At 70.8% G+C, this 47663-nt stretch carries 44 protein-coding genes; 24 read left to right on the forward strand and 20 right to left on the reverse strand.

Annotated elements, in window-relative coordinates; all coding sequences use genetic code 11:
• The first annotated feature begins 182 nt into the window (after positions 1-182).
• The 6 genes from ACXYMW_RS11670 (at position 183) to idi (ending at position 5416) form a co-directional block, all read left to right on the forward strand.
• Positions 183-1517, forward strand: a complete 1335-nt coding sequence (locus tag ACXYMW_RS11670; RefSeq protein WP_459035499.1) for an MFS transporter — start codon at positions 183-185, stop codon at positions 1515-1517.
• A gap of 83 nt (positions 1518-1600) precedes the next feature.
• Positions 1601-2449, forward strand: coding sequence for a penicillin-insensitive murein endopeptidase (gene mepA / locus ACXYMW_RS11675; RefSeq protein WP_459035573.1), 849 nt, complete (start codon positions 1601-1603; stop codon positions 2447-2449).
• A complete protein-coding gene (locus tag ACXYMW_RS11680) occupies positions 2422-3306 on the forward strand; it encodes an esterase-like activity of phytase family protein (RefSeq protein ID WP_459035500.1) in 885 nt (294 codons plus the stop codon). Before mepA ends, ACXYMW_RS11680 begins: the two co-directional genes overlap by 28 nt.
• A gap of 110 nt (positions 3307-3416) precedes the next feature.
• Entirely contained in the window at positions 3417-4046 is a 630-nt protein-coding gene (locus tag ACXYMW_RS11685) for a queuosine precursor transporter (protein WP_459035501.1), read from the forward strand.
• Positions 4047-4389: 343 nt separating this feature from the next.
• The gene (gene arfB / locus ACXYMW_RS11690; protein ID WP_459035502.1) at positions 4390-4809 is read left to right on the forward strand and encodes an alternative ribosome rescue aminoacyl-tRNA hydrolase ArfB; all 420 of its coding nucleotides are present in this window, start codon (positions 4390-4392) and stop codon (positions 4807-4809) included.
• A 64-nt stretch (positions 4810-4873) separates the two neighbouring features.
• Positions 4874-5416, forward strand: coding sequence for an isopentenyl-diphosphate Delta-isomerase (gene idi / locus ACXYMW_RS11695; protein ID WP_459035503.1), 543 nt, complete (start codon positions 4874-4876; stop codon positions 5414-5416).
• Positions 5417-5419: 3 nt separating this feature from the next.
• Here idi and ACXYMW_RS11700 read toward each other — a convergent pair whose 3' ends face one another.
• A complete protein-coding gene (locus tag ACXYMW_RS11700; RefSeq protein ID WP_459035504.1) occupies positions 5420-6658 on the reverse strand; it encodes an MFS transporter in 1239 nt (412 codons plus the stop codon).
• A gap of 105 nt (positions 6659-6763) precedes the next feature.
• Between ACXYMW_RS11700 and eutB the strand changes: the two genes are divergently transcribed.
• From eutB to ACXYMW_RS11715, 3 genes are read left to right on the forward strand one after another with little or no spacing between them, the layout of a single operon-like run.
• On the forward strand, positions 6764-7768 hold the full coding sequence (gene eutB / locus ACXYMW_RS11705) for a hydroxyectoine utilization dehydratase EutB (protein WP_459035505.1): 1005 nt from the start codon (positions 6764-6766) through the stop codon (positions 7766-7768).
• Entirely contained in the window at positions 7758-8744 is a 987-nt protein-coding gene (locus ACXYMW_RS11710; RefSeq protein ID WP_459035506.1) for a cyclodeaminase, read from the forward strand. The genes eutB and ACXYMW_RS11710 overlap by 11 nt, the downstream gene beginning before the upstream one ends.
• 7 nt (positions 8745-8751) lie before the next feature.
• On the forward strand, positions 8752-9231 hold the full coding sequence (locus ACXYMW_RS11715) for an Lrp/AsnC family transcriptional regulator (RefSeq protein ID WP_459035574.1): 480 nt from the start codon (positions 8752-8754) through the stop codon (positions 9229-9231).
• A gap of 16 nt (positions 9232-9247) precedes the next feature.
• Here the strand turns inward: ACXYMW_RS11715 and ACXYMW_RS11720 are convergent, their stop codons facing one another.
• A complete protein-coding gene (locus tag ACXYMW_RS11720) occupies positions 9248-9928 on the reverse strand; it encodes an endonuclease/exonuclease/phosphatase family protein (RefSeq protein ID WP_459035507.1) in 681 nt (226 codons plus the stop codon).
• Positions 9928-11337: a cardiolipin synthase gene (gene cls / locus ACXYMW_RS11725; protein ID WP_459035508.1), complete on the reverse strand. Its 1410-nt coding sequence runs from the start codon at positions 11335-11337 to the stop codon at positions 9928-9930. Before cls ends, ACXYMW_RS11720 begins: the two co-directional genes overlap by 1 nt.
• A gap of 132 nt (positions 11338-11469) precedes the next feature.
• Here cls and ACXYMW_RS11730 point away from each other — a divergent pair, with 132 nt between their 5' ends.
• Positions 11470-12432 (forward strand): magnesium transporter CorA family protein, encoded by a 963-nt coding sequence (locus ACXYMW_RS11730; RefSeq protein WP_459035509.1) that lies wholly within the window; start codon positions 11470-11472, stop codon positions 12430-12432.
• 24 nt (positions 12433-12456) lie between these two features.
• Here the strand turns inward: ACXYMW_RS11730 and ACXYMW_RS11735 are convergent, their stop codons facing one another.
• On the reverse strand, positions 12457-13311 hold the full coding sequence (locus ACXYMW_RS11735; protein WP_459035510.1) for a universal stress protein: 855 nt from the start codon (positions 13309-13311) through the stop codon (positions 12457-12459).
• 13 nt (positions 13312-13324) lie between these two features.
• Positions 13325-14809 carry a SulP family inorganic anion transporter gene (locus ACXYMW_RS11740; protein WP_459035511.1) on the reverse strand — a complete coding sequence of 495 codons (1485 nt, stop codon included), beginning with the start codon at positions 14807-14809 and terminating at the stop codon, positions 13325-13327.
• A 237-nt stretch (positions 14810-15046) separates the two neighbouring features.
• On the opposite strand from ACXYMW_RS11740, the gene ACXYMW_RS11745 reads away from it, so the two are divergent.
• A complete protein-coding gene (locus tag ACXYMW_RS11745; protein WP_459035512.1) occupies positions 15047-15634 on the forward strand; it encodes a TetR family transcriptional regulator in 588 nt (195 codons plus the stop codon).
• A gap of 19 nt (positions 15635-15653) precedes the next feature.
• Here ACXYMW_RS11745 and ACXYMW_RS11750 read toward each other — a convergent pair whose 3' ends face one another.
• The 3 genes from ACXYMW_RS11750 to ACXYMW_RS11760 form a co-directional block, all read right to left on the reverse strand.
• Complete coding sequence (locus ACXYMW_RS11750) at positions 15654-17330, reverse strand: BCCT family transporter (protein WP_459035513.1); 1677 nt, start codon at positions 17328-17330, stop codon at positions 15654-15656.
• A 253-nt stretch (positions 17331-17583) separates the two neighbouring features.
• Positions 17584-17871, reverse strand: a complete 288-nt coding sequence (locus tag ACXYMW_RS11755; RefSeq protein ID WP_459035514.1) for an HU family DNA-binding protein — start codon at positions 17869-17871, stop codon at positions 17584-17586.
• A gap of 139 nt (positions 17872-18010) precedes the next feature.
• Positions 18011-19498 carry an AMP nucleosidase gene (locus ACXYMW_RS11760; protein WP_459035515.1) on the reverse strand — a complete coding sequence of 496 codons (1488 nt, stop codon included), beginning with the start codon at positions 19496-19498 and terminating at the stop codon, positions 18011-18013.
• A 104-nt stretch (positions 19499-19602) separates the two neighbouring features.
• On the opposite strand from ACXYMW_RS11760, the gene ACXYMW_RS11765 reads away from it, so the two are divergent.
• A complete protein-coding gene (locus tag ACXYMW_RS11765) occupies positions 19603-20589 on the forward strand; it encodes a DNA topoisomerase IB (RefSeq protein WP_459035516.1) in 987 nt (328 codons plus the stop codon).
• A gap of 141 nt (positions 20590-20730) precedes the next feature.
• On the opposite strand, the gene ACXYMW_RS11770 is transcribed toward ACXYMW_RS11765, so the two are convergent.
• Complete coding sequence (locus ACXYMW_RS11770; RefSeq protein WP_459035517.1) at positions 20731-21600, reverse strand: branched-chain amino acid aminotransferase; 870 nt, start codon at positions 21598-21600, stop codon at positions 20731-20733.
• Between the two features lie 159 nt (positions 21601-21759).
• On the opposite strand from ACXYMW_RS11770, the gene ACXYMW_RS11775 reads away from it, so the two are divergent.
• From ACXYMW_RS11775 to dxs, 6 genes are all read left to right on the forward strand, one after another.
• Positions 21760-22278, forward strand: a complete 519-nt coding sequence (locus ACXYMW_RS11775) for a MarR family winged helix-turn-helix transcriptional regulator (RefSeq protein WP_459035518.1) — start codon at positions 21760-21762, stop codon at positions 22276-22278.
• The gene (locus ACXYMW_RS11780) at positions 22275-22976 is read left to right on the forward strand and encodes a response regulator (protein ID WP_459035519.1); all 702 of its coding nucleotides are present in this window, start codon (positions 22275-22277) and stop codon (positions 22974-22976) included. The genes ACXYMW_RS11775 and ACXYMW_RS11780 overlap by 4 nt, the downstream gene beginning before the upstream one ends.
• A gap of 138 nt (positions 22977-23114) precedes the next feature.
• Positions 23115-24041, forward strand: coding sequence for a histone deacetylase family protein (locus tag ACXYMW_RS11785; RefSeq protein ID WP_459035520.1), 927 nt, complete (start codon positions 23115-23117; stop codon positions 24039-24041).
• Positions 24038-24292, forward strand: coding sequence for an exodeoxyribonuclease VII small subunit (locus ACXYMW_RS11790; RefSeq protein ID WP_459035521.1), 255 nt, complete (start codon positions 24038-24040; stop codon positions 24290-24292). Before ACXYMW_RS11785 ends, ACXYMW_RS11790 begins: the two co-directional genes overlap by 4 nt.
• Positions 24293-24297: 5 nt before the next feature.
• Positions 24298-25179: a polyprenyl synthetase family protein gene (locus ACXYMW_RS11795; RefSeq protein WP_459035522.1), complete on the forward strand. Its 882-nt coding sequence runs from the start codon at positions 24298-24300 to the stop codon at positions 25177-25179.
• Between the two features lie 57 nt (positions 25180-25236).
• A complete protein-coding gene (gene dxs / locus ACXYMW_RS11800; RefSeq protein WP_459035523.1) occupies positions 25237-27162 on the forward strand; it encodes a 1-deoxy-D-xylulose-5-phosphate synthase in 1926 nt (641 codons plus the stop codon).
• Between the two features lie 332 nt (positions 27163-27494).
• Here dxs and ACXYMW_RS11805 read toward each other — a convergent pair whose 3' ends face one another.
• Both ACXYMW_RS11805 and ACXYMW_RS11810 read right to left on the reverse strand, forming a co-directional pair.
• Positions 27495-28112: an exopolysaccharide biosynthesis protein gene (locus ACXYMW_RS11805; protein WP_459035524.1), complete on the reverse strand. Its 618-nt coding sequence runs from the start codon at positions 28110-28112 to the stop codon at positions 27495-27497.
• Positions 28113-28117: 5 nt separating this feature from the next.
• Positions 28118-28984, reverse strand: coding sequence for an SDR family oxidoreductase (locus ACXYMW_RS11810; protein ID WP_459035525.1), 867 nt, complete (start codon positions 28982-28984; stop codon positions 28118-28120).
• Between the two features lie 154 nt (positions 28985-29138).
• On the opposite strand from ACXYMW_RS11810, the gene ACXYMW_RS11815 reads away from it, so the two are divergent.
• Complete coding sequence (locus ACXYMW_RS11815; protein ID WP_459035526.1) at positions 29139-29630, forward strand: transglycosylase SLT domain-containing protein; 492 nt, start codon at positions 29139-29141, stop codon at positions 29628-29630.
• Between the two features lie 7 nt (positions 29631-29637).
• Here the strand turns inward: ACXYMW_RS11815 and ACXYMW_RS11820 are convergent, their stop codons facing one another.
• From ACXYMW_RS11820 to ACXYMW_RS11840, 5 genes are all read right to left on the reverse strand, one after another.
• Positions 29638-30639: a phosphatase domain-containing protein gene (locus ACXYMW_RS11820; protein ID WP_459035527.1), complete on the reverse strand. Its 1002-nt coding sequence runs from the start codon at positions 30637-30639 to the stop codon at positions 29638-29640.
• A 13-nt stretch (positions 30640-30652) separates the two neighbouring features.
• Positions 30653-31843, reverse strand: a complete 1191-nt coding sequence (locus ACXYMW_RS11825; protein WP_459035528.1) for an ABC transporter permease — start codon at positions 31841-31843, stop codon at positions 30653-30655.
• Between the two features lie 3 nt (positions 31844-31846).
• Positions 31847-33550 carry an ABC transporter permease gene (locus ACXYMW_RS11830; protein WP_459035529.1) on the reverse strand — a complete coding sequence of 568 codons (1704 nt, stop codon included), beginning with the start codon at positions 33548-33550 and terminating at the stop codon, positions 31847-31849.
• A gap of 103 nt (positions 33551-33653) precedes the next feature.
• The gene (locus ACXYMW_RS11835; protein ID WP_459035530.1) at positions 33654-34757 is read right to left on the reverse strand and encodes an extracellular solute-binding protein; all 1104 of its coding nucleotides are present in this window, start codon (positions 34755-34757) and stop codon (positions 33654-33656) included.
• A 117-nt stretch (positions 34758-34874) separates the two neighbouring features.
• Positions 34875-35975, reverse strand: coding sequence for an ABC transporter ATP-binding protein (locus ACXYMW_RS11840; protein WP_459035531.1), 1101 nt, complete (start codon positions 35973-35975; stop codon positions 34875-34877).
• Between the two features lie 418 nt (positions 35976-36393).
• Here ACXYMW_RS11840 and ACXYMW_RS11845 point away from each other — a divergent pair, with 418 nt between their 5' ends.
• The 3 genes from ACXYMW_RS11845 to ACXYMW_RS11855 are packed head-to-tail and all read left to right on the forward strand — an operon-like array spanning position 36394 to position 39385.
• Positions 36394-37590: a M24 family metallopeptidase gene (locus tag ACXYMW_RS11845; RefSeq protein ID WP_459035532.1), complete on the forward strand. Its 1197-nt coding sequence runs from the start codon at positions 36394-36396 to the stop codon at positions 37588-37590.
• On the forward strand, positions 37587-38747 hold the full coding sequence (argE, locus tag ACXYMW_RS11850; RefSeq protein WP_459035533.1) for an acetylornithine deacetylase: 1161 nt from the start codon (positions 37587-37589) through the stop codon (positions 38745-38747). Before ACXYMW_RS11845 ends, argE begins: the two co-directional genes overlap by 4 nt.
• The gene (locus ACXYMW_RS11855) at positions 38744-39385 is read left to right on the forward strand and encodes a GntR family transcriptional regulator (protein WP_459035534.1); all 642 of its coding nucleotides are present in this window, start codon (positions 38744-38746) and stop codon (positions 39383-39385) included. The genes argE and ACXYMW_RS11855 overlap by 4 nt, the downstream gene beginning before the upstream one ends.
• Here ACXYMW_RS11855 and ACXYMW_RS11860 read toward each other — a convergent pair.
• The gene (locus ACXYMW_RS11860) at positions 39361-41886 is read right to left on the reverse strand and encodes a cation:proton antiporter (protein WP_459035535.1); all 2526 of its coding nucleotides are present in this window, start codon (positions 41884-41886) and stop codon (positions 39361-39363) included. The genes ACXYMW_RS11855 and ACXYMW_RS11860 overlap by 25 nt on opposite strands.
• A 135-nt stretch (positions 41887-42021) precedes the next feature.
• Between ACXYMW_RS11860 and ACXYMW_RS11865 the strand changes: the two genes are divergently transcribed.
• Positions 42022-42474 (forward strand): hypothetical protein, encoded by a 453-nt coding sequence (locus ACXYMW_RS11865; protein ID WP_459035536.1) that lies wholly within the window; start codon positions 42022-42024, stop codon positions 42472-42474.
• Between the two features lie 612 nt (positions 42475-43086).
• On the opposite strand, the gene ACXYMW_RS11870 is transcribed toward ACXYMW_RS11865, so the two are convergent.
• The 3 genes from ACXYMW_RS11870 to ACXYMW_RS11880 form a co-directional block, all read right to left on the reverse strand.
• On the reverse strand, positions 43087-43863 hold the full coding sequence (locus ACXYMW_RS11870) for an ATP-binding cassette domain-containing protein (protein WP_459035537.1): 777 nt from the start codon (positions 43861-43863) through the stop codon (positions 43087-43089).
• A complete protein-coding gene (locus ACXYMW_RS11875) occupies positions 43863-44936 on the reverse strand; it encodes an ABC transporter permease (RefSeq protein WP_459035538.1) in 1074 nt (357 codons plus the stop codon). Before ACXYMW_RS11875 ends, ACXYMW_RS11870 begins: the two co-directional genes overlap by 1 nt.
• A gap of 151 nt (positions 44937-45087) precedes the next feature.
• A complete protein-coding gene (locus ACXYMW_RS11880; protein ID WP_459035539.1) occupies positions 45088-46116 on the reverse strand; it encodes a substrate-binding domain-containing protein in 1029 nt (342 codons plus the stop codon).
• 204 nt (positions 46117-46320) lie between these two features.
• On the opposite strand from ACXYMW_RS11880, the gene ACXYMW_RS11885 reads away from it, so the two are divergent.
• Complete coding sequence (locus ACXYMW_RS11885) at positions 46321-47532, forward strand: ROK family transcriptional regulator (RefSeq protein ID WP_459035540.1); 1212 nt, start codon at positions 46321-46323, stop codon at positions 47530-47532.
• The last annotated feature ends 131 nt before the right edge of the window (positions 47533-47663 follow it).

A 47663-nucleotide genomic window follows, 5' to 3' on the forward strand; every position in this document is an offset into this window, starting at 1 on the left:
CCGGGCACGGCCCCGCGGCGCACACCGCCGCGCCCGAGCGGCGCCCGGCGGGCCGACCGCGCCGCCGCCCCGGCGCCGCGGCCCCGGACCCGGGACCTTGTGATGGCTTGCAGCCGCCGCAGCGCCCGGCTCTTATCGCCCGCGGCAGGCATGGGGCAGCACGGGGCAGGCGCGGGGACGGCATGGCGGTGACATTGCGGAAACGGATCTGGGGCTGGTTCTTCTTCGACTGGGCCAGCCAGCCCTACAACACCCTGCTCGTCACCTTCATCTTCGCCCCCTACGTCAAGGAGCTGATCGGCGACGGCGCCGCGGCGCAGACCGCCTGGGCCACCGGCATCGCGCTGTCCGGCCTGGCCATCGCGCTCCTCGCCCCGGTGCTGGGCGCGCTCGCCGATACCGGCGGCAACCGGCTGCGCTGGATCTGGCTGTTCTCGGCCTGCTACGTAACCGGCGCCGGCATGCTCTGGACGGCGGCGCCGGGCGATTTCGTGCTCTGGCAGGTGCTGGGCTTCTTCGCGCTCGGCCTGATCGGCATGGAATTCGCCACCATCTTCACCAACGCCATGCTGCCCGATCTCGGCCCGCGCGAGGAGATCGGCCGGATCTCCGGCGACGGCTGGGCCTTCGGCTATGTCGGCGGGCTGATCGCGCTGGTGCTGATGCTGGTCTTCCTGGCCGAAAGCGGCGCCACCGGGCGCACCGTGGCGGGGCTCGCCCCGGCCTTCGGGCTCGACCCCGAGACCCGCGAGGGCACCCGCGCCGTCGGGCCGCTCACCGCGATCTGGTACGCCGTCTTCATGCTGCCCTTCTTCCTCTGGGTGCGCGACCCGCGCGCCCATCCGGCGCCGCCGGGCGCCGTGCGCCGCGCCCTCGGCGATCTCGGCCGCACCCTGCGCGGCCTGCCCCGCCACCCCTCGCTGGCCGCCTACCTGGCCTCCTCGATGTTCTACCGCGACGCGCTGAACGGCATGTACGCCTTCGGCGGCATCTACGCCGCCGGCGTGCTCGACTGGTCGGTGACCGATACCGGCATCTTCGGCATCCTGGCGATCGTGGCCGGCGCGCTCTTCGCCTGGCTCGGCGGCAAGGCCGACCGCGCCTTCGGGCCGAAGCCGGTGATCGCCGCCGCGATCGCGGCGCTGACCCTGACCGCGCTGGTCACCGTCACGGTGAGCCGCGACACGCTGCTCGGCCTGCCGCTGGCGCCGGGCTCCCCGGCGCCCGACATCGCCTTCTACCTGATCGGCGCGGTGATCGGCGCCGCCGGCGGCGCGCTGCAATCGGCGTCGCGCACGATGATGGTGCGGCAGGCCGACCCGGCGCGGATGACCGAGGCCTTCGGCCTCTACGCGCTGGCCGGCAAGGCGACGTCGTTCCTGGCCCCGGCGCTGATCGCCTGGGCGACCTGGGCCAGCGGGTCGCAGCAATTGGGCGTGGCGCCGCTCATCGCCCTTTTCGGGATCGGCCTGGCTCTGCTAGTCTGGGTCAAACCCGACGGAGATCGAGCAGCATGATCCGACCCTTCCTGGGCGCCGCGCTGGCGCTGACCCTCGCCGCCTGCGGGGGCGACAGCCCCTCGCGCAATCTCGAAGGCGCGATGAGCGCGCCGCGGGCCGCCGCCGCCCCGGTCTCGGCGGTGATCTCCTCGAGATCCGCCAAGCAGCTCTTCGGCGCCGCCGGCAGCGCCTCGGTGCAGCGCCCGGAGCCCTTCGGCTCCTACGCCAAGGGCTGCGCCGCCGGCAACGTGCAGCTCCCCGAGACCGGGCCGACCTGGCAGGCGATGCGGCTCAGCCGCAACCGCAACTGGGGCCAGCCCACCACCATCGACTACCTCGAATCGCTGTCGCGCAAGGCGGCGCAGCTGCCGGGCTGGTCGGGGCTCTATATCGGCGACATCAGCCAGCCCCGGGGCGGGCCGATGCTGTCGGGCCACAGCAGCCACCAGATCGGCCTCGACGCCGATATCTGGCTGCTGCCGCCGACCCGGCTCAACCTGTCGCGGGCCGAACGTGAAAGCATCTCCTCGATCTCGCTGCGCCGCCAGGGCGGCGCCTTCGTCAACGAGCACTGGACCCCGGCCCATCACGCCCTCCTGAAGGAGGCCGCCAGCGATCCCCGGGTGGCGCGCATCTTCCTGTTCCCCGGCGCCAAGGTGCGGATGTGCCAGGACGAGACCGGCGACCGGTCCTGGCTGCGCAAGATTCGTCCCTGGTGGGGCCATCACTACCATTTCCACGTCCGGCTGACCTGCCCGCCGGGCGCCACCTACTGCATCAATCAGGGTCCGCCGCCGCCGGGCGACGGCTGCGCCGACGCCCAGGCCTGGGTGAACAACATCCTCAACCCGCCGCCGCCCGACCCGGACGCGCCGACGCCCGAGCCGAAGCGCGACCTGACCCTGGCCGATCTGCCTGCGCAATGCTCCGGCGTCTTGGCCGCGCGCTGAGCGCGGGCGCCGCGGCAGCGCTGGTGCTCATCGCACCGGCCTGCATGCCGGCGCCGACCCCCGATGCCGACCGCCATGTCTGGCGCGGCGGCGGCGCGGCCTTCGGCGGCTTCTCCGGGCTCGAGGTCGATGCCGACGGCGCGGGCTTCGTGGCGATCGGCGATCGCGGGCTGGTGGTCGAGGGCCGCTTCCGCCGCGCCCAGGGCCGCATCGCCGGGGTCGAGGTCGCCGCGACCGCGGGCATGCGGCGCGCCGACGGCGCCGCCCTCCCCGAGCCGCTGCGCGACGCCGAGGGGCTGGCCCGCAGCGCCAGCGGCCGGCGCTTCGTGTCCCTCGAGGGCCGCCAGCGGGTGGCCGAGCTAATGCCGGGCGGGCGCCTGCGCGACCTGCCGCGTGCCGAGGCCTTCCGCAGGCTCAGCCCCAATGGCGGGCTGGAGGCGCTGGCCGTCGACGACCGCGGGCGCCTCTACGTGGTGCCGGAGCGCCGCGTCACCCCGGCCGGCATCCCGGTCTGGCGCTATGACGGCCGCGCCTGGTCGCAGGCCGCCGACCTGCCCGCGCGCGACGGCTTCCACCCGGTCGGCGCCGATTTCGGCCCCGACGGCCGCTTCTACCTGCTCGAGCGGTCGTTCAACGGCATCGGCTTCCGCAGCCGGGTCCGCAGTTTCGCGTTCGGCCCCGACGGCGCCGCGGCGGAGCGCACGGTCTTCGCCAGCGCCACCGGCGCCTACGACAATCTCGAAGGGCTCGCGGTCTGGCGCGACCGGGCGGGGCGCATCGTGCTGACGATGCTCTCGGACGACAATTTCATGTTCTTCCAGCGCACCGAATTCGTTGAGTTCCGCCTCAACGGCTGACGCCCCGGCGGAATACCGAATCGTTGCGCGCCGGGCGGCTGCCGGCTATGCGCGGCGATGTCCCGCGGCCGGGACCAAGTCCCCGCAACCTTGGCAAAACGGGAGCAGCCATGTCGCGCGCGAATCTTCCGGGCATCCTCGCCATGGCGGCGGTCGTCGTCGCCTCCAACATCCTGGTGCAGTTCCTGTTCGGCCAGTGGCTGACCTGGGGCGCCTTCACCTACCCGGTGGCGTTCCTCGTCACCGACCTGATGAACCGCCTCTACGGGCCCGCCGCGGCCCGCAAGGTGGTGGTGGCCGGGTTCATGGTGGGCGTGGTCTGCTCCTTCATCGGCACCCAGATCGACGGCGAGTTCGGCCCGCTGGTGACGCTCCGGGTGGCGATCGGCTCCGGCGTGGCCTTCCTCACGGCGCAGCTCCTCGACGTCGCGGTCTTCGACCGGCTGCGCGCCGGGCGCTGGTGGCGGGCGCCGCTGGCCTCCACGCTGATCGGCGCCACGGTCGACACCGCGCTGTTCTTCAGCATCGCCTTTTCCGCCCAGCTCGCGGTTCTCGACCCCTTCGACGACGTCGCCTGGGCCAACGAGGCGCTGCCGCTGCTCGGCGCCGGCCCGGTGGTGCCGCTCTGGGTGTCGCTGGCGGTTGCCGATTGGGGCGTGAAGCTGGCCCTGGCGCTGCTCGCCCTGGTGCCCTTCCGGATGATTGTATCCTGGGCACAATCCCGGGCTTCCGCCGCGTAACCCTCAGAATTATTTTGACGGTAAGAAATTCCGTGCCACCATCCTCCTTACGGTTTCAGCAGCAGAAAGGAGGTGATCCAGTGTCGAGAGAAACATTGGAGAGAGGTGTCGGAACAGTGCGGAGGATCGCCGCCTAGGGCAGTCCCTGGGATGGACGATGGTCCACATTGGCGCGTGCCTAACCGGCCCCGCCTCCTAGTTCTCGAAGGGTCGTCCACGCTCCGGGCGACCCTTTTTGCATGCAGCGGCTGCGGCCCCGCGCTACACCCCCGGCAACCCGCCACCGGGCCGGACGCCGCTCCGGCCCCGCTCCGGCCCGAACCCGCCCGCAACGGAGGCAGACGTGCTCAGGATCAGCGACCGCATCGCGCTCGAGGATTGGGAGATCACCGAGCAGTTCATGCGCGCCTCGGGGCCGGGCGGCCAGAACGTCAACAAGGTCTCGAGCGCGGTCGAGCTGCGCTTCGAGGCCGAGCGCTCGCCGAACCTGCCGGGCCCGGTCAAGGCGCGGCTGAAGCGGCTGGCCGGGCGGCGCTGGACCAAGGAGGGCGCGCTGGTCCTGCAGGTCGACGAGACCCGCAGCCAGGCCCGCAACCGGGAGATCGCCCGCGACCGGCTGGCCGAGCTGGTGGCGCGCGCGCTGGAAAAGCCCAAGCGGCGCATCCCCACCCGCCCGACGCTGGGCTCCAAGAAGCGCCGGCTGAAGGAAAAGAAGGTGCGCGGCGAGGTCAAGGCGATGCGCGGCCGCGTCGACCCGGATTGACCTCGCCGCCGGTGCCCGGCAGAAAGCCCCCTTCCCGCCCGCAGACAGCCTTGAAGGACCCGCCGTGAGCGACGCCCCCGAGATCGAGATCCCCGCCTGGATCGACGGCCGCCTGCAGCCGGTCGAGAAGCTCGCCGTGCATCGCCGCGGCCTGCGCCACAAGGCGGTGTCGGTCTTCGTGCTGAAGGGCGACCTCGTGCTGCTGCAGCGCCGCGCGCTCGGCAAGTATCACACGCCGGGGCTCTGGGCGAATGCCTGCTGCACCCATCCGCACTGGAACGAGCCGCCCGAGGCGTGCGCCCGGCGCCGGCTGGCCGAGGAACTCGGCGTGGCCGGCCTGTCGCTGACCCCGCGCGACCGGGTGGAATACCGCGCCGAGGTCGGCGATGGCCTGGTCGAGCACGAGGTGGTCGATCTCTTCACCGCCGAGGCGGACGCCGATCTGGCGCTGTCGCCGGACCCCGCCGAGGTGATGGAGACGGCCTGGATGCCGCTGGCCGAACTGCGCCGCGACGCGGCGGCGCGGCCCGGGCGCTACACGCCGTGGCTGCGGATCTACCTCGCCGAGCACGCCGCGCGGATCTTCCCCGCCGCGCTCCTCGACTAGGGCTCAGGCGGCGGCGGGCAGCGCGCCGCGCCGGCGCAGGATCAAGAGCGCCACGAGGCCGATGTTCAGCGCGTTCCACAGGATGCCGTTCCAGAAGGCCGGGGCGTAGCTGCCGGTCAGGTCGTAGATCGCCCCCGACATCCAGCCGCCCAGCGCCATGCCGAGGATGGTCATCATCATCACGAAGCCGACCCGCGCCCCGGCCTCGCGCGCGGGCAGGTATTCCCGCACGATGACCGCGTAGGCCGGCACGATGCCGCCCTGCGCCAGGCCGAAGACCAGGCTCACCACGTAGAGCGAGGTCAGCCCGTCCGCCGGCAGGTAGAGCGCCAGCGCCAGCATCTGCAGGACCGAGCCCAGAAGCAGCGTCGCCACCCCGCCGATGCGGTCCGCCAGCACCCCGGAGACCAGCCGCGAGACGACCCCGCCCAGCAGCATCACCGACAGCATCTCGGCGCCCGCCGCGGGCCCGTAGCCCAGATCGACGCAGAGCGCCACGATATGGACCTGCGGCATCGACATGGCGACGCAGCAGCCGATGCCCGCAAGGCCCAGGAGCCATTGCAGCTGGCGCGGCGTGAAGCCGCTGCCGGCGGCGCGGGCGCTGGCCCGGGTCTCGGCCCGGGCGGCGGCCTCTGCGGGCAGCCGGCGGCGCAGGAGCAGCGCCAGGGCCGGCAGCGACAGGAGCGTGATCAGCGCCATGGCGGTGTAGCTCCAGCGCCAGCCCGCGCCGTCGGCGAGCGCCGCCAGCGCCACCGGCCAGACCGCGCCGGAAAGGTAATTGCCCGAGGCGGCGATCCCCACGGCGAGCCCGCGGCGGCGCAGGAACCATTGCGACACGTCGGCGATCAGCGGCCCGAAACAGACCGCGGTGCCGAAGCCCACCGCCGCCTGGGCGAGGCTCAGGAGCAGGAGCGACGGGCTCAAGGCCGCGGCCCAGTAGCCCGCCGCCAGGACCAGCGCCGCGCCGACCAGCGAGGCGGTGATGCCGAAGCGGTCGACCCAGCGGCCAATCATCAGGTTGCCGGCGGCAAAGCCCAGCATGGTGGTGGTGAAGGGCAGCGAGGCCGCGCCGCGCTCGGCGCCGAAGCCGGCCGCGACCTCGGGCATGACCGCGATGTAGGACCACATCCCGGCATTGCCCATCACCGCCACCGCCACGGTGATGGCCAGCCGGGTCCAGGCATAGGCGCCGTCGAAGAGCAGGCGCGGATCGTCGAGAGGGGCGGCGGAGGCGGTCATGGCGGCGACGCTACGCCGCTGCCCGGCCGGCGGGAAGCCCCGCGATCCGGCCGCGGCGGCAAGGACGGGTTTTCATCGCCGCCGCCCCGCCCCATAGTCCGCCGCATGACCGTGACGCTCGCCGACATTTTCGCCGCCCGGGCCGCGATCCGCGGGCGCGCCGATGCCACGCCGATGGTGCCGTCGCCGGATCTGGAGCGGCGCCACGGCCACCCTGTCTGGCTGAAGCTCGAGATCGCCCAGCCGATCGGCGCCTTCAAGCTGCGCGGCGCGCTCAACGCGGTGGCCGCCCTGCCCGGCGACGCGGCCGGCGTGACCTGCTGCTCGACCGGCAACCATGGCCGCGCGGTGGCCTGGGCGGCGCGCGAGAAGGGCCTCCGCGCGGTGATCTGCATGTCCGAACTGGTGCCGCGCGCCAAGGTCGCGGGCATCCGCGCGCTCGGCGCCGAGGCGCGCATCATCGGCCGCTCGCAGGATGCCGCGCAGGTCGAGGCGACGCGGCTCGCCGCCGAGGAGGGCCTGGCCGACATCCCGCCCTTCGACGATGCACGTGTGATCGCCGGCCAGGGCACGATCGGGCTCGAGATGCTGGAGGCCCGGCCCGAGATCGGCACGCTGCTGGTGCCGCTCTCGGGCGGCGGGCTGGCCGCCGGGGTGGCCCTGGCGGCCAAGGCGATCAAGCCCGGCATCCGCGTCATCGGCATCTCGATGGACCGCGGCGCGGCGATGGCCGAGAGCCTGAAGGCCGGCCGCCCGGTGGCGGTCGAGGAGGTGGCGAGCCTCGCCGACAGTCTCGGCGGCGGCATCGGCGCCGAGAACCGCCTGACCTTCGCCATGTGCCGCGACCTGCTCGACGCGGTGGTGACGGTGACCGAGGCCGAGATCTACCGCGCCCTGCAGCGGCTCTATTTCGAGGAGCGGCTGATCGCCGAGGGCGCCTGCGTGGTCGGTCTTGCGGCGCTCGAGGCCGGCAAGGTCGCGCTCGACGGGCCGGCGGCGACGATCCTCACCGGCCGCAACCTCGACATGGACCTGTTCACCCGCATCGTCACCGGGCAGGACGTGACGCTTGGCGATGTGACCGTTCCGGGGAGCCCCTATGCCGCATGACATCCGCATCCTGACCGAATCCGAGCTGCGCGCCGCGCTCGACCTCGATCTGGCGCTGGTCGACGTGATCGAGCGCGCCTTCGCCGCGCTCGACGCGGGCGGCGTGGTGATGCCGCCGGTCCTGTCCATGGCGCTCGAGGCGGCGCATGGCGAGGTCGACGTGAAGACCGCCTACATCCCCGGCTTCGACGGCTTCGCCATCAAGGTCTCGCCCGGCTTCTTCGACAATCCGAAGCTCGGCCTGCCCTCGCTGAACGGGCTGATGATCCTGTTCTCGGCCAAAACCGGGCTGGTCGAGGCGGTGTTTCTCGACAACGGCTATCTCACCGACCTGCGCACCGCCGCCGCCGGCGCCGTGGCGGCGCGGCACCTGGCGCCGGACCGGGTCGAGTGCGCGGGGGTCATGGGGACCGGCGTGCAGGCGCGGCTGCAGCTCCGCGCGGCGCATCTCGTCCGGCCCTTCGCCCGGGCGCTGGTCTGGGGCCGCGACGCGGACCGCGCCGCCGCCTGCGCCGCCGATCTGGAACGCGACCTCGGCGTGCCGGTCAGCGCCTGCGCCGACCCCGCGCGACTGGTGGCGGAGAGCCAGCTCGTGGTGACCACGACGCCCGCGCGGGAGCCGATCCTGCGCGCCGAGTGGCTGCATCCCGGGCTCCACATCACCGCCATGGGCTCCGACCAGGAGGGCAAGGGCGAGCTCGACCCCGCCTGCCTGACCGCCGCCGACCTCTACGTCGCCGACCGCGTCAGCCAGACCGAACGCCTGGGCGAGCTGCGCGCCGCCCGCGCCGCCGGGCTCTGGCAGGGCGGCGTTCCGGCCGAGCTCGGTGCCGTGGTGGCCGGGGCGCATCCCGGCCGGCCCTCCGAGGACGCGGTGACCATCGCCGATCTCACCGGCACCGGCGCGCAGGACACCGCCATCGCCAGCCACGTCGCCACCCTGCCGGGGCTCGGCGGCACGGTGATCCGGGCCTGACGCGATGCTGAGGCTCGACGCCCGCGACCTTGCCATCCTCAAGGTGCTGACCCGGCAGGGCCGCATCACCAAGGCCGAGCTTGCCGCGCAGGTCGGGCTGTCGGCGACCCCGGCCTGGGAGCGGCTGAGAAAGCTCGAGACCGCCGGCATCATCGAGGGCTATGGCGCGCGGATCGGGCTGAAGGCGCTGGGACCGCATGTCACGGTCTTCGTGGCGGTGGAGCTCGACCGCCACAAGGTCGGCGATTTCCAGGTCTTCGAACGCGCCGTGCAGGGCTATGACGAGATCACCTGGGTCTGGGCGCTCGGCGGCGGTTTCGACTATTTGCTGCAGGTCGTGACCCGCGACATCGACAGCTACCAGCGCCTGATCGACGCGCTGCTGGAGGCGCGGATCGGCCTGGCGCGCTATTACACCTACATCGTCACCAAGCGCGTCAAGGCAGCCGACGGCCCGCCGCTCGACCTGCTTCTGGGCCCCGGCTGACCCGCCGCGCGCCGGGTCAGCGCAGCAATTCCGCCAGCGCCCAGACCGGCAGGTGGTCCGAGGCGCGCCGCGTGGTGGCGGTCTGCACCACCCCGGTGGCGCGCAGCCGCACCGCCCGGCCATGCGCGAAGCGGTCGAGGCAGGCCACCGGGCGGGCGGCGTGGAAGCTGTCGCCGGGGGCCACCACGGTCAGCCCGTCCTGCCACGGCGCGAAGCCCCCCATGGCCGACCATTCGTTGAAGTCGCCGGCGATCACCACGCGTTCGGGCCCGGCCTCGAGATGGCGCAGGATGGCCTGCATCTGGCGCAGCCGCCAGCGCCGCAGGAGACCCAGATGGGTGCCCACCACGGTCAGCCGCCCGACGGTGACCGACACCGCGCCGCGCGGCTCGAGCCCCGGCAGTTCCAGCCGCCGCGGCATGCGCATCTCCAGCCCCTCGCGCACCAGGATGGCGTTTCCGTGCCAGCCGAGGCTGACATCGTTGTCCGCCAGGTCGCAGATCCGGTAATCGGTCATCTGCTCGATCAGGAAGCGCGGCAGCGCGGTCGGCCGTTCGCCGAGCCGGCGGTCGGCCTCCTGCAGCACCACCACGTCGGCGCCGATCTCGTTCAGGACGTGCAGGATGCGGTCGGGGCGGCGGCGGTAATCGAGCCCCACCGCCTTGCGGATGTTGTAGGAGGCGATCTTCAGCTTCATCACAGCACCGGCGACAGCAGCCGCGCCAGCGGCGCCCCGATGCGCACCGCCAGCTTCTGCTCGGACAGGCGCTTCTCGAGCCGCTCCGCCCGCGCGAAATCGGCCTCGAGCATGCGCTCCACCTCGGCCGCGAAGCCGTGATCGGCCAGCACCGCCATCAGCTCGAAGTTCAGCCGGAACGAGCGGTTGTCGAGATTGGCCGAGCCGACCGCGGCGAGATCGTCGTCGATCAGCGCGACCTTCTGATGCATGAAGCCTTCCTTGTAGCGGTGGATTTCCACCCCGGCGGCGCGCAGCAGGTCGAAATAGGAGAAGGCGGCCAGCCAGGGCAGCCAGTGATCGGCCATGTCGGGCACCAGGATGCGCACGTCGCAGCCCCGCAGCTTGGCCGCGATCAGCGCCGAGATGGTATCGATGTCGGGCACGAAATAGGGCGAGGCGATCCAGACCCGCGACCGGGCCATGGAGATCGCCGAGAAATAGAACAGCGCCCCGGTATCCAGCCGGTCGCCGGGGCCGGTGGGCACGATCAGCCCGGTCATGCCGGCGGATTCGATGCCGGTCTTCCAGACCATGCTGTCGCCCAGCTCCTCGCCGGTGGCCCAGTGCCAGTCCTCGACGAAGCCGAGCTGCAGCTGCGCCACCATCGGGCCGCGCACCTCGAGATGGGTGTCGCGCCACGGCCCGAAGGTCGGGCTCTCGCCCATATAGGCGCGGGTCACGTTGAGCCCGCCGAGAAAGCCGACCTCGCCATCGACCACCACCGACTTGCGGTGGTTGCGGAAGTTCAGCTGGAGCCGCGAGGTCGGGCCGCGGGAATCGCGCGGGTCGAGCACCGTCACCCCGGCCTCGGACAGCCGTTCGGTGTAGCGCCGCGACAGCCCGTAGCTGCCGACCCCGTCATAGAGCATCAGCACCCGCACGCCGCGCCCGGCCGCCGCCACCAGCCGGGCCGCCAGGGCCTCGCCCATGCGGTCCTCCTCGATGGTGTAGAACTGCACCAGCAAATAGGATTGCGCCCGGTCCATGGCGGCGAAGATGGCCGCGAAGGTGGCCTCCCCGTCGATCAGCAGCCGGGCATCGTTGCCGCCCACCGCGGGCAGGCGCACCAGCGTCTCGAAGGGGCGCAGCCGGTCGCGGCCGGCGGGCTCGGGCGGATGCACGCGGGCCAGCTGGGTCAGCCGCGTCACCATCTCGCGCGAGCGGCGCCGCGCCTCGGTATAGGGCCGCAGCTTGTGGTGGCCGAAGACCAGATAGGCCGGCACGCCGAACCACGGCGCCACGATCAGGAAGATCACCCACCCCACCGCGCCCTGCGGGGTGCGGGCCGAGGCGACCGCGCGCACCGCGCAATAGGCCGCCGCGATCAGCAGCGCGGCACCAAGCAGCAGGGACCAGGTGATGTTCATGCAAGGCCTCGTTCCGGGGGCGTTTCTGCCTATCTAGCGGTCCGCCTGCGGGCGACAAAGCCCGCAGGACACTTGCCGGCACGCCGTTCCTGCGGCACCCCGTTCGGCAACACCTGTGCGAGGGGAGGCGCGATGATCCGCATCTATCAAGGCCGCGACGGCACCTGCCGCATCCGCGACGGCGAGGCGGCGCTGGCCCATCTCGCCGACGCCGCCTGGATCGACCTCGCCGATCCCGACGCGGGCGAGATCCGCGCCATCGAATCGGCGCTCGAGGTGACGATCCCGACGCGCGACCAGATGGCCGAGATCGAGATTTCGAGCCGCCTCTACCACAGCGGCTCGGCCGCGGTGATGACGCTGCCGCTGCTCGTCCACAGCACCGACGACTACCCCGATTCGACCGACCTGACCTTCGTTCTGAGCGACCGCCACCTGGTGACGCTGCGCTATGCCGAACCGGCCTCGCTGACCGCCTTCGCGGCCACCGCGGCGCGCACCCCGGCGGTCTGCGAGAGCCCTCCCGACGCCCTGGCCGGCCTGCTCGACGCGGTGGTCGACCGGCTGGCCGACGTGATGGAGGCGCTGGGCCGCGAGCTCGACCTGGTCGGCCGCGAGGTCACCACCCGCGATGTCGGCAGCAGCGATCTCAGGCGCCGCATGCAGCAGCTCAGCCGCACCGCCGAGATCGCCTCGAAGACGCGCGAGAGCCTGGTGGCGCTGGGCCGGCTCGCGGCCTTCGCGCAGGGCCTCGCGGCGCTGCAGGCGGCGCCCCGCGCCGGCGAGGCGCTGACCATGGTGGCGCGCGACGTGGAGATGCTGCTCGAGCACGAGACCGCGCTCTCGGCCAAGGTGACCTTCCTGCTCGACGCGCTGCTGGGGCTCATCACCATCGAGCAGAACGACATCATCAAGACCTTCTCGGTGGTCGCGGTGATGTTCCTTCCGCCGACCCTGATCGCCAGCATCTACGGCATGAACTTCGAGCACATGCCCGAGCTCGACTGGCGCATCGCCTACCCGCTGGTGCTCGGCGCCATGGTGGGCTCGATGATCGCGCCCTACCTGTTCTTCAAGCGCAAGGGCTGGATCTGAGGCCCGCCCGCGCCGGGCGCGGGATCAGCGGATGGCGACGATCGGAACCTTGCAGCTGCGCATCATGTCGAGCGTGGTCGAGCCCACGAAGAGCGCGCGGATCCGGCTGTGCCCCGAGGCCCCCATCACCACGAGGTCGAAGCCGTCGCTCTCGACCAGCGCGCCCAGCGCTTCCTCGGGCTGGCCCGGGATCACCCGGGCGCCCGCCTCGTGGCCGGCGGCGCGCAGCATGGCGCGGGCATCCTCGTGCCATTTGGCCACCCGGTCGCTGTCCTGGCCCACGGTGACGAGGCACAATTCCAGCCCGGCATAGAGCGGCGAGCGCGCGACGTGATCGACGGCGCGCAGGCTGGAGGGGCTGCCGTCGAAGGCGATCAGCGCGCGCCGCACCGGGCGGAAGGCGCGCGAGGCCACCACCAGCGGCTTGCGCGTGCTGCGCATCACCCGGTCGAGGTTGGAGCCCAGATGTCCCTTGGCGAAGTCGGCGCCCTCGCCGCGCTTGCCGATCAGGAACATCTCGGCGCCGGCCTCCTTCTCGGCCACCGCCTCGATCAGGTCGCCGTGGCGCAGATGCGTGCGGGCCTCCGCCACGCCGGCCGCGTCCAGCACGGCGCGGGCATCGTCGAGAATGGCGCGGCCGCGATGCACCACCAGCCGGGAGCGCTGCTCGTCGAGCTCGGACAGCTCCGCCAGCAGCGCGGAGCGCGCGCCGAGCGCGATCGAGCCCGAGAGATCCTCGGCCCGCGCGGTCTCGCGCCGCCCCAGCACGTGCATCAGCTCGACCCCGAGCCCGGTGCGTCCGGCGATCCAGGCGGCGTGGTCGCAGACGCTTTTCGAATAGGCCGAGCCGTCCACCAGCGCGATCAGGGTTCCGGTCATCTGCTCATCTCCCTCAATGCGCCATCAGCTTGTCCATCGCACCCGGCTTGTCGTGTTCGCCCAGCCGGTCGACGATGGTGGCGGAGGCCTCGTTCATGCCGCGAAGCTCCACCTCGGCGCCTTCCCGGCGGAACTTGAGCACGGCCATGTCGAGCGCCGCAACCGAGGAGATGTCCCAGATATGCGCGCGGCTGACATCGATCACCACGCGCTCGGCCGCCTCGCGGAAGTCGAAGGCGCGCATGAACTGTTCGGCCGAGGCGAAGAACAGCTGCCCCTCGACATGGTAGCTGCGGGTGCGGCCGTCCTGCGACAGCTCGGAGCGGACGCGGAACAGCTGCGCGATCTTGGCGGCGAAGAAGATGCCCGAGAGCAGCACGCCGACCAGCACGCCGATGGCGAGGTTGTGGGTGAAGACCACGGTGGCCACCGTCGCCACCATCACCACCGAGGACGAGGCCGGGTGGGTCTTGAGCGTCTTGATCGAGGACCACGAGAAGGTGCCGATCGAGACCATGATCATGATCGCCACCAGCGCCGCCATCGGGATGCGCGCCACCAGGTCGCCCAGCACCACCACGAGGAACAGCAGGAAGACCCCGGCGGCGAAGCAGGAGAGCCGGCCGCGGCCGCCGGATTTCACGTTGATGATCGACTGGCCGATCATCGCGCAGCCGGCCATGCCGCCGATGAAACCGGTGGCGAAATTGGCGCAGCCCTGGCCGATGCATTCCTGGTTGCGGTCGGAGCTGGTGTCGGTGAGCTCGTCGACGATGTTGGCGGTCATCAGGCTTTCCAGAAGCCCCACCACGGCCACCGCGGCGGCATAGGGGAAGATGATCGTCAGGGTCTCGAAGGTCAGCGGGATGTCGGGGATCAGGAACATCGGCAGCGTGTCGGGCAGCTCGCCCATGTCGCCCACGGTGCGCACGTCCCAGCCCATGGTCAGCACCAGCGCGGTCAGCACGATGATGGTCACCAGCGGCGAGGGCACGGCGCGGGTCAGGTAGGGGAACAGGTAGATGATGGCGAGCCCGGCGGCGACCAGCGGGTAGGTCAGCCACGGCACGCCCACCAGTTCGGGGATCTGCGCCATGAAGATCAGGATCGCCAGCGCGTTGACGAAGCCGGTCATCACCGAGCGCGAGACGAAGCGCATCAGGTGGCCGAGCCGCGCCAGACCGCAGAGCACCTGCAGGATGCCGGCCAGCACCGTGGTGGCCAGCAGGTATTCCAGCCCGTGATCGCGCACCAGCGTGACCATCAGCACCGCGGTGGCGGCGGTGGCGGCCGAGATCATGCCGGGGCGGCCGCCGGCGATGGCGGTGACCACGGCGATCGAGAACGAGGCGTAGAGCCCGATCTTGGGATCGACCCCGGCGATGATCGAGAAGGCGATGGCCTCGGGGATCAGCGCCAGCGCCACGACCAGACCCGACAGGAGGTCGCCGCGGATATTGCCGAACCATTGCTCGCGATAGGCATGAAGTGAAAGCATGTGCGTCCCGTCCCGGCCGGCCCGGGCCGGCGTCGATTTATGTCGCGTGTTCCGGTGATCGGCGGCCCGGCAACCCGGACGGGGTCGCTCCGGCGGGCCGGTCTCGCGCCGGCGCTTAGCAATCCGGGCCGCAAAAGACAACCGCGCCGCCCCTGGGCGCGCGGGCACGGCCGCCGTGGCCTTTTCGCGCCGGGCGCCGTAAGGTGGATGAACGAACGCCCGTTAGCACGAGATCCGATGCCCCAGCGCCCTGCCCGCCCGGACACCAAGGCCGCGATCCGCGACGCCGCGCGGCGCCTGTTCACCCGGTTCGGCTATGCCGGCGTGTCGGTCCGCGACATCGCCGCCGAGGTCGGCATCCGGCCCTCGGCGATCTACAACCACTTCGCCTCCAAGCACGAGATCCTCGTCGACCTGATGGAGGGCCACATGGAGCGCATCCTGCGCGACGCGGCCGCCGCGCTCGACGGCATCGCCGATCCCGCGGCGCGGCTCGAGGCCTTCGCGCGGTTCCACGTGCTGCGCCACATGGAGGCGCCCGAGGACGTGTTCCTGGCCTACATGGAGTTGCGCAGCCTCGACGCTGAGGCGCGCGCCCGGATCGTCGCCGAGCGCGACCGCTACGAGGCGCTGCTGCACGACATCCTGCATGCCGGCGCCGCGTCGGGGCTTTTCCGCATCGGCGACGCGGCGGTGCTGGCGCGGGCGCTGCTGGCGATGCTGACCGGGGTCACGACCTGGTACCGCGACGGCGGCCGGCTCGACCGCGACGCCGTCGCCGGGACCTACGTCGCCGCGGTGCGCGGCGCCGTGGGCCTCGGCTGAGCGGCGGCGCGGCCCCCGGTCAGACCCGCGAGGCGCGGGCCGGGTCGAGCCCCGTATGCGCCGCGCCGGCCGGCTCGGCATCGCTGTGCAGCTCCGAGCGGTCGGGCCGCGGGCCCACCGTGACGTAATCGATATCCTCGGCCAAGAGCCCCTTGATGATCGCCGGGATCATCATGAAGACCAGGCAGAATATCGGCAGGCCGATCACCGTGATGACCTGCTGCAGCGCGGTCAGACCGGCCTGCCCGGCCAGCATGATCAGCAGGATCGCGATCGTGCCCTCGGCGATGCCCCAGAACAGGCGCTGCTGCACCGGGCCGGCCTGCGCCTCGCCGGTGCAGAGCATGTCGACCACCAGCGAGGCCGAGTCCGACGAGGTGGCGAAGAAGATCGCAACGATCAGCACCCCGAAACCCTGGATCAGCGTGGTGAAGGGAAAGGCCTCGAAGAAGGCGAACATCGCCAGCGGGATCGATTCCGAGACCGCCGCGCTCAGCTGTCCCGCGGTCTCGCCCATGGCGTCGCGCGCCGCGGCGCCGATGCCGTCGATCTCCATCGCCTGCCAGCCGAAGACCGCGAACCAGACCAGGGTGAAGAGCGACGGCGCGAGCAGCACGCCCATGACGAATTCGCGGATCGTCCGGCCCTTGGAGATGCGCGCCACGAAGAGCCCCATGAAGGGCGACCAGGTCACCGTCCAGGCCCAGTAGAACACCGTCCAGTCGCCCTGCCAGCCCCAATCCGTGCCGTCCGGCGAGATGTTCTCGAGCATGTCGTTCCAGAAGGCCAGCCGCGGCAGGTTGTGCAGGTAGAGACCCGCCGTCTCGACGATGCCGCGGAGCAGGAACAGGGTCGAGCCGGTCACCACCACGAAGAGCATCAGCAGCACGGCCATACCGATATTGATGTTCGACAGCAGCTTCACCCCGCTGTCGAGGCCGGCGACGATCGAGGTCACCGCCACCCCGGTGAGCACCGCAATGATCAGGATCTGCACCGTCGGCCCGTCGCCGGTGCCGAACAGTTCGTTGAGCCCGGCCGCGACCTGGCTCGAGCCGAGGCCCAGCGACACCGCCACGCCGAACAGGGTGCCGAGGATGGCGACCACGTCGATGGTCTTTCCGACCGGGCCGTAGATGCCGTCGCCGAGCAGCGGGAAGAACACCGAGGAGACCCGCACCGGCAGCCGGTAGCGGTAGATGAAATAGGCGAAGGCCAGCCCCGGCAGGGTGAAGATCGTCCAGGTGTGCAGGCCGAGATGGTAGAGCGCGATGGAGATCGCGTCCTGCGCCGCCTCGCGCGAATGCGCCTCGACCCCCGGCATCGGCGGGTTGGCGAAATGGCTCATCGGCTCGGCCACGCCCCAGAACATCAGCACCGTGCCGATGCCGCCGGCGAACAGCATGGTGAACCAGGACAGGTTGGAATATTCCGGGCGCGCGTTGCGGCCGCCCAGCCGGACATGGCCGTAGCGGCTGGTCGAGACCCAGATCAGGAAGCCCAGCCAGACATTGACGCCCAGGATGAAGAACCAGCCGAGATTGGTGACGATCCAGGCCCGCGCCGCGGCGAAGGCGTCGCCGATCGGGCCGGGAAACAGGATCAGGGCCAGTGCGAAGACCACCATGAAGGCCGCCGCGGAAAAGAAGATGACGGGATCGGTCTGAAGGCCGAGACGGCGGGCGAGACGGTCCAAGGCGCTCTCCCTCATTCTGAGCGTGGCAGGAAACGGGCTGACTGGCACAGGCACGAACAATGCGAAAACAAGGGCCGGTATCCTCCAGCCTTGCGGACACAACCGGTGGCCTGGGCGCTGGTTCCCCCGAAATGGGCAGGAAGCCGCCGAGCCCCGCCCCGCAGGGCCGCCGGCGGGAACCCGCACGCCCAAAAAACAAAGGCCGCCCGGATGGGGCGGCCTTGCAATCGCGATGCCCCGCGGGGCGGCGCCGTCACTCGTTGACGCTGTCCTTCAGGGCCTTCGCCACGGTCACCTTGACCTGCTTGTCGGCTTCCTTCTTGAACTGCTCGCCGGTGGCGGGGTTGCGCACCATGCGCTCCGGGCGCTCGCGGCAATAGATCTTGCCGATGCCCGGCAGGGTGACCGCGCCGCCCTCGGACACCTCTTTGGTGATGATGCCGGTCAGCGCATCGAGAGCGGCCCCGGCCGTCTTCTTGTCGCTGCCCATCTCCTCGGCCAGTGCAGCGACGAGCTGCGTCTTGGTCATCGGCTTCGCCATGAACTGTCTCCTTTGCAGCCCTCTCTGGGGCCAGATTGCCGCGAGTAAACCTCATATAGAGTTACAACACAAGAAACTGTGGGGTTGCACCCCGGGAAAACCACACAAAATGCGCGCCTGTCGCAGCGTCAGCCGGCCGTCACAGGAAGGCCGTCTCCTCGAAACTGCGCAGCTTCCGGCTGTGGATACGTTCCAGAGGCATCTCGCGCAACTGTTCCATGGCCCGGATGCCGATCATCAGGTGCCGCGCCACCTGGGTCTTGTAGAAGTCCGAGGCCATGCCGGGCAGCTTCAGCTCGCCATGCAGCGGCTTGTCGGAAACGCAGAGCAGCGTGCCGTAGGGCACCCGGAAGCGGAAGCCGTTGGCGGCGATGGTGGCGCTCTCCATGTCGAGCGCCACGGCGCGCGACTGGCTCAGCCGCTGCACCGGACCCGACGTGTCGCGGAGCTCCCAGTTGCGGTTGTCGACCGAGGCCACGGTGCCGGTGCGCATGATCCGCTTCAGGTCGTAACCGTCGAGCTGGGTGACCTCCTCGACGGCGCGCTCCAGCGCGATCTGGATCTCGGCCAGCGCCGGGATCGGCACCCAGACCGGCAGGTCGTCGTCGAGCACGCGGTCCTCGCGCAGATAGGCGTGGGCCAGCACGAAATCGCCCAGGCTCTGGCTGTTCCTGAGCCCGGCGCAATGCCCGACCATCATCCAGGCATGCGGGCGCAGCACCGCGATGTGGTCGGTGGCGGTCTTGGCGTTCGAGGGCCCGACGCCGATATTGACCAGCGTGATCCCCGCCCCGCCCTTGCGCTTGAGGTGGTAGGTCGGCATCTGCGGCGTCTTCAGGGTCGGCGGGATGGTGCCGTCCGGCCCGGTGATCTCCACGTTGTCGGTGGACACGAAGCTGGTGTAGCCGCTGTCGGGATCGGCCAGCATGGCGCGCGCGAAGGCCTCGAACTCGGTGACGTAGAACTGGTAGTTGGTGAACAGGACGTGGTTCTGGAAGTGCTCCGGATCGGTCGCCGTGTAATGCGCCAGGCGGGCAAGCGAATAATCGACGCGCTGCGCGGTGAACGGCGCCAGGGGCCGCGCGCCGTCGGGATCGGGCAGCGCGATGCCGTTGACGATGTCGTCGTTCGTGGAGGTCAGGTCGGGCACGTCGAAGAGGTCGCGCAGCACGAACTCCGCCGCCCCCTCCTGCGGCACCGCCCGGCCCGACCGCGCCGCCACCGCGAAATGGATCGGGATTGGCGTCGTCGACAGGCCGACCCGCACCGCCACGCCGTGGTTCTCGATCAGCAGCCGGATCTGCTGGCGCAGGTAATAGCCGAAGAGGTCGGGGCGGGTGATCGTCGCCGCATAGAGCCCGGGCGCCGGCAGGTGGCCGAAGCTGAGCCGGCTGTCGACCTTGGCGAAGGTCGCGGTGGCGACGCGGATCTCGGGGTAGAAGGCGCGGAAGCGTCCCGCCGGCCGGGCGTCGCCCGCCATCAGCTCCTCGAAGCCGCGGCACAGGAAATCGACCCCGCCGTCATAAAGCTCGCAGAGCCGCTCGACCGCCGCCCCGGCATCCTCGAACATCTCCGCCGCGGGCAGATCGGGGCTGCGCACCTCGGCGCCGATGGTCTGATCCTGCATGCCTCTCCTGCTCCCGCCCGCCGTATCGCGGCAGGGTGACAGCGAAGCCGGGCAGGATCAAGCGGCGGCGGGGAACCGCCACCGGGCGCCGGCGTTGCCCGGCAATGAGCCTCGCCGCAGACCTGATCTACTACCCCGACGACCGCCCCGGCATACGGCGCCGGCGGCGCGGCCGCGGCTGGAGCTACACCGCCCCCGACGGCACGTCGATCGACGACCGGCGCGAACGCCGGCGGCTCGACGCGCTGGCGGTGCCGCCGGCCTATCGCGACGTCTGGATGTGCCCCGAGCCGCAGGGCCACCTGCAGGCCACCGGGCGCGACGCCCGGGCGCGCAAGCAGTATCGCTACCATCCCGACTGGACCGAGTTCCGCGCCCGCGCCAAGTACGACCAGCTCGCCGCCTTCGGCGCGGCGCTGCCGGGCCTGCGCCGCCGCATCAGCCGCGACCTGCGCGAGGGCGAGGTCGGCGACCATGACTTCGCGCTCGCCGCGGTGTTGGCGCTGATCGACCGCGCCGGCCTGCGCGTCGGCAATTCCGACTATGCGCGCGAGAACCGCACCTACGGCGCCACCACCCTGCGGCGCCAGCATCTCGACCTGCGCGAGGACCGGCTGCGGCTCGCCTATCGCGGCAAGGGCGGCATTCGGGTGCGCAAGGCCCTGCGCGACCGCACGCTGCTGCGCATCCTGTCGCAGCTCGACGACCTGGCCGGGCCGACGCTGGTCTCGTGGTGCGATGCCGACGGCACCAAGCGCTGCGTCACCTCCGGCGAGGTCAACCGGCGGCTGGCCGAGATCACCGGCGGGGCGGCCTTCACCGCCAAGACCTTCCGCACCTGGACCGGCAGCGTGGCGGCGCTGGAATGCGCGCTGGCCGAGGAGAGCCCGACGGTGAAGGCGCTGTCCGAGGCGGCGGCGGAGCGGCTCTGCAACACCCCGGCGATCGCCCGCAAGAGCTACATCCACCCCGAGGTGATCGCTTTGACCGAGACCGCAGCCGAGGAGCGCGCGGCGCTGGCCCGGGCGGCGCCGGACTGGCGCGGCCTGCGGCGGGCGGAGGCCGCGCTGCTGCACCTGCTGGGCGGCTGAGACGGGAGCGGCGCCGGCGGTCGTCGCGCGGCGCCTTACGTCACGCCCGCTGACCGGCGCCCGCCCGCGCGGCGGATGGGCGGGGGCGGACGGACCGCCCGGCCCACCCGCGCCCGGACCGGGGTCGGGGCGCGGCCGGGATCAGGCCCGGACCTTCTTCTCGTAGGCTTCGGCGATCTCGCGGGCCAGCGCGCCGACCTCGAAATTGTAATCGCCGATCTGCCCCACCGGGGTGACCTCGGCGGCGGTGCCGGTCAGCCAGCACTGTTCGAACCCCTCCAGCTCCTCGGGCATGATGTGGCGCTCGTGCACCCTGATCTGGCGCTCCTCGAGCATGCCGACCACGGTCTGGCGGGTCAGGCCGTTGAGGAAGCAATCCGGCTTCGGCGTGTGCACCTCGCCGTCCTTGACGAAGAAGATGTTGGCGCCGGTCGCCTCGGCGACGTAGCCGCGATAGTCGAACATCATCGCGTCCGAGCAGCCCTTGGCCTCGGCCTGGTGCTTGGCCATGGTGCAGATCATGTAGAGCCCGGCGGCCTTGGCGTGGCTCGGCGCGGTCTCGGGCGAGGGCCGCTTCCACTTGGCGATGTCGAGCTTGGCGCCCTTCATCTTGGCGTCGCCGTAATAGCTGCCCCATTCCCAGGCCGCGATGGCCAGCCGCACCGGGTTGCGCTTGGAGGCGACGCCCATGTCTTCGCCGGCGCCGCGCCAGGCCAGGGCCCGGACATAGGCGTCGGTGAAGCCGTTGACGCGCAGCACCTCCTCCTTGGCGGCCTCGATCTCGTCGACCGAGAACGGGATCTCGAAGTCGAGGCAATTGGCCGAGTAATGCAGCCGTTCGGAATGCTGGCGGGACAGGAAGATCTTGCCGTTGTAGGCCCGCTCGCCCTCGAAGACCGAGCTGGCGTAGTGCATGGCGTGGGTCAGCACATGCACGTTGGCCGAGCGCCAGTCGAGGAGCTTTCCGTCCATCCAGATCTTGCCGTCGCGATCATCATATGCCCCGGCCATGCCGCACCCTTTCCGCTGAAGGTTTTCACATCTTGCGCAAGACGCCGGACGCGCCGACCGGATATTGCCCAAAATCCCGGCGGAACTATCAACTGCACCTTGGAATGTCAACATAGCTGACATAAACTGCACCAGGGAACGGCGGAACGGACGGCGCAGATGGATGTGGGCGACAGCGAACGGGTGCAGGCCGGCGGCGCGGAATCGCTGCTGTTCCTCACCGACGAACAGCTCCGGCAGGGCATCGAGGCGATGTTCTTCGCCTATCGCGGCTTCACCGCCGACCCCGACCGCATCCTCGTCGAACTGGCCTATGGCCGGGCCCATCACCGGGCGCTGCACTTCATCAACTGCGCCCCGGGCACCACGATCAACAACCTGCTGACGATCCTCGGGGTGACCAAGCAATCGCTGAACCGGGTGCTGCGCACGCTGGTCGCCGACGGGCTGGTGGAAAGCCGCGTCGGCCGCACCGACAAGCGCGAGCGCCACCTCTACCTGACCGAGTCGGGCCGCGACCTCGAGAGCCGGCTCTCGGACGCGCAGCGCGCCCGCATGCGTTCGGCCTACCGGCAGGCCGGGCCGGAGGCGGTGTCGGGCTTCCGGCAGGTGCTCGAGGCGATGATGGATCCCGAACAGCGCCGGCAATATCACCGCCTGAGGGAGGGCCGAGGATGAGCGATCCCGACGCCCATCTGCTGATCGTCGACGACGACGAGCGGATTCGCGGCCTGCTGCAGAAATTCCTGATGCGGCAGGGCTTCATGGTCTCCGCGGCGCGCGACGCCGCGCATGCAAGGCGGGTGCTCGCCGGGCTCGATTTCGACCTTCTCGTGCTCGACGTGATGATGCCGGGCGAGGACGGCGTCAGCCTGACGCGCTGGCTGCGCGAAAGCCGCGACACGCCGATCCTGCTGCTCACCGCGAAGGCCGAGACCGAGGACCGCATCGCCGGGCTCGAGGCCGGCGCCGACGACTACCTCGCCAAGCCCTTCGAGCCCAAGGAGCTGCTGCTGCGGATCAACGCCATCCTGCGCCGCATGCCCGAGCCGCCGGTCTCCGAGACCGGGCCGAAGCTGCTGACCCTCGGGCCGATCCGCTACGACATCGAGAAGGGCGAGATGTGGCGCGGCCCCGACCCGGTGCGGCTGACCGCCACCGAGAGCCACCTGATGCGGATCTTCGCCGCCAAGCCGGGCGAGCCGCTGTCGCGGGCCCAGCTGGTCGAGGATCTGGGCCGCGACCGCGGCCAGAGCCAGGAGCGCGCGGTCGACGTGCAGATCACCCGGCTCCGGCGCAAGATCGAGAACGACCCGAAACAGCCGCGCTACCTGCAGACGGTGCGCGGCTCGGGCTACATGCTGGCGCCGGACTGAGACCGGGCTACAGGCCCGCCGCGGCGGCGCGGCACCGCCGGTCGGCGCCCGGCGCCGGGACCGGCGGTTGCCCCGGCCGGGAAATCGCGATTACCTCGCCGCCTGATCACCGCCGATCCGTTGCGCCGGGAGCCTGCCATGCCGACCGCCCTCCTCACCCATGCCGACTGCCTCGGCCACGTCACCCCGGACGGCCATCCCGAACGGGTGGCGCGGCTGGAGCATCTGCTGCACGCGCTGGAGCCGCTCGACCTCAGCCGCGTCACGGCGCCTCTGGCCGAGGAGGCGCAGCTGCGTCTGTGCCACCCGCAGGACTACATCGACCGCATCCGCGACGCGGTGCCGGAGCGCGGCCAGACCCCGCTCGACGCCGATACCTGGCTGTCGCCGGGATCGTGGAACGCCGCGCTGCGGGGCGTCGGCGCGGCGCTCCGCGCCGTCGACATGGTGCTGGACGGCGAGGCCGGCAACGCCTTCTGCGCCACCCGTCCCCCGGGCCACCACGCCGAAACCGCAACGCCGATGGGCTTCTGCCTCTTCGGCAGCGCGGCGCTGGCGGCGCGCCACGCGCTCGAGACCCACGGCCTGGCCCGCGTCGCGGTGGTGGATTTCGACGTCCACCATGGCAACGGCACCCAGGACCTGCTCTGGAACGAGGCCCGCGCGCTCTTCGTGAGCTCGCACCAATCGCCGCTCTGGCCCGGGACCGGCGCCCCGCACGAACGCGGCGCGCATGACAACGTGGTCAACCTGCCGCTGGCGCCGGGCAGCGGCGGCGACGAGATGCGCGCGCTCTACCGCGACCGGGTCTTTCCGCGCCTGCGCGACTTCGCGCCCGAGCTGCTGATCCTGTCGGCGGGCTTCGACGCCCATGCCGACGACCCGCTGGCCAACCTGGAATGGACGGCCGAGGATTTCCGCTGGCTGAGCCGCGAACTCTGCGCGCTGGCGGCCGAGATCTGCGGCGGCCGCGTGGTCTCGACTTTGGAAGGCGGCTATGATCTGCACGCGCTCAGCGCCGCGGGCCGGGCGCTTGTCGAGGAACTGATGGAGGCGGCAGGATGAGCGACGAGACGGAGCCGACGCCGGTCGAGGAGCTGAGCTTCGAGGCGGCCATGGCAGAGCTCGAACGCGTGGTCGGGCAGCTGGAACGCGGCGACGTGCCGCTCGAGGACTCGATCCGGCTCTACGAGCGCGGCGACAAGCTGCGCAAGCGCTGCGAGGCCAAGCTGCGCGAGGCCGAGGAGAAGGTTGCCCAGATCACTCTGGACGCCGAGGGCAACGCCACCGGCAAGACCCCGGTCACGGGCCTCTGAGCGCCATGGCCCTGGCCGATGCGCGCTTCGAGGACGCCCTCGCCGAGGCCCGGGCGCGGCTCGCGGAGGGCTTTGCGCAGCGGCTGGCGGGGCTGCCCGCGGGCGATCTGGGCGACGCGATGCGCTACGCGGTGGCCGGCGGCAAGGGGCTGCGGGGCTACCTGGTGCTGGAGGGCGCGCGCCTGCATGGCGTGGGTGACGCGCTGGCCCCGGCGCTCGCCATCGAGGCGGTGCACGCCTATTCGCTGGTCCATGACGACCTGCCGGCGATGGACGACGACGATCTGCGCCGCGGCCAGCCCACGGTGCACCGCAAATGGGACGAGGCCACCGCCATCCTCGCCGGCGACGCGCTCCTGACGCTGGGCTTCGAGCTCTGCCTGGCGCCCGAATGCCACGCCGATGCGGCGGTGCGCGCCGACCTGGCGCTCAGCCTCGCGCGCGCCGCGGGCGCCCAGGGCATGGTGCTGGGCCAGGCCCGCGACATCGCCGCCGAACGCGCCGAGCGGCCGCTCGATCTCGACCAGATCACCGCGCTGCAGGCGGGCAAGACCGGGGCGCTGATGATCTGGGCCGCCGAGGCCGGGCCGCGGCTCGCCGGGGCCGATCCGGCGCCGATGCGGCGCTACGCCGAGGCGCTGGGCCTCGCCTTCCAGATCGCCGACGACCTGCTTGATGTCGAGGGCAGCGCCGCGGCGCTCGGCAAGGCGGTCGGCAAGGACGCCGCCGCCGGCAAGGCGACCTTCGTGTCGCTGCTCGGCGTCGAGGGGGCCCGCGCCCGGGCACGGGCGCTTGTGGACACCGCCTGCGATGCCCTATCTGGCTATGGCGACGGGGCGCGCGGTCTGACCGCGGCCGCCCGCTTCGTCCTGGAGCGTCGCGCCTGAGCGCAGGTTCCGCCACCCGACCGCCACGTTACGCCCCCGAAGGAGGCGCCGCCCCCGATGTCCGACCGTCCCGTGACCCCGCTTCTCGACCGGGTGACAAGCCCCGCCGATCTCAAGGCCTTCAGCGATGCCGAACTGGTGCGGCTGGCCCATGAGCTGCGCGCCGAGACCATCTCGGCGGTGTCGGAGACCGGCGGCCATCTCGGCGCCGGGCTCGGCGTGATCGAGCTTACCGTGGCGCTGCACGCGGTGTTCGACGCGCCGCGCGACAAGATCGTCTGGGATGTCAGCCACCAGACCTACCCGCACAAGATCCTCACCGGGCGCCGCGACCGCATCCGCACGCTGCGCCAGAAGGACGGCCTGTCGGGCTTCACCAAGCGGTCGGAAAGCCCCTACGACCCGTTCGGCGCGGCGCATTCCTCGACCTCGATCTCGGCGGCGCTGGGCTTTGCCGTGGCGCGCGATCTGGGCGGCGCCTGCGATACCGGGCACGGCGACGCCATCGCGGTGATCGGCGACGGCGCGATGTCGGCCGGCATGGCCTACGAGGCGATGAACAACGCCGGCGACCTGAAGAAGCGGATGATCGTCATCCTCAACGACAACGAGATGTCGATCGCGCCCCCCGTGGGCGCCATGTCGGCCTATCTCTCGCGGCTCTACACCGAGACCCCGTTCCACACCCTGAAGGACGCCGCCAAAGGCGCAGTGTCGTTCCTGCCCGAGCCGTTCCGCGAGGGCGCCAAGCGCGCCAAGGACATGCTCAAGGGCATGGCGATGGGCGGCACGCTGTTCGAGGCGCTGGGCTTTTCCTATCTCGGCCCCATCGACGGCCACGACCTCGACCAGCTCCTGCCGGTGCTGCGCACCATCAAGGCCCGCGCGCACGGGCCGATCCTGCTGCATGTCATCACCAAGAAGGGCAAGGGCTACGCCCCGGCCGAGGAGCGCGCCGACCGCGGCCATGCCACGGCCAAGTTCGACGTGGTCTCCGGCGCCCAGAAGAAGGCGCCGTCGAACGCGCCCTCCTACACCAAGGTCTTCGCCGAGGCGCTGCTGCGCGAGGCCGAGCGCGATCCGAAGATCTGCGCGGTCACCGCGGCGATGCCCGACGGCACCGGGCTCGACCTGTTCGACAAGCGGTTTCCGTCGCGCTGCTTCGACGTGGGCATCGCCGAGCAGCATGCCGTGACCTTCGCCGCCGGGCTGGCCGCCGGCGGCATGCGGCCCTTCGCGGCGATCTACTCGACCTTCCTGCAGCGCGGCTACGACCAGGTGGTGCACGACGTGGCGATCCAGCGCCTGCCGGTGCGCTTCGCCATCGACCGCGCCGGGCTGGTCGGCGCCGACGGCGCGACCCATGCCGGCAGCTACGACACCGCCTTTCTCGCCAACCTGCCGGGCTTCACCGTGATGGCCGCCGCCGACGAGGCCGAGCTGGTCCACATGGTGGCGACCGCGGCGGCGCATGACGCCGGCCCCATCGCCTTCCGCTACCCGCGGGGCGAAGGCGTGGGGGTGGAGATGCCCGAGCGCGGCGTGCCGATCCCGATCGGCCGCGGCCGGATGATCCGCGAGGGCAGCCGCGTCGCCATCCTGTCCTACGGCACCCGCCTCAAGGAGGTGCTGGAGGCCTGCGAGGCGCTGGAGGCCCGCGGCGTGCGCCCCACCGTGGCCGATGCCCGCTTCGCCAAGCCGCTCGACCGCGACCTGATCCTGCGGCTGGCCGGGCGCCACGAGGCGCTGATCACCATCGAGGAGGGCGCGGTCGGCGGCTTCGGCAGCCACGTGGCGCAGCTTCTGGCCGAGGAAGGCGTGTTCGACGAGGGGCTGAAATTCCGCGCCATGGTGCTGCCCGACATCTTCATCGACCAGGCCAGCCCGGCCGACATGTATGCCGTGGCGGGGCTCAACGCCGCCGATATCGAGGCCAAGGTGCTGGACGTCCTCGGCGTGGCCCGGATGGACCGGCGGGCCTGAGCGGGCGCTCGCGGCATTGAATGCCGGTTGCGGGGGCGGCAGCGTCCACGGCAAAGACATCATGGCGCCCTCGCAGACCTCTGCGGGGGCGCTGGGTCATGGAGACGCGGCCGCAGGGCGGGCCGTCCCCGGCGCGGAATCGAGGCCGTCAGACCGCCGCGCATCGCCGGGCCGCCGCCCGGCCCGGCGATCTGGTGGGGCTGGGTGCACAGCTTAGATGGTTTCCGGATCTGGCGGGGGTAATTCGAGGAACTCGGAGACAGGGATCCCCGCGCCGCGGCCCGTCGCTGCGCGGCTTCACGCAGCGGCTCGCACGCCTCGGCCCCGCGGCCTCACAGGATGCCGCGGGCCAGGAACACCGCCACGGCGAGGACGCCGGTGACCCAGACATAGCCGGCGATGACGTAGATGCCGTCATGCACCATCAGCCCGATCGCCAGCAGCGCCACGGCGATGGCCCCGGCCGAGGTGAAGAAGGGCAGCAGTTCCAGCACCGGCCAGGTCACCGCGGTGGCGATGATCAGCAGCAGCGCGACGGAGCTGAAGGGCCGCCGGGTGAGCACGCGCCAGCGGTTGCGGCTGTGGCGGTCGACCCAGGCCGCCGGCTTGTCGAGCCAGTCGAGCCCCTGCCGCAGCCGGTCGGCCTTGACCTTGCGCCGGGTCAGGATGCCCGGCAACCAGAGGTGGTCGCGGTGCAGCAGCGCCTGCCCCGAGATCAGGATCAGGATCGCCCCGCCCACGGTCGGGGCGCCGGGAATGCCGGAAAGCGGCGTGATCAGGATCAGCGCCACCACCAGCAGCGCCACCGGGAAGGACCGGCGTCCGACCCGGTCGAGCACCTCGGCGATGCTGACGGTGCTGTCGCCGTCGCGCGGGGCCACCCGCGACAGGATTTCGCACAGCGAGGCCGGTTCGGCCGGGCCGTCATCGTCGCGCGTCTGGTCTGTCATGGCGCTCAGGCGGGCTCCGTCTCGAGCAGGGCGGCAAGGCCGCTCTTGTAATCGGGATAGGCAAGCTCGACGCCGAGCTCGGTCTTCATCCGATCGTTGGCGACGCGCTTGTTGTCGCCGTAGAAACTGCGCGCCATGGGCGAGAGTTCCGCCGCCTCGAAGGGCACTTCCGGCGGCGCCGGAATGCCCAGAAGTTCGGCCGCATAGGCCAGCACGTCCTGCGGCGGCGCCGGGTCGTCGTCGCAAACATTGTAGACCGCGCCGGGATTCGGCCGCAGGATCGAGGCCTCCAGCACCGTGGCGATGTCCTCGACATGGATGCGGCTGAAGACCTGGCCCGGCTTGACCACGCGCTGCGCCATGCCGCGTCGCAGCTTCTCGAACGGGCCGCGGCCGGGCCCGTAGATGCCGGCCAGCCGGAAGACGTGCAGCGGCAGATGCGCGATGGCCCCCCATTCCGCCTCGGCCAGCACCCGGGCCTGGCCGCGCGGGCCGGTCGGGTGCAGCGGCGTGGTCTCGTCCACCCAGGCGCCGTGATGGTCGCCGTAGACCCCGGTGGTGGACAAATAGCCCACCCAGTAGAGATCGCGCGCCCGGTCCGCGATCGCCTCGCCCAGCACCGCCAGGGCCGGGTCGCCGTGATCGTCCGGCGCCGCCGACATCAGCAGATGGGTGGCCCGGCCCAGCGCCGCGTGCAGCGCCTCGGGCTCCCAGAGCACCGGCTCGACCCCGGTCTCGCGCAGGGCGGGCATCTTGGCCGGATCGCGGGTGGTGCCGAGCACCTGCCAGCCATCGGCGAGCAGGCGCGGCGCGAGGGCGCGGGCGGAATAGCCGTGGCCGAGCGACAGAAGCGTGAGCGGATCCCGGGACATGGCACACAAGATGATCCTGACGCACGCCTTTGGCAATGCCGATCCGGTGCGCGGAGCTTCGCCGATCCCGGTCGGGCGGCGAAAAATGCCGCTCGCGGAGGGGCGCGGATCGGCTATCCCCGTGGGCAACGACAATGATCGAGGGACCGAACCGGTGACCGTCATCCGCCTGATTGCCGTGCTGGGGCTGAGCCTCGCGCTCGCCGCCTGCGGCGGCGCCCGCCCGGAAAACGAGGTGTCGCGCTTTGCCGCGGTCGAGACGCCGAAGCTGCCGCTGCATGCCAACGAGACGCCGGAACTGCGGCGGCTGATCAACAAGTATGCCGATCACTACGGCGTGCCGCGGCCGCTGGTGCACCGGGTGATCATCCGCGAGAGCCGGCACCGCCCCGGCGCCCGCAACGGCCCGTATTACGGGCTGATGCAGATCCTGCCCGCCACCGCCCGCACCATGGGCTTCCGCGGCGAGCCCTCCGAGCTGCTCGATCCCGAGACCAACCTGCGCTACGCCGTGAAGTATTTGCGCGGCGCCTGGATGGTGGCCGATGGCAGCTTCGACCGCGCGGTGTCCTGGTATGCCCGCGGCTACTACTACGAGGCCAAGCGCCGCGGCCTGCTGGTCGAGACCGGGCTGCGCTCGGGCTGAGCCGGAGCTAGCGCGCCGGGTCCTCGGGCCGCGTGTCGGGCAGCGTCATGCCCTCGAAGCTCGGCGCATGCGCCACCGCGATGCCGAGCGCCTCGAGCCCGCGGATGTCGGCCAGGTCGCGGGGATCGGCGCCCTTCCCCGGCTCGCGCAGCAGGACCTTGACGATGCGGCCGGGATGGCGCTGCGCCGCCGCGAGATAGACGCCGGGATCGTGCTGGCCGGTATCGCCCATCATCACGAAGGGCAGATCGGGATGCGCCGCCAGCAGCGCGTCGATCGCCGCGCCCTTGTGGTCGCCATGCGTGCCCGAGATGAACTGGGTGCGCGAGATGCCGAGATCGCGCAGGAAGATCGGGCCGCGCGGCAGGCCGTGCCGGGCGAAGATCCGGGTCAGGAAATGGTGCAGGTTCCAGGGCGAGGAGCTGACATAGTAGATCGGCGCCCGGCGCGCCGCCGCCGCCTTCATCAGTTCCACCGCGTCGGGGAAGATGTGCCGCGTCAGCGCGTTGCCGGTGAGCGAGGTGACGAGGTTGCGGGCCAGCGAATAGGCGCCGGTCTCCATCACCGTGTCGTCGATGTCCGAGATCACCCCGAAGGGCGCGGCCGGATCGGCGATCAGCGCCTCGAGTTCGGTCTCCACCCCGCCCTCGGCCTGCGCGGTGTAGCTGCGCCAGCCGGGCGTGCCGCCGTCGCGCGGCAGCAGCAGGGTGAAATAGCCCTCCTCGTCGCTCTGCGCGCTGACCCCGCCAACCCGCACGGTGACGTCGTGCACCTCGCGGGTCAGGAACAGGCCCGCCATCTGCTTGAGATTGACCCAGCGGCTGGCCTCGGGGTCGGGATCGGTGCGCCGCAGCGCCGACAGGACGCGCCCGCGCAGCACGATATTTTCGGGGCCCGCATAACCCAGATAGGGGTCGATCGCCACGCGCTCGGGGCGCGACCGGAACAGAACCCGGTCGACGGCTTCCTCGACCGGGTGCGCGACCCGGGCCAGCACGCGCTTGAGCATGCCGGCGCCGCCCTCAGCCCGGGCTCATGCCGCGCAGCCGCTCGGAGCGCCGGCGCAGCATCTCGACGGTGGCGAGCAGGCAGATCGAGATCGCCACGAGGATCGTCGCCACGGCGAGGATGGTGGGCGAGATCTGTTCGCGCAGGCCGGTGAACATCTGCCAGGGCAGCGTCTGCTGGTTGGCCGAGCCCACGAACAGCACCACCACCACCTCGTCGAAGGAGGTGATGAAGGCGAAAAGCCCGCCGGAGATCACCCCGGGCAGGATCAGCGGCATCTGCACCTTGAAGAAGGTCCGCACCGGGTCGGCGCCGAGATTGGCCGAGGCCCGGGTCAGAGAGCGGTCGAAGCCCACCAGCGTCGCGGTCACCGTGATGATGACGAAGGGAATGCCCAGCGCGGCATGCGCCAGCACCACGCCGAGATAGGTGCCCTGCAGGCCGATGCGGGAATAGAAGAAGTACATCCCCGCCGCCGAGATGATCAGCGGCACGATCATCGGCGAGATCAGGATCGCCATGATGGCGCGGCGGAACGGCACGTGCGGCTGGCTCAGGCCGATCGCCGCCAGGGTGCCGAAGCTGACCGCCAGGAAGGTCGCCACCGGAGCGATCAGCAGGGAATTGCGGAGCGCCTGCTGCCATTCCGAGGAATTGAAGAAGTTGCGGTAATGGCGCAGCGAATAGCCCTCGGGATCGAAGGAGAGCATTTCCGGCGTGAAGGTGAAGAAGTTCTCGGCGTTGAACGACAGCGGCATGACCACCAGGATCGGCGTGATCAGGAAGACGAAGATGGCGCCGCAGATCACCCGGAAGGCGTAGTGCCAGAGCACCTGCCCGGCGGTCAGGTAGGGCGGCAGGTGCATGCGGTAGCGGCCGCGGCCGATCCAGTAGACGAACCAGCCGAGAAACCAGCCGAAGAAGCCGCCGAGGATCAGCCCCGGCACGCCGCCGAGCAGGAACCCCGCAACCGCGAAGAGCGCCACCAGCGCCCAGCGGAACGGCTTTTCCCGGTCGAGGCCGGCCACCGCCATGCCGAGCCAGGCGAGCCCGGCGCCGAGCGCCGCGCCGCCCAGGATGCCGACGAGCCCCGAGCCCTGCGCGGTGCCCACGAAGAGGCCGAAGAAGGCGGCGGCGGCGGCCACCACGGCGGCGGTGAAGCCCAGCGGCTTCGTGCGGGTCTCGGTCAGGACCACGTCGCTCATGGCTCAGCCCCCCAGCTTCACGTTGTCGATGCCGACGATGCGGTCGTAGGCCCAGTAGAGGATCAGCACCACCGCCAGCAGGATGGTGCCCAGCGCCGCGGCGAGGCCCCAGTTCAGCGAGGACGAGATGTGATAGGCGATCCGGTTCGAGATGAAGGTGCCGGTGGTGCCGCCGACGATCTCGGGCGTGATGTAGTAGCCGATGGCGAGGATGAAGACGAGGATCGAGCCGGCGCCGATGCCGGGCACCGATTGCGGGAAGTAGACCCGCCAGAACGCCGTCCAGTTGGTGGCGCCGAGCGACTTGGCGGCGCGCACGTAATAGGGCGGGATCGTCGACATCACCGAATACATCGGCAGGATCATGAACGGCAGCAGGATGTGCGTCATCGCCACGATGGTGCCGAACTGGTTGTTGATCATCACCAGCCGCGAGCCGTCCCCGACCAGGCCCAGCCAGACCAGCACGTCGTTGATCACGCCCTGCTGCTGCAGCATCACCTTCCAGGCCGAGGTGCGCACCAGCAGCGAGGTCCAGAACGGCAGCAGCACCAGGATCATCAGCAGGTTGGCCGACCGCATCGGTAGGGTCGAGAGCAGGTAGGCCACCGGGTAGCCCAGCGCGATGCAGGAGAAGGTGATGACCAGCGACATGAACATGGTGCGCTTGAACAGCAGGCCGTAGATGCGCTCGTCCTCGTTGCGCAGCGACACGCCGTCGGCGGTCTGCTGCATGTCCACCGCGTTCAGGAAGTAGCCCGGGGTGTATTCCGGCGCGAAGGCCTGCAGCGTGCCCCAGACCCGCGGGCTGCCCCAATCGTCGTCGATGTCGAGGAAGGCCTGCTTGACGTTCTTGCTCTCGAAGCCCGCGACGGCGGCGTCGGCCTCCTGCAGCAGGTCGGCATGCGGGCCGGCATAGCCCGCGACATCCTTCTCCGCGAGATCGGCGTAGAGCGCGGCGTAGACCCGGCTCCAGGGCTCCTCGTCGAGCGGGCTCTCGTTGTCCTCGGCGCGGATGAAGCGCACGAAGTCGAGGAAGGTGCGGGTGGTCTCGGGCAGCCGCGTGGCCATGCCCTCGCGGAGCTGGAAGTCGGGCATGTCCTCGCCCGAGTCCGCGCTCCAGGCCTCCTGCGCGGCGAGCCAGTCGTCCGAGCCCATCAGCTCGGCCCAGATGCGCTCCTCGCCCCAGGCGTCGTTCAGATCCTCGAACTGGTCCTGGTAGAGCTCGCCGATATCGTCGACGCCGCGGCCGGATTGCCGGAACAGCGACGAGATGCCGGTCAGCTCGTAGTTCAGCCGGGTGCCGAGCCGGGTGTGCTGCTTGCGCTCGGCGGCCAGGAAGAGGTCGTCGTAGAGCGCCTGGTAGACCGGCTCGTCGGGCGCCTCGCCGGAGGCGTAATCCCACTCCTCCAGCGCCTCGACGGTGCGCGGCAGGGTGTCGGCGACGATCTCGTTCTCGACCGAGCGGAACAGCATGTCGGCGATCGGCGCGATGAAGGTGACCAGCACGAAGACCAGCAGCGGCGCGATCAGCATCAATGCGCGGAACTTCTGGATCCGCAGCGAGCGCGCCAGCGACTTCTTCAGCGGCGTGCCGTCGGCGGCGAGCACCGGTCCGGCGGCCGCGCCCTTGGCCTGCGCGTCGGCCTGGCGCAGGGCGTCGTCGGGCGTCGGCCCGTCCAGCTGGTGGGAGCTTGCGTCGCTCATGTCGTCCCCGTCGGTCTTTTGCTTTGGTCTTGTTCGGAAAAGTGACGAACGAATGATCCGAAGGCGGCAGGGCGGGAAGCGGTCCCGCCCTGCCCCGGTCTCGTTACTGCGCCAGCCAGGCCTGGAACTTCGCGTCGATGTCGTCGCGATAATCGGCCCAGAACTCGTAGTTGTAGAGGAAGGTGTTGGCCGCGTTCGCCGGGTCGGTCGGCATGTGCTGCTTCATTTCCTCGGGCACCAGCGGCGCCGAGCTGTCGCGGGCCGGGCCGTAGGAGATGTACTTCGCCTGGTCGGCCAGCCGCTGCGTGTCGGTGGCGAACTTCACGAAGTCCTTGACGCGGGCCAGACGGTCCTCGGGCAGGCCCTCGGGGATGATCCAGCCGTCGAGGTCGAAGACCTGCGCGTCCCACATCATCGCCACCGGCTGGTCCTGCTCCTCGATCACCGAGTAGAGGCGGCCGTTATAGGTCGAGCCCATGAACACCTCGCCGTCGGCGAGGAGCTGCGGCGTGTCGGCGCCGGCCGACCACCAGACCACCTGGTCCTTGATCTCGTCGAGCTTGGCGAGCGCCTGGTCCTGGCCTTCGTCGGTGGCCAGCACGTCGTAGATCTCTTCCTTGCCGACGCCGTCGCAGAGCAGCGCCCATTCCATGTTGTTGATCGGCCGCTTCTCCAGCGCGCGCTTGCCCGGATAGGTCTCGAGATCGAAGACGTCGCAGATCTCCGACGGCGGCTCGGCGCCATCCGGCACCATGTCGGTGCGGTAGCCGAAGGTCGTCGAGTAGACGATCTGCGGGATGTAGCAGTCGGACACGATCAGGTCGCCAAAATCGTCCTCGGCGGAGGTGCCGTCGGGCGCCGCGGCGAGCAGCTCGTCATGGTCGATCTCCATCGCCAGGCCCTCGTCGCAGAGCCGGATGGCGTCGGAGGCCACCACGTCGACGAGATCCCAGGTGATGTTGCCGGCTTCGTTCATCGCGCGCAGCTTGGCGACCGCCTCGGCCGAGCTTTCGTCCCAGGTCGCGGAGACCTCGGGGTTCATCTCCAGATAGGGCTCGACATAAGCCTTCTGCTGGCTGTTCTGGTAGGCGCCGCCCCAGCTGACCAGGGTCATGCTGTCGGCCATCTCCTGGTCCTGAGCGAAGCCGGCGCCGGCCGCCGCCACCGTCAGGGCCGTGGTGGCCAGGAGGGTCTTTGAAAACTTCATACGCGTCTCCCTAGAATTCCCGTTGGATGTCGCGGGGGGCCGTGTCACGGGTCGAACGATCGCCCCCCTTGAGCACGCTCCCGGCCCGCCGGCGGCAGGCCGGGAAACGGCTGAACCTCATGTCGCGTCGAGCGCCCGGCAATCCTCCGGCAGCCAGCCGATCTTGACCGTCTCGCCGGGGCGCAGGCGCACCTGATCGGCGCGGTTGCGGGTCTTGACCACGAAATCGTCGTTGCCGGCGACGCTGAGCCGGGTGCGGAACACGTCGCCCATATAGATGAATTCCTGCACCCTGGCGTCGAGCGTGTGGGCGTCGGGGCCGAGATCGGGGTTGAACTCCACCCGCTCGGGGCGGATCGAGACCCGGGTGCGTTCGCCCTGCCGGCTCACGTTGACCGGCATGGCGTCGATCATGTCGCCGCTGTCGAGCCGCACCGTGCAGCGCTCGCCGGCGATCTGCTCGACCGTGCCCTCGAGCGTGTTGTTCTCGCCGATGAACTGCGCCACGAAGCTGTTCTTCGGACGTTCGTAGAGCTCGTCGGGCGGCGCCAGCTGCTGGATGCGGCCGTCGTCGAAGACCGCGACGCGGTCCGACATGGTCAGCGCCTCGGTCTGGTCGTGGGTCACGTAGACCACGGTGATGCCAAGCTCGTGGGCGAGGTTGGTGATCTCGAATTGCAGGGTCTCGCGCAGCTGCTTGTCGAGCGCGCCCAGGGGTTCGTCCATCAGCACCAGCTCGGGCTCGAAGACCAGCGCGCGGGCCAGCGCGATGCGCTGCTGCTGGCCGCCCGAGAGCTGCGCCGGGCGGCGGCCGCCGAAGGCGCCCATCTGCACCATGTCGAGGGCGCGGGTGATCTTGGTCTCGCGCTCGGATTTCGACATCTTGCGCACTTCCAGCGGGAAGGCGAGGTTCTCGGCCACCGTCATGTGCGGGAACAGCGCGTAGTTCTGGAAGACCATGCCGATGCCGCGCTTGTGCGGCGGGATGTTGTTGATCGACACCCCGTCGAGCTTGATCTCGCCATGGGTCGCGGTCTCGAACCCGGCCAGCATCATCAGACAGGTGGTCTTGCCCGACCCCGAGGGTCCCAGCATGGTCAGAAACTCTCCCTTCGGCATGGAGAGGTTCAGATCCTTCACGACGAGCGTTTCACCGTCATAGCTTTTCTGCACACGTTCGAAAGCGACGAAAGCCGCATTGTCCGCCGTATCCGCCAAAGCGCTGGCTCCCTGTTTCATTCATGCGCGGCTGTCTCGCCGCTTCAAATTCGACTAAACCGGCTGGACGGCCATGTTGCAACCATATTGGCCCCGTCCGCGAATTTGGCAGGCAAAACCGGGAAAGCCGGGCAGAAAAACGACCGTTTTCAGCCAAATCGACCGCGCTAGGCCGGAATCTTCCCGCTTTGCCCAGCCGTCGTGCCCGAAATCCGGGCAGGCTCGAATCGATTTGCGCAACGGCGCCTTTACCGCCCGGGATGTACACAACTGGCAACAGTCTTGAGCAGGATCGGCCTCATTCCGCCGAAAAAATCCTCAAATGATCGGGATGCGGCACGGGATGTCGTTTTCCGACGTTCTACGATGTACACAAGTTGCCAGATGGGGCGACGATCCGGACCATGGAGGCGCGCCGATGTCATATCATCGTTTTTCCAAGGACCTGCCGTTTTCCGAAGCGGAGTATACCCGACGCCTCGACAAGGTCCGAACCGCGATGGACCGGGCCGGGCTCGAACTGCTGTTCGTCACCGACCCGTCCAACATGGCCTGGATCACCGGCTATGACGGCTGGTCCTTCTACGTCCACCAGGGGGTGATCGTGCTGCCCGATGCCGACCCGATCTGGTGGGGCCGCAATCAGGATTCGAACGGCGCCGTGCGCACCGTCTGGATGGGCGACGACCGGGTGATCGGCTATGCCGACAATTACGTGCAATCCACCGACCGCCACCCGATGGAGGATCTGGCGCAGCGCCTGATCGGCATGGGGCTCGACCGCGCGCGGATCGGCGTCGAGCTCGACAATTACTACTTCTCGGCCAAGGCGTTCATGACGCTGCAGCGCGAATTGCCCGAGGCCACGCTGATCGACGCCACGGCGCTGACCAACTGGCAGCGCGCGATCAAGTCCGAGGAGGAGCTGGTCTTCATGCGCCGCGCCGCCAAGATCTCGGAGAAGATCATCGACGGGCTGATGGAGCGGGTGGAGCCCGGCGTGCCGAAGAACGAGGTGGTGGCCGAGGTCTACCGCGACGCGCTTCTTGGGGTGGACGGGCATTGGGGCGATTACGCCGCCATCGTGCCGCTGCTGCCCTCGGGCTCGGACGCCGCGGCGCCGCACCTGACCTGGGACGGCGACCCGTTCCGCGAGGGCGAAGCCACGTTTTTCGAGATCTCGGGCTGCTACCGGCGCTACCACGCGCCGTTCTGCCGGACGATCTTCCTCGGCGAGCCCTCGGACATCTTCAAGCGCGCCGAGGCGGCGCTGGTCGAGGGGCTGGAGGCCGGGCTCGAGGTCGCCCGCGCCGGCAACCGCGCCTGCGACATCGCCAACGCCCTGGCGGCGCCGCTGGAAAGCGCCGGCATCGAACGCGGCGCGCGCTGCGGCTACCCGATCGGGCTTTCCTACCCGCCGGATTGGGGCGAGCGCACGATCTCGCTGCGTTCGGAGGACGAGACGGTGCTGGAGCCCGGCATGACCTTCCACTTCATGCCCGGGCTGTGGATGTCCGACTGGGGGCTCGAGATCACCGAATCCATCCTGATCAAGGAGGACGGGCCGGCCGAGACCTTCTGCAACCGTCCCCGCAAGATGTACGTTAAATCATGACCCTGCTCGGCCGCACCGAGGCGATCCTCGCCGAGCTGATCGCCTATCCGACGATCTCCTCCGAGCCCAACCTGGCGATGATCGAGCACATGGCCGGGCGGCTCGAACATGCCGGCGCGCGGGTCGAGATCCACCGCGACGCCAGCGGCGCCAAGGCCAATCTCTGGGCCACGATCGGGCCCGAGATCGGCGGCGGCGTGCTGCTCTCGGGGCATTCCGACGTGGTGCCGGTGAAGGACCAGGACTGGTCCACCGACCCGTTCCGCCTGACCGAGCGCGGCGAGCTGCTGATGGGTCGCGGCACCTGCGACATGAAGGGCTTCATCGCCGCGAGCCTCGCCATGGCGGACGAGTTCGCCGCCACCGAGCTGCGCCGGCCGGTGCATTTCTGCTTCACCCATGACGAGGAGACCGGCTGCCTCGGCGCGCAGTCGCTGGTGGCGCATCTGCGCGACCGGGCGCATCTTCCGGCGGTGGCCATCGTCGGCGAGCCCACCGAGATGCGCATCATCGAGGGCCACAAGGGCTGCTGCGAATACACCGCCCGCTTCACCGGGCTCGAGGGCCACGGCTCCTACCCCGAGCGCGGCGTCAACGCGGTGGCCTACGCCGTGCGCTACGTGGCGCGGCTGATGGAGCTGGCCGAGGAGCTGAAGCTGCGGGCGCCGCGCGAAAGCCGCTTCGAGCCGCCCTGGACCACGGTCAATATCGGCCGGCTCGCGGGCGGCGTGGCGCACAACGTGATCCCGGGCCGGGCCGAGGTCGACTGGGAGATGCGCCCGGTGCAGTACGGCGACGCCGAATTCGTCAAGGAGCAGCTCACCGCCTTCGTCGAGGACGAGCTGCTGCCGGCGATGCGCGCGGTCACGCCCTGGGCCGACATCTCGGTCGAGACGGTGGGCGAGGTGGTCGGGCTGGAGCCGATGACCGAGAATGCCGCCCGCGCGCTGGTGGCGCAGTTGACCGGCGCCAATGCCTGCGACGTGGTGCCCTTCAACACCGAGGCCGGGCTGTTCCAGGGCCTCGGCATGTCGGTGGTGGTCTGCGGCCCGGGCTCCATCGCCCAGGCCCACAAGCCCGACGAATACGTCGCCCGCGACCAGCTGGCGGAATGCCTGCTGATGCTGGAGGGGCTGGGCCGCAGCCTCGCGGCATGAGCGCCGAGGCGCGGCACCAGCGGCTCTACGAGGAGCTGCGCTCGCGCATCTGCCTGCTCGACTACCCGCCCGGCACCAAGCTCGGCGAGGAGGCGCTGGCGGCCGAGTTCGGCGTCTCGCGCACGCCGCTGCGCCGGGTGCTCGCGCGGCTCGCCGATGAGGGGCTGCTGGAAAGCCGCCACGGTGTCGGCACCCGGGTCACCGATGTCGATGCCCGCGAACTGGCCGAGGTCTACGCGCTGCGCACCGAGCTGGCGCAGCTCGCCGGAATCCTCTCGCCGCGCCCGGTGACGCCCGAGATCCTCGCCGAGGCGCGGCGCTTCGTGGCCCGCGGCGAGGCGCTGGCGGCCGCCCCGGACCCGCGCGACTTCGCCCGGCTGAACATGGAGTTCTTCGCCTTCGGGCTCGGGCTCTGCGGCAATGCCGCGCTGGTCGAGATGGCCGAGCGGCTGTATTTCCGCACCACCCGGATCTGGCTCCAGGCGGTGCCGGCGCTCGAAGCCGCGGCCGAGGCGGCGGTGTTCCTGTCGGAGATGCGCGAGACCCTGGCCGCGCTCGAGGCCGGCGACGTGGCCGCCGCCGGGCTGATCCGGCGGGCCCATATCTCGATGAGCTACCGGCGCCTGGCGGCGGTCTGAGCCGGCTCCACGGCCAGGTCCGGCAGGTCGATGCCGCGCTTCTCGGCGCTTTCGCGGACCGCCGCGCGCAGCGCCTTGGAGCGCCGCAGCAGACGGCGGAAGCGGCGCTCGTCGAGCGCCAGCAGCGTCGAGGGCGCGATGGCCCGGACCTCGGAGCGCCGCGCCGACCGGGTCAGCATGGCGAGCTGGCCGAACAGCTCGCCCCGGCCCAGCCGGAAGCTCTGCCCGGCGGTGCGCAGCTCGACCGCGCCCGAGGCGATGAAATAGACGGTGTCGGGCACCCGGTCGCGGCTCAGGATCAGGTCGCCCTCGTCGGCGTAGCGGGTGACCAGCGCCGAGGAGAGCCGTTTCAGCGTCGCGGCGTCGAGCTCGGAAAACAGCGGGAACTGGCGGGCGATCTCGCTCTTTTGCAGCGCGATGTCGAGCGCCGGGCGGATGTTCTCCCGGGCGAAGCGCCGGTCGAGCTTCTGCATCAGGTCGGTGTGCAGCTCGACGCCGATCAGCCCCTCCTCGTAGAGCTGGTCGTATTCGCGCTTCTCCAGCCGCAGCGCGGTGCGGCGGATGAAGCGCCGTTCGAGCTCCTCGGCATAGCCCGGATATTGCAGCCGCAGCCCGTCCAGCGCCTGGTCCACCATCTCGGCGCGGCGGGTCAGCAGCTCGTGCAGCAGCTCGGCCACGCGGCGGCCGTGGATGCGGCGGATGCGGGTGTCGATGAAGGCGTCGAGATCGCGCAGCACCAGCCGCTGCAGCAGCAGGATCTCGAAGCGGTCGGCGGTCAGATGCGCCAGCGGGCGCGAGATGCCCAGCCAGTTGTAGCCGCGCACCGCCAGCCGGAACGAGGCGTCGAGCCCGATCGAGCGGCGCGCCGCGGCGCGATAGCCGGTGCGCCCGGATTGCCGCGCGGCTTCGATCAGGCGGTCGGTGTCGGACAGGATGCGGTCGGTCAGGCGCGGCGACACGGCGCGTTCGCGGAACCGGTCGAGCACCATGTCGCGCTCCGCCCCGGCTAGCGCGATCAGGCCCAGCGTGATGCGGTCGCGGTCGGCGATCTCGGCGCTCTGCTCCGCCGCCTTGACCGCGCCTTCCAGCCGTTCGCCGAAATCCTTGGCCTCGGAGCGCACGATGTCGCGCGACAGGCCGTAATTCTCCGTGGTCTCGGCGACATCCTCGCGCACGGTTTGCAGCGCCACCGCGATGACCTGCTTCGACAGCGCCGAATCGAGCGCCGAGAGCCGGTCGAGCCCGAGCCGCGAGATCACCCAGCGCAGCGAGGAGCCCTGCACCACGAGGGTGAAGAGCGTGTAGCCGGTGGCCAGCATGCCGATCATCTGCCGGGTTTCGGCCGGCACGCGGAAGCTCTCGGTCACCGCCAGCGCCAGCGCCAGCGTGACCGCGCCGCGCAGCCCGCCCCAGAGGATGGCGACGCGGTAGGGCGGCTCGACCCGCGGCGACAGGCGGATCAGCGCGAGCCCCGGCAGCAGCCCGAAGAGGATCACCGCGCGCGCCGCCAGCGCCGCCAGCACCACCACCACCATCAGCCCGATATCGCCCCAGCTGATATCCTCGAGCAGGCGCGGGATCAGCAATGCGGCGAGCACGAAGATCAGCGCCCCGGCCCAGTGCGCGAGCAGGCCCCAGGTCTCGCGCAGGTTGGTCCAGGTGCCCGGCGACAGGGTGCCCGGCGCGCTCACGTTCATGGTGATGCCGGCCGCCACCACGGCGATCACGCCGGAGGCGCCGAGCCCCTGTTCGGCGGCGATGTAGGACAGGTACGGCACCGCCACCGAGATCGAGAGCTGCGCCGGCTCGTAGCGGTCGATCATCCCCATCAGCATCACCGAGAGCTGGCCCACCAGCACGCCGGCGCCGATGCCGCCCAGGATCAGCAGCGGGAATTGCCGCAGCGTGCCGCCGAGCGACGGGTCCGGCACGCCGCGCATCACGAAGCCCATCAGCAGGCCGAAGAGCGCGATCGCCGCGGCGTCGTTCATCAGGCTCTCGCCCTCGACGATCCGGGCCAGCCGGCGCGGCGCCGCCAGCGAGCGGAAGATCGACACCACCGCCGAGGGATCGGTGGTCGAGACGATGGCGCCGAGCAGCAGGCAGGCGGCGAGGTCGAAGCCCGAGACCCAGGACAGCGCGTAGCCCACCACCAGGGTGGAGAACACCACCGCGACCACCGCCAGCGTCAGGATCGGCACCCAGTCGTCGACCATGCGGCGCAGGTTCATGCCGAGCGTCGCCTGGAACAGCAGCGTCGGCAGGAAGACGTAGAGGAAGACGTTGGAGCGGATCGGGAAGTTGAGGATCGCCTCGGCGAGCGGATTGAGCGCGTCGGTCAGCTCGGTGCGCAGCAGGAAGCCGGCGCCGAGGCCGATGACGATGCCGAGCCCGGCGAGGATCACCGAATAGGGCAGCCGCAACCGTCCGGCCAGCGGTTCGGCCAGCCCGATGACGAGAAACAGGGCGGCCACGACCGCGACGACGACGACGACATCCATGGTCCCAGACCTAAGCCAGACGCGGCGGAACCGGAATAGTCTACGGCGCCGCGCCGCGGCACCGGGGCGCGGGGCCGCTTGACTTGCCTTATCGTTCACTCAGGAATGGCGGCGGACAAGCCGGGAGAGGCGCGAATGGGACGGTTGGAGCGGCGCGTCGTGCCGGCGGCGGCGCGGAGGGTGGCGGATTTGGGCGGTCCGGAACGGCGCCTCCTCGACATGCTGCGGCGCTGGCCCGACGATCCCCAGGGGGTCTGGGACGACCTCGCCGCGGCGCTCGGCCCGGCGCGCGCCCGAGCCTGCCTCCGGGCCTTCGAGGACGTCCGGGCGCTGCTGCGCCATTCCGCCTGGCAACTGGCCGAGCCGGCGCCGCCGGGCAGCCCTGACCTGACCCCGGACGAGGCCGATCTCTGCGCCCTCGTTATGGCCGCGGCGCAGGGCCGCCGCGACGAGGCGCTGAGCCGCGGGCTCTTCATGGTACGCGAGGCAGCGCTCCTGCCGCTGGTCCACGCCGCCTCCCGGCTCGGCCTGCCACTGCTGTGCGGCGAATGCCGGGCGCGACTGCACCAGGCGCTGCGGCGGCATTGAGCGCAAAGGCGGCCATGGGCGGTCCGCACCCCGCGAGAGGCGCCCGCCCGGCGCGGTGCCGCCCTCCTGGACCGACCAGCCCCCGCGCGGAACCAAGGCCGCAGGCCGCCGCGCAGTGCCGGGCCGCCCTCTGGCCCGGCGATCGGGTGGGCTCGGGCGCATCGGTCCGAAATCCTGCGGATTCGGCCGGGACACAGCGCCAGGTGCACAAGTCGGATCGCCGCGCCACGGCCCGCCGTTGCAAGTCGTGAGTGTGCATTCCTGCGGGCCCGGGCTGCCACCGACGGGAGCGCCGGGACCCCGCCCTGCGCGGGCGCCCCGTCCCGGCGCGGGACCAAGGCCGCAGGCCACCGCGCCGCGCCGGGCCTCCCCGGCCCGGCGATCGGGTGGGGCCGTGCGCTCGGCCCCGATCTTCCGAGGACCCGGCAGGGATAACCCGGGGATTTCCGCGGCCGGGACCGCCGCGCCGCAGCCCTTCGGAGCGCGGCTGGGGCGTGCGGTTGCTTGTCGCCGCATGGGCCGGACCCGGGACCGCGGGCGCCCCTCCGCCGCCAAAACACGCCGACGCCCCCGCAGCGGGCTGCGGGGGCGGGGCAGGCGCGGGCGGCGCGGTCAGGCGGCGATCGGCTCGGCCGGGGCGTCCTTGGCGCCGGTCATGAAGGCGACCGCGTCGTTCATCGTGTAGTCCTGCGGCCGGATCACGCAGAGCCGCTTGCCCAGCCGGTGGACGTGGATGCGGTCGGCCAGCTCGAAGACATGCGGCATGTTGTGGCTGATCAGCACGATCGGGATGCCGCGCGCCTTCACGTCGAGGATCAGCTCCAGCACCTTGCGGCTTTCCTTCACGCCGAGCGCCGCGGTGGGCTCGTCGAGGATGATCACCTTGGAGCCGAAGGCCGCGGCGCGCGCCACCGCCACGCCCTGGCGCTGGCCGCCCGAGAGCGTCTCCACCGCCTGGTTGATGTTCTGGATCGTCATCAGCCCGAGATCGTTGAGCTTCGCGCGGGCGAACTTCTCCATCGCCGGGCGGTCGAGCTGGCGCAGCCAGGTGCCGCGGAAGCCCGGCTTGCGCAGTTCGCGGCCCATGAACATGTTGTCGGTGATCGACAGGGCCGGCGACATGGCGAGCTGCTGGTAGACCGTCTCGATGCCGTGTTCGCGGGCCTCGAGCGGCGAGGAGAAGGCCACCTTCCGGCCCTCCAGCCAGACCTCGCCGGCATCGGGCTGCACGGCGCCCGACACCGCCTTGATCAGGGTCGACTTGCCGGCGCCGTTGTCGCCGATCACCGCCAGGATCTCGCCCGGGTAGAGTTCGAAATCGCAGTGATCGAGGGCCACCACGCGGCCGTAGCGCTTCACCAGGTTCTTGCCTTGCAGGATGGGTTGCATCAGACCGACACCTTTCTGATCCACTGGTCGACGGCGACCGCGCCGATGATGAGCACGCCGATGAGCAGGTAGGTCCACTGGGCATCCGCCCCGAGCAGCCTGAGGCCCAGCGTGAAGACCCCGACGATCAGCGCCCCGAAGAGCGAGCCCAGGATCGAGCCGCGGCCGCCGAAGAGCGAGATTCCCCCGATCACCACGGCGGTGATCGATTCGATGTTGCCGAGCTGGCCCGAGGTCGGCGAGACCGAGCCGATGCGCCCGATCAGGGCCCAGCCGGCGAAGGCGCAGATCAGCCCCGACAGCATGTAGACCGAGATCAGCACGCGGTCGGTCTGCACGCCCGAGAGCTCGGCCGCCTCCTTGTCGTCGCCGATGGCGTAGACGTGGCGGCCCCAGGCGGTCTGGCGCAGCGCGTAGGCGAGGATCAGGATCAGCGCCACCATGAAGACCACGCCGACGGTGAAGACCGCGCCGCCGATGGTGAACTTGGCCCCGAAGAGCTGCAGCAGCGGCGCCGCGGCCTCGATGTCCTGGGCGCGGATGGTCTCGTTGGCGGAATAGAGGAAGTTGGTGGCCAGCACGATCTGCCACATGCCGAGCGTCACGATGAAGGGCGGCAGCTTGATCTTGGCCACCAGCCAGCCGTTGATGAAGCCGCAGAGCGTGCCGACGGCGAGACCCGCGACGATGGCCAGCGGCGCCGGGATGCCGTAGCGGAAGGTCACCTGCCCCATCACCACCGAGGACAGCACCATGATGGCGCCGACCGACAGGTCGATGCCGGCGGTCAGGATGACGAGGCTCTGGGCGGCGGCGAGGATGCCGACGATCTGCACCTGCTGCAGGATCAGCGTCAGCGCGAAGGGCGAGAAGAACTTGGACCCCAGCAGCGCGCCGAAGATGGCGATCGAGAGCAGCAGCACGATCAGCGGCACCAGCGACGGCGTGACGTGCAGGGCGTGCTGGATGCGGTGCACGAAGCCGCGCCGGTGATCCTCGAACTGGGCAACGTCCTGGCTCGCGCCGGACAGCGAGGATTCGTAATCCTGCCCCCGAGTGGCGGTCTCAGACATGGGGTCTCCTCCCCTGGAATGGATGCGGGTGTCCCGGACGTCCCGCGGCGATCCTAGCACGGATGGGCCGTGGCCGCGCGCCCGGGCGACGGGCCCGGAGGTCGGGAGGGCGGCGCGCCGACCTCCCCTGTCGGACCCGTATTGCAGGCGGTCAGCCCCAGCAGAGATCCTGGCCTTCGGCGACCGAGATCGACTCGACGCCCTCGGCGGCCTCGTCGGTGACCAGCGCCACGCCGGTGTCGAGGAAGTCCTTGCCCTCGGTGGGCTCCGGCTTGGAGCCGTCCTTGGCGTAGGCGGCGATCGCCTCGATGCCCATCGACGCCATCTTCAGCGGGTATTGCTGCGAGGTCGCGCCGATCACCCCGTCGGCGATGTTCTGCACGCCCGGGCAGCCGCCGTCGACCGACACGATCAGCACGTCGTTCTCGCGGCCGATCGCCTTCAGCGCCTCGTAGGCGCCGGCGGCGGCGGGCTCGTTGATGGTGTAGACCACGTTGACCATCGGATCCTGCGCCAGCAGGTTCTCCATCGCCTTGCGGCCGCCCTCCTCGTTGCCGGCGGTGACGTCGTTGCCGACGATGCGCTCGTCCTCCTCGTCGCCGATCACGTTCGGGTCGCCCAGATCGATGCCGAAGCCGTCGAGGAAGCCCTGGTTGCGCATCACGTCGACGGTGGGCTGGCTGACCGCGAGGTCGAGCATGCCGATCTTGGCGTTGGCGGCCTCGTCGCCGAGCTTGGCATTGGCCCATTGCCCGATCAGGCGGCCGGCCTCGTAATTGTCGGTGGCAAAGGTCGCATCGGCGGCGTCGGCCGGGTCGAGCGGCGTGTCGAGGGCGATGACCAGCAGCCCGGCCTCCTGAGCCTGCTTGACCGAGGAGACGATGGAGGAGGTGTCGGAGGGCGTCAGCAGGATGCCCGAGGCGCCGTCGGCGATGCAGGTCTCGATGGCCTGGACCTGGGTCTCGTGGTCGCCGTCGATCTTGCCCGCGAAGGTCTTGAGCTCGATGCCGAGCTCGTCGGCCTTCTGCTGCGCGCCTTCCTTCATCTTCACGAAGAACGGGTTGGTGTCCGTCTTGGTGATCAGGCAGGCGGTGATCTGGTCCTGCGCCAGCGCCGGCGCGGCGAGGCTCAGCCCCAGCGCGGCGGTCGCAAGAAATGCGGCTTTGCGGTTCGGCGTCATGCGGTATCCTCCCAGTGACATGGCGGACGGCCCGGACGGGGCCATCGGTGCAGCGCGCCGGCTTTCCCCTCCCGCGCCGTCTGCAAAATCCACGATGCCGCGATGCGCGAATCGAGTCAAGAATAAATAAATCAGTTTGATTTATTATTGACGCGCATGCCGATTTCCCAGACAGTCGTGGGGATCGCGACCGGGGAGGAGCGCATGGACAGCACGATGAAGGCGGGGCCGGAGGCTGGGCCGTTCACCCGCGGCAGCAACCAGTCGGGTATGCGCGCCTACAACGAACGGCTGGTCCTGTCGCTGGTGCGTCGGCACGGGGCGCTTGCCAAGGCCGAGATCGCGCGGCTCACCGGCCTGTCGGCGCAGACCGTGTCGGTGATCATGCGGGCGCTCGAGGCCGACGGGCTGCTGGTCAAGGGCGACCCGGTGCGCGGTCGCGTGGGGCAACCCTCGATCCCGATGCGCCTGGCGCCGGAGGGTGCGTTCTTCTTCGGGTTGAAGCTCGGGCGGCGCAGTTCCGAGGTGATCCTCACCAATTTCCTGGGCCGGGAGGTCGGGCGGCGGCGCCACACCTACCGCTACCCGACCCCCGACAGCATCCGCGACTTCACCCTCGAGGCGGTGGCCGAGCTCGGCGCCGGGCTGGGCCGCGACGGGCGGGCGCGGATCGCCGGGCTGGGCATCGCCATGCCGTTCATGATCTGGGACTGGGCGCAGGCCATCGGCCTCGCTCCCGGCGCCATGGACGCCTGGCGCGAGACGGACATCCGCGCCGAGCTGGCCGACGCGCTCGACCTGCCGGTGTTCCTGCAGAACGACGCCACCTCGGCCTGCGGCGCCGAGCTGGTCTTCGGCGAAAGCGGCCTGACCGGCGATTTCCTGTATTTCTACGTCGGCTACTTCATCGGCGGCGGCATCGCCCTGAACGGCGCGCTGCTGGTCGGGCGCACCGGCAATGCCGGCGCGCTGGGTTCGCTGCCGGTTCCGGGCCCGGACGGCATGCGGCAGCTCATCGACGTCGCCTCGCTGCAGCAGATCGAGGCCCGCACCGAGGCGCTGGGCGCCCGCGCCGACACGATGTGGCGCAGCCCCGAGGGCTGGGACCTGCCCCGGGGCGTGCTGGCGGACTGGGTGGCGGGGGCCGCCAACGGGCTGGCCTACGCGGTCGCCGCCGCCTCCGCGGTGATCGATTTCGAGACCGCGATGATCGACGGCTGGATGCCCGCGGCGCTGCGCGCCGACTTGGTGGCGCAGACCCGGTCCGCGCTGGCCGGGGTCAACCTCGCGGGCCTCTCGGCGCCGCGCATCATCGAGGGCACGGTGGGGCCCGACGCGCGCAGCCTCGGCGCCGCGAGCCTGCCCCTGTCGGAACGCTTCCTGCTCGACGCCACCGCCTTCATGAAACAGAACTGAGCGGCCGCCCGCCCGGCCCGGGGGGGGGGGGGGGGGGGGGGGGGGGGGGGGGGGGGGGGGGGGGGGGGGGGGGGGGGGGGGGGGGGGGGGGGGGGGGGGGGGGGGAGGGGGGGAGGGGGGTGGGTGGCGGG

It is taken from the genome of Roseivivax sp. CAU 1761, from assembly GCF_054482755.1.

Excerpts from the sequence above, each read along its gene's own strand:
- ACXYMW_RS11880 (WP_459035539.1), bottom strand. The coding sequence starts at position 46,116 with ATGACGCCGAACCGCAAAGCCGCATTTCTTGCGACCGCCGCGCTGGGG.
- ACXYMW_RS11730 (WP_459035509.1), top strand. The coding sequence starts at position 11,470 with ATGATCCGCATCTATCAAGGCCGCGACGGCACCTGCCGCATCCGCGAC.
- ACXYMW_RS11860 (WP_459035535.1), bottom strand. The coding sequence starts at position 41,886 with ATGGATGTCGTCGTCGTCGTCGCGGTCGTGGCCGCCCTGTTTCTCGTC.
- ACXYMW_RS11680 (WP_459035500.1), top strand. The coding sequence starts at position 2,422 with ATGCTCCGGCGTCTTGGCCGCGCGCTGAGCGCGGGCGCCGCGGCAGCG.
- ACXYMW_RS11720 (WP_459035507.1), bottom strand. The coding sequence starts at position 9,928 with ATGAAGCTGAAGATCGCCTCCTACAACATCCGCAAGGCGGTGGGGCTC.
- ACXYMW_RS11835 (WP_459035530.1), bottom strand. The coding sequence starts at position 34,757 with ATGAAGTTTTCAAAGACCCTCCTGGCCACCACGGCCCTGACGGTGGCG.
- argE (WP_459035533.1), top strand. The coding sequence starts at position 37,587 with ATGACCCTGCTCGGCCGCACCGAGGCGATCCTCGCCGAGCTGATCGCC.
- ACXYMW_RS11825 (WP_459035528.1), bottom strand. The coding sequence starts at position 31,843 with ATGAGCGACGTGGTCCTGACCGAGACCCGCACGAAGCCGCTGGGCTTC.
- ACXYMW_RS11735 (WP_459035510.1), bottom strand. The coding sequence starts at position 13,311 with ATGACCGGAACCCTGATCGCGCTGGTGGACGGCTCGGCCTATTCGAAA.
- ACXYMW_RS11700 (WP_459035504.1), bottom strand. The coding sequence starts at position 6,658 with ATGACCGCCTCCGCCGCCCCTCTCGACGATCCGCGCCTGCTCTTCGAC.
- ACXYMW_RS11855 (WP_459035534.1), top strand. The coding sequence starts at position 38,744 with ATGAGCGCCGAGGCGCGGCACCAGCGGCTCTACGAGGAGCTGCGCTCG.
- ACXYMW_RS11805 (WP_459035524.1), bottom strand. The coding sequence starts at position 28,112 with ATGACAGACCAGACGCGCGACGATGACGGCCCGGCCGAACCGGCCTCG.
- ACXYMW_RS11740 (WP_459035511.1), bottom strand. The coding sequence starts at position 14,809 with ATGCTTTCACTTCATGCCTATCGCGAGCAATGGTTCGGCAATATCCGC.
- ACXYMW_RS11760 (WP_459035515.1), bottom strand. The coding sequence starts at position 19,498 with ATGCAGGATCAGACCATCGGCGCCGAGGTGCGCAGCCCCGATCTGCCC.
- ACXYMW_RS11780 (WP_459035519.1), top strand. The coding sequence starts at position 22,275 with ATGAGCGATCCCGACGCCCATCTGCTGATCGTCGACGACGACGAGCGG.
- ACXYMW_RS11875 (WP_459035538.1), bottom strand. The coding sequence starts at position 44,936 with ATGTCTGAGACCGCCACTCGGGGGCAGGATTACGAATCCTCGCTGTCC.
- ACXYMW_RS11710 (WP_459035506.1), top strand. The coding sequence starts at position 7,758 with ATGCCGCATGACATCCGCATCCTGACCGAATCCGAGCTGCGCGCCGCG.
- ACXYMW_RS11810 (WP_459035525.1), bottom strand. The coding sequence starts at position 28,984 with ATGTCCCGGGATCCGCTCACGCTTCTGTCGCTCGGCCACGGCTATTCC.
- cls (WP_459035508.1), bottom strand. The coding sequence starts at position 11,337 with ATGAACATCACCTGGTCCCTGCTGCTTGGTGCCGCGCTGCTGATCGCG.
- ACXYMW_RS11785 (WP_459035520.1), top strand. The coding sequence starts at position 23,115 with ATGCCGACCGCCCTCCTCACCCATGCCGACTGCCTCGGCCACGTCACC.
- ACXYMW_RS11775 (WP_459035518.1), top strand. The coding sequence starts at position 21,760 with ATGGATGTGGGCGACAGCGAACGGGTGCAGGCCGGCGGCGCGGAATCG.
- ACXYMW_RS11870 (WP_459035537.1), bottom strand. The coding sequence starts at position 43,863 with ATGCAACCCATCCTGCAAGGCAAGAACCTGGTGAAGCGCTACGGCCGC.
- ACXYMW_RS11820 (WP_459035527.1), bottom strand. The coding sequence starts at position 30,639 with ATGCTCAAGCGCGTGCTGGCCCGGGTCGCGCACCCGGTCGAGGAAGCC.
- ACXYMW_RS11770 (WP_459035517.1), bottom strand. The coding sequence starts at position 21,600 with ATGGCCGGGGCATATGATGATCGCGACGGCAAGATCTGGATGGACGGA.
- ACXYMW_RS11790 (WP_459035521.1), top strand. The coding sequence starts at position 24,038 with ATGAGCGACGAGACGGAGCCGACGCCGGTCGAGGAGCTGAGCTTCGAG.
- ACXYMW_RS11865 (WP_459035536.1), top strand. The coding sequence starts at position 42,022 with ATGGGACGGTTGGAGCGGCGCGTCGTGCCGGCGGCGGCGCGGAGGGTG.
- ACXYMW_RS11670 (WP_459035499.1), top strand. The coding sequence starts at position 183 with ATGGCGGTGACATTGCGGAAACGGATCTGGGGCTGGTTCTTCTTCGAC.
- ACXYMW_RS11755 (WP_459035514.1), bottom strand. The coding sequence starts at position 17,871 with ATGGCGAAGCCGATGACCAAGACGCAGCTCGTCGCTGCACTGGCCGAG.
- ACXYMW_RS11745 (WP_459035512.1), top strand. The coding sequence starts at position 15,047 with ATGCCCCAGCGCCCTGCCCGCCCGGACACCAAGGCCGCGATCCGCGAC.
- mepA (WP_459035573.1), top strand. The coding sequence starts at position 1,601 with ATGAGCGCGCCGCGGGCCGCCGCCGCCCCGGTCTCGGCGGTGATCTCC.
- ACXYMW_RS11845 (WP_459035532.1), top strand. The coding sequence starts at position 36,394 with ATGTCATATCATCGTTTTTCCAAGGACCTGCCGTTTTCCGAAGCGGAG.
- ACXYMW_RS11830 (WP_459035529.1), bottom strand. The coding sequence starts at position 33,550 with ATGAGCGACGCAAGCTCCCACCAGCTGGACGGGCCGACGCCCGACGAC.
- dxs (WP_459035523.1), top strand. The coding sequence starts at position 25,237 with ATGTCCGACCGTCCCGTGACCCCGCTTCTCGACCGGGTGACAAGCCCC.
- eutB (WP_459035505.1), top strand. The coding sequence starts at position 6,764 with ATGACCGTGACGCTCGCCGACATTTTCGCCGCCCGGGCCGCGATCCGC.
- ACXYMW_RS11795 (WP_459035522.1), top strand. The coding sequence starts at position 24,298 with ATGGCCCTGGCCGATGCGCGCTTCGAGGACGCCCTCGCCGAGGCCCGG.
- ACXYMW_RS11885 (WP_459035540.1), top strand. The coding sequence starts at position 46,321 with ATGGACAGCACGATGAAGGCGGGGCCGGAGGCTGGGCCGTTCACCCGC.
- ACXYMW_RS11685 (WP_459035501.1), top strand. The coding sequence starts at position 3,417 with ATGTCGCGCGCGAATCTTCCGGGCATCCTCGCCATGGCGGCGGTCGTC.
- ACXYMW_RS11765 (WP_459035516.1), top strand. The coding sequence starts at position 19,603 with ATGAGCCTCGCCGCAGACCTGATCTACTACCCCGACGACCGCCCCGGC.